This window comes from Pseudomonas sp. ATCC PTA-122608, from assembly GCF_001952855.1.
Classification (GTDB): domain Bacteria; phylum Pseudomonadota; class Gammaproteobacteria; order Pseudomonadales; family Pseudomonadaceae; genus Aquipseudomonas.
In genome coordinates this window covers 1-55,375 of sequence record NZ_LPNO01000022.1, presented here as the reverse complement: position 1 = coordinate 55,375, position 55,375 = coordinate 1, and the positions used below count along the sequence as shown (strand labels likewise).

The window sequence follows — 55,375 nt, the reverse complement described above, 5'->3', positions numbered from 1 at the left end:
TGGGCCGACTTTTTCCAGCACCGGGTGCAGCGTCTTGAGTGAATCCGTTGGCGTCAATGCTCCGCTGGGAACGAAGGCTTCGGCGACAAAACGGTGAGCCTGGGCGCCCGCTGCCAGACAGGTTTCGCGGACTTGGCTGATCATCTTGCTGTTGCCGCAGGCGTAGATTTGGCTATCCGCCCAGTTGTGAGGCTGTGTCAGCGCAACCTGTTGCACGCGGGCGTCTACCGACTGCACTCGATGCCAGTGAAAGCGTGGATGTGCCTGGCTGGCCCGCTCGAGAAACTCAGCGTCGTAGAAGTCCGCCGGCGACGAGTTCCCCCAATACAGGGTGACTTCGGCCTGGCGTGCCAAGGCCGTCAGCAACAAGGGCTTGATACCGGCATAACCGGTCCCGGTGGCGAACAGCACAACAGGGCGCTCATCGTCGTGTTGCCAGGTGCAGGCGCCCACGGGGCCTTCGAGTTTCACTGCGTCACCCACTTGCAGGGTCGGCAGGATGCGTTCGGAAAACAGGCCGCCGCTGATCTGGCGAATATGAAACACCAACCGGCCTTGATCCTGTGCGGGCAGATTGGCGACGGAGAAACAGCGGCTGTCGCCGTCGTCGAGGCGAAACCTGACGTACTGGCCGGCCCGCACGTCGAGTGGCTGGGCGGTCAGTAACACCAGCTCGACGATGTCGGCGCTCAACGCGCGCTTGCTGATCACCTGTGCGCTGACTTCCAGGGCTGGCGTGTCCAGTGACCAGCCGGGAATTTCCAGGCGCATGTCGCTGCAGGCATGGCTCTGGCACAGCAACATCTCGTCAGCCGCGAGAGGGTAGGAGGCGGCCGGGGTGTCGGGTGTGAGCACCTTTTCGCGGTACTCGCCCGACACCACCTTGACCTTGCACGACCCGCAGGCGCCGCGGCGGCAGGAGAAGGGTACGGCGAGACCGCTGGCGAGCATGGCGTCGAGCAGCAATTGTTCGGCGGCTTCGAAGGATTTGCCCGAGGGCAACAATTCAACGACATGGCGGTTGTGCATAAACACCTCGGGGCAATTGAGGTTCGATTGTTGCGTTAGACTAGGACCAGAAGAACCTCCAGTTTTGGATAATTCACATGGTCCAGCTCCGAAAATGGCGCCCGCTGCTCAAGCTCGATGGCGCGCAGCCGCAGGCGTCGTATAGAAAGATCATCGAGGGTTTGGTAAGCGCGATTGTCGAGGGACGCCTGCGCCCCGGAACGCTGTTGCCCGGCACGCGGGAAATGGCGCAACTGCTGGACGTGAACCGCAAGACGGTAATCCTTGCCTACGAGGAGGCGGTGACCAAAGGCTGGCTGGTCAGCATTCAACGTCGCGGCACCTTCGTCAGTACGCAACTGGCGACAGGAGCGGTGACTGCCGCCAGCGCGCCGACGTCGTTTGCCCCCGCGTTGCGGGAGGTGCCTGCTGCGGCCTATTTCACCCCGGGCGAGCAGGCGACAGCGCTGCAACATCGGCCGGGCGCGCTGTTTTTCGATAATGGCGCCTGTGACCATCGTTTGCTGCCCCAAGCCGTCCTGCATCGCTATTACCGCAACGCCTTGCGCAACAGCTTTACCACCAACACCGTGCGCCATGGCACAGAAGGCAGCGGCCAGTACCTGCGCAACGCCCTCGCCGAAATGTTGCGCCACAATCGCGGCCTGAATGTCAACGCGCAGCAGATCTGCCTGACCCAAGGCGTGCAGATGTCGCTGTACCTGGCCGCCAGCGCGCTGCTCAAACCCGGTGATGTGGTGGTGGTCGAACGCCTGAGTTACCCACCTGCCTGGGAGATTTTCCGCCAGTTGGGCGCGCAACTGGTCACCGTGGACCTGGACGACGAAGGTTGCCGGGTCGACCAGCTCGATGAACTGTGCCGCCTGCACAACGTGCGGATGATGTATGTCACCCCCCATCACCAGTTTCCTACCACTGTCAGCCTGCGTGCCGGACGTCGCCAGCAACTCCTGGAATTGGCCCGGCTGCATGATTTCTGCATCATCGAGGAAGATTACGACCACGAGTATCACTTTTCCGGACGGCCCTATTTGCCCCTGGCCAGCGACAGCGCGCAGCGTCATGTGATCTACATCGGCTCGCTGTCCAAGTCCCTGGGCAGTACCTTCCGTTGCAGCTATATCGTTGCCCCGTCGAACCTCATCGAAGTGCTCGAGCGCACGGCGGCGGTGAGCCTGGGCCAGGGCGATGCCGTCATGCAGCGGATGCTCGCGGACTTGATCAACGATGGCGAGTTGAAGAAGCATCTGCGTCGGGTATCCAAGGAATACCGTCGGCGTCGGGAAACACTGCTGAGTTGTTTGCTGGAGGCGTTTGGCGAGCAGATAGCCGTGCAGGAGCCGGAAGGCGGGCTGGCGTTGTGGGTCAGGTTCGCCGACTCAATCAACGTCAATCAACTGGCTGAAAAAGCTCTGGAGCTGGACCTGGTGGTGCGCAGCGGTCGCCTGTTTTCACCCTTTGATCACCCGGAGAATGCCTTGCGCCTGGGTTTCGCCTCGCTCAATCCGGAGGAAATCCGCGCCGCCACGCAGCGCCTGGCTCAGGCGGCGCGGGCGATTGGGGAAGCGGCTAAATAATGATGCCGGCTGAAAGGTGAATGTGTAAGGATATGTTACTTAGCTTTTGATACTGCCCATTACAGGAACCGACTCTGATGCTCGCTGCCTTCAGACACTACCCGTTTTCGGTCAATCTGCTGCTGTCATCTGCGTTGTTCCTGACACTGGGGCGCGCCATTACCCTGCCGTATATGGTGATTTATCTGTCATCCAACTTCACGTTGGGCATCAGCGAGATCGGCCTGGTAGTGGGCGGTGCGATGCTCGTCGGCTCGTTGCTTAGCCTTTACGGCGGCTACCTGACTGACAAGATCTCCAGCTATCGATTGATCCTCAGCTTCACGGGGTTTTTCACCGTTGGCTTCGTCGGCATGTGCGTCACGTCCCACCTGTGGCTGTTTTTCCTGTTTCTGGTGTCGTTCAATTTTGCCTATTCAGTGATCGATATCGTGGTCAAGGCGGCGTTTGGCAAACTGCTGCCGGAAGCCGAACGCGGCAAAGTGTTTTCGGTGCGCTACACCCTGATCAACATTGGTTATGCGGTGGGGCCGTTCATTGGCGCCGGGCTCGCGCACATGGACATGAAACTGCCGTTCCTGGTGTCTGCGATCCTGGGCATGAGCTTCTTCCTGACCTACATGGTGTGGGGCGACAGGAGCCTCAGCTCCGCCGACCCGGCCAATGCCCCGGTGTCGTTCGTCGCGGTGGGGCGCATTCTGCTCAAGGACTATCGCCTGGTCTGCTTCACGGTTGGCGGCGCATTGAGCGCCGTGGCGTTCGGCCAGTTCACCGGCTACATCTCGCAATACCTGGTGACCACAAGCACACCGGAATTTACCTACCGGGTCATCAGCTCGGTGGTGGCGGTTAACGCGACGGTGGTGATCTGCCTGCAGTACATCGTAGGCAAGCGCATTACCAATGAACATTTGAATCAATGGCTGACAGCGGGTTTCAGCCTGTTTCTGCTGGGTGTCGTCGGCTTTGCGTTGTCCACCACTGTGCTGCATTGGGCGTTGGCCGTGGCGATCTTCACCGTGGGCGAAATCATCGTCTTCCCGGCCGAGTACATGTTCATTGACCGCATCGCGCCGGACCACTTGCGCGGCATGTATTACGGCGCGCAAAACCTGTCCAGCCTCGGCGGTGCGCTGGGGCCGGTGTTGTGCGGCTTTGCCCTGGCAACGCAGTCGGCGCATTTCATGTTCTACATGCTCGCGGCGTTTATCGTGGCGGGCGGGTGCTTCTATCTGATGGGCGCCTCCTATTCCAAACGCCATGACACTGCACGCGGCGATCGCGGCCAATGAGTGCTTTACCTGCCCTCTAAAAACGGGGGCTATTTGACCTTAATGATGACCTTGCCCTTTGATCTTCCTTGCTCGACATAGCTCAAGGCGTCGGCTGTCGACTCGAAAGAAAACGTTCGGTCGATCACCGGTTTTATAACGTTGGACTCAATCAGCGCAGTTATCTTGTCCAGTTGGGCGCCGCTGGCACGCATAAATACAAACCCATAGCTGATGTTCTTTTTGCGCGCTTTCCTGCGGATCCCGCTGCTCAACATACGCATAACGAGGCCGAGTACCCAGGGCAGCTTTTGCTCTTGGGCAAACTGTGGAGTCGGTGGCCCTGAGATGGATATCAGTTGCCCCCCGGGCTTCAGAATGGTCAGCGACTTTTTCAGCTCATCAGCGCCCAGGCTATTTAGTACGACGTCATAATCCTGCAGAACCTTTTCAAAGTTTTGTTTCTTGTAGTCGATGACGACATCTGCTCCCAGTGCCTTGACCCAATCCACGTTACTCGTGCTTGTGGTTGTCGCAACGAACGCACCCAGATGCTTGGCAAGCTGGATGGCCAAGGTGCCTACGCCACCGGAACCTGCGTGGATGAACACCTTTTGGCCCCGTTTCAGCTTGGCGGTTTCAACCAGCACTTGCCAGGCCGTCAGTGCAACCAGCGGGAGGGAGGCCGCTTCTTCCATGCTGATGTTTTTCGGTTTCAGCGCGAGCGCGCTTTCATCTACCGCAATCAGTTCGGCGAATGTGCCTATGCGCTCCTGAGGCGGGCGTGCGTAAACTTCGTCACCCGGTTTGAAGCGCCGCACCGAGGACCCTACGCTAAGGACCACTCCCGCCAGATCATTACCCAGGATCAACGGGAACGAATACGGCAGGATCAGTTTGAATTCGCCTGTACTGATCTTCGAGTCGAGCAGGTTGACGCTTGTGGCATGCACCTGAACAAGAACGTCAAAGGCACCCACTTCAGGGGTGGGTACCTCGCGGATACGCCCATTCTCTTTACCGTAACGGTCGATTGAAAATGCTTTCATGGCGATTCAATTTTCATGGCTTTGTAGCGCTCGGCGACCTCGGATTGCCGAATTTGCGACAGTAAGCCTTGGCGCGCAGCCTGCAGGGCATCCCAGCGGTCGGCATCCTGCAAGGGCGGAATAGTCACCGGCTCGCGACGATCAAAACCAACCAGCGCCGCATCGACTAGATCTCCAACGTCCATGACATCAGTCAGGGTATTGATGTCGATACCTGCCCGCTCCCAGATTTCAGTACGCGTAGCGGCTGGCAAGACGGCTTGCACGTAGACGCCTTTGGGTGTCAATTCCAGGCTCATACCTTGTGATAGAAACAGCACAAACGCCTTAGTAGCACCGTAGACCGTCATGCCGAACTCTGGTGCCAGGCCAACCACGGAACCTATGTTGATAATTGCGCCGTCCCCTGCGTGTGCCAGGCGTGGGGCGATGGCGCTGGCAAGCCGTACCAGTGCCGTCGTGTTGAGCGTCACCAACTGACCAACGCTGTCGGTGGACTGTTCGATAAAGTTGCCGGATTGCGCGGCGCCAGCGTTGTTCACCAGGATGCCAATGCTGGCGTCATCGCGCAGGCGTGTCTCGACGGTCGCCAAGTCGCTGCTTTGGGTCAGGTCAGCCTGAAGGACATCAATCGCGACATTGTGTTTTTCACGCAGTTTCGCTGCGAGCGCGTCCAGTCGGTTCTTGTCGCGGGCCACCAGCACGAGGTCGTGGCCACGTTGTGCGAAGCGCTCGGCATAGGTGGCGCCGATGCCCGTGGAGGCGCCTGTGATCAGAACGGTATTAGGGATGCTCATGGCTTTACTCTCTGCTGTGTGGGTGTCGATTGGCGATTCATGTGTATTGCTGGAAAGCGATGTTCAATGGTGACTCTGGTTACTTTCAGTAAGTGTCGGGTAGTCGATGTAGCCCGCTGCGCCGCCGCCATACAGAGTGGTTGGGTCGAATGCGGATAAAGCCGCATCGGTCTTGAAGCGCTCCACCAAATCAGGCGTTGATCAATGACCGGATATTGCGCCGTGGCGGCTAAGGCATGCGGCAGTGGTTTTATGATGTCGATCATAATCAAAGCTGTCAACAACTTTGATTATGATCGACATCAGAGTATAGTCAGGCCATTGTTCAAGAGGCCTGGAGGCGAGAAATGAAGATCACCAAGACACAGTCACTCGCCAACCGAGCGCACATTGTGGAAACGGCTTCAGAGCTTTTTCGCGAACGTGGTTACGACGGTGTGGGGGTGGCGGAGCTGATGGCCACTGCCGGTTTTACCCAGGGAGGGTTCTACAAACACTTCGGTTCCAAGGCGGATTTGATGGCCGAGGCAGCTGAAAAAAGCCTGGCGCAATCCGTAGCCAGCACCTGCGACCTTGATGTTGCCGGGTTCATAAATCTGTACGTGTCGCGAGATCACAGAGACGGCCGGAGCGCGGGATGCACCATGGCCGCGCTGTGTGGCGACGCTGCCCGCCAGTCAGATGAGTTAAAGGCGACCTTTGCCAGCGGAGTAGAAAGCACGCTGGCAGCACTCGAGGAAAAGTACCAGCCGCGTGAGGGTGCGACGAAGCAGGACGTTCGAGCAAAAATGATCGACCTGCTGGCGCATGCAATCGGTGCCGTCATGTTGTCGCGGGCGTGCCCGGATGACTCTCCTCTCGCGGATGAAATACTCGATGTTTGCCGTGCTGAGTTGGTGGCGTCATTGCCGTTGGCGCAACAAAATGATCGCTAGGGTTCCAGCCAGTCGGAATGAAGCTGCGGAAAACGCTCTTGCAGCCACTCAATGAAAACCTGAACCTGTGGCGCCAGATGCGTCCGGCTTGGGTACAGCAACGACACAGGGCGCGGGGCTGGCCGAAAGGGTTTTAGAATTTCCACCAAGCCGCGACTGTCCAGATGCTCGGCCACGGTGATCCCGGGCGCCTGGATTATTCCGAAGCCCGACACGCCGCACTGAACGTAGGCATTCGACTCGGTGACAGTGATGCCGGCGTTGCTCACAAACGTTCGATCCTGACCGTTTACCGAGAAATGCCAAGGCAATGTCCTGTTGCTCTGGCCGGACAAAAAGTTGACGCCTCGATGGGAGGCCAGATCGTCGAGGGTCTCGGGTACGCCATGCTCATGCAGATACTCGGGTGCGGCGCAGGTCACCATGGTCGCCATCGCGATGGGGCGAGCGATCAAGGTCGAATCCGGTAGGTCGCCGATACGCAGAGCGCAGTCGATGCCTTCGCCGATCAGGTCGACGGCTCGGTCGGTCACGCCCAGAACCATGCTGATACCCGGGTAGGCGTCGGTGAATTCCTTAAGGCCTTTGATGAATTCAATTTGCGCGAATGCGGTCGGGACATCGACGCGAAGTCGGCCTGTGAGCGTTGCGCCGGAGCGGTCGAACATTGAGGTCGCGGCAGAAATACCCGCCAAAATTTCCTGCACCCGCTCGTAGAACCTCTCGCCCTCGGCGGTGAGCGCCACCTTTCTTGTGGTGCGCTGGAACAGGCGCACGCCCAATGACGTTTCCAGCTCCTGGATATACCGAGTGACCTGGGGTCGCCCGATGTCCAGCGATTCGGCGGCTTTGGTAAAGCTGCCGAGTTCGGCAAGCCTGGCGAACAGTCGCATTGATTGAAGCAGTTCCATAACGCTTTCCTATGACCCCGCCTACTCACGAAGTTGAACTGATTGTTGCCCAAGAATAGAACAATCATGTCTTTTTTCACGCATTTATTGCCCACCGTCAAAAGCGAAAAATACCCCCAAGGCCGAACCGGTTCTGGTTCAAGGCCATGAAGTGAATGTGGAGATGCGCAATGAAAGCTTGGTTATTGAACGATTTCGGACTCGACAACCTGCACTTGGGAGAGGTGCCGACTCCGCAACCAAAGGCTGGCGAGTTGCTGGTCAAGGTCGGTGCCGTCTCGCTCAACTTTCGCGATAAGGCTATCGTCGACGGCATTTATGAACCGCATAGGGTGCCCAAGCCATTGATCCCGGTGAGCGATGCAGCCGGCACGGTGGTAGCGGTCGGTGAAAACGTCTCGCGGTTTAAAGTCGGTGATCGCGTCAACTCGCATCTTTACTCACGTTGGCTGGATGGCGAGCCGGGGCCGAACGAACCCGATTACTGCTTCGGTTCGCCGTTGCCTGGCGGTTTGGCCGAATACATGATCATCCATGAGGACAGCGCCGTCGGTGCACCCGACAACATGAGCGATGCAGAGGCGGCAACACTGCCTATTGCTGCACTCACGGCCTGGTATTCGCTGGTGGATTACGGACAAATCCAGCCGGGCCAGACCGTATTGGTTCAAGGCACTGGAGGTGTGTCGATATTTGCCGTGCAGATCGCTACGGCCCTTGGCGCGAAGGTCATCGCAACGTCGAGTAGCGACCAGAATCTGCAAGCCGTGAAGGCGCTGGGGGCTGTGGCGGGCATCAACTACAGAACGACGCCGAAATGGGCAGATGAAGTGCTGAAGCTGACCGACGGCAAGGGCGTGGATCTGCTGCTCGATGTGGCCGGTGGCAGCGGCATCAATCAATCGGTCGCCGCCACCAAGGCGTCGGGGCGTATTGCGCAGATCGGCTTTCTGACAGGGCAAACCGTTGAACTCAATCTGATGCCCCTCATTTTCCGCCAGACGACCCTTCGTGGTATTGCCGTGGCGCCGCGTTCATCATTCGACCGGATGAATGCGTTCCTCAACGAACACAAGATTCGTCCCGTGATCGATCAGGTATACCCGTTTGAGAAAGCACGAGAAGCTTACGAACATCTCGCGAAGGGCGCATTTGGAAAGGTTGTGATTAAAATCGCTTAACAACGAAAAGGCGCCCTTTGGCGTCTTTTTGCAGCTCGGCTGGGCCGGTAGGTCTGAAATGGCTAAGTCGATATCTTGGCTTGATTGCCATCGTTAGCCACTTGCGCCGTACATTAGCAGGTGTCTTTGCAGGTGCGTTGTGATTGATTTACCGCTACCTTCCCTGGAAATCGCGCAATAAGGACGACGCACATGGATGTTGGAATGGCTCATGCGATCGAGACCGCAGAAAGCGAGTATTTGTGTTCCCGCGTTGAGAGTTTGTCTCGGATAAGTGGAAACCCCTTTGGTGCTCGTGTGTTTTTCAACGAAGCGTTTCCATGCTTTCAAGTAAAGGCATCGCCCAGCCCGATGTTCAATCGCATCTACGGCGACAGCACCGGCAGCCCCCAGGCACTGTTGAGCCTGCTCAAGGAATCAGCAGAGTACTCGACCGTAACGCCCCTTATCGGCAAGGTCTCGACGCTGGAACCGCACGCTTTTGTGGGGGAGGGGCGACTGGAGCGCCTGAGGGGTTGGACGCACCTGCAGCTCGCGTGCTCCATCGAGGACGTGGTCTTGAACCACCACGCATTCGAAATCGAAGAAGCCACCTCACACACGCTGCCTGAGTTCGCAGCCGTTCATGCGAGTGGCTTTCATACCAAGCCAGAGCATCGTCAGATGAGCCAGGCTTCGTTTGCAGGACTGATGGCAAATGACCGTCTGAAAATCTACGTCCTTAAAGCTGATGGACAGGTGGTTGCAGGCGCGTTGATGTACCTGGCCAGCAACGGAGTTGCCTACCTTGGGACGGCAGCCACCCGAAAAGATGCACGAGGCTTGGGTTACCACGGAGCCCTGATCTCTCACCGCATAGAGCATGCGAAGAAGCACGGCAGCCTTGTGATCGCCGCAACTGCGCTTCCCAGTTCGCAAAGTCGCCGTAATTTGCAGCGCACAGGGCTAACGGCATCTCACGCTCAGGCGCTGTATCGTTTGGTGGGTAGTTGAGGTATGTCGGTGTGAGCGGCTGTTATTGATCGATAGCTGTCTGCCGCGACGGGCAGCAACCGGCCAATAGCAGAAACTCGGCTTCGGCCGTTTTCGACCCAATGCAGCCAGTTGTCATCCGAGGCTGAAGTCGATCAGTTATCGCCTGTCGGAGAGGACAGGAGCGGCGTCTAAAATAGCAAAATAAAGTTGGATGATTGGCGGCAAACGGCGCATTTAAATTAAATTCATGCGCCGTTTTTGAGACCTTGGAAGACCTGATTTTTTCTTGTGACGATTTGTTAGGGAGAGTTAGGGGCGGCCGGTTGCATTTCCATTTCCACCCGCCAAAAGTGGTCCTTCGAGCTATGCCAGCATGTGAAGCATCTCCATGAACATCGGACCTGATAGATCACGTATCTCTCCGTCGTCAGCAACCAAGCAACCTGCGGCGCCAGCGAATGACTGTTGGTCATGCGCTGGGATGTCCAAGCTGCAAATGATCCTGTAGCGAAACAGCCAACCGCAGGCGACGCGACCGCACAGTTCTACCGTTTGATGATAGCCATCAACGGACAGGGGCCGGGCACCGTGGGCCTGCGCAAGGCTATATGCTGTACTGCCGGTAGATTCGCGTTGGGAAGATTTGTTGTTCATACGTACTGGAAACGGCTGGAATAGCAGCCGATTATCTACTCGTTTGGTTTGAATGTCTGGGCGCCCGCTATGGGTCGATTATGGCCCTCGCGACAGTCAGAGATCGGCCAACGCGGCGTTCGATCCACTACCTTCCAGCCGAAAAGCGAAAACCTCCCGATCTGTGAAAGTTAGTCTCCAAGGGTACGCATTATTTCCTCGACCACCGGCTTCGTGTATTTCTCACTGGGGTCAGTTCCCGGTGGGTCGTTACTACGGAACCATTCACCTTGATCGAATGCCTGGTAAAGCAACAAAGCGGGCTGAGGCATGTCGTTAGTCATTCCTACTTCAACCACAGTATTTATGATCCCGTTCATAACGCCGTTGCAAAACTCATAGAGCAGAGATCCTTGTATGTAGCCTTCCGCAACCGCGACGGACAGCTCGTTCAGCACATCATGCGGTGCAACGCCGAACCTTTCGCAAATGGGGACTAGATCACTCAGCGTTAAACCGTCTGCTTCCGCTTTCACCGACAGTTCCTTGAGTTCGATCTTCGGTAACACCATGAGCATGGGCTTCTTCCGGTTAGGTGCGAAAGGGGGTCGTTCATGAGCGGCAGCAACCGGTCAATCGGTCAGTCGACTGATCAGGTTGAGACGGCACAGAAGCGGACATAACATCAGGCAGATAAATAACGCCCGACTCTCGCTTCCAGTAGCGTGATCAACGCTGGTGCCATGTATTCGTAATCGTCAGAAATATTCAGGCAGATGATACGTTTATTCGCCAACTCCGAGGTGAAACGAGCAGTGAGTTTCTTTCGATGGTTTTGCTCCATCACAAAAATGAGATCGGCCCACTCGAGAAGCTCCTGGCTTACCAGCACATCCGCATCGTTATTAACACCAGCCGATGCTGTCTCAACACCCGACCAATCAGCAAAAAGTTGCTCGGCGGTCGGACTACGTAAGCGATTTTTGCCGCAGATGAACAACACATTCAAAGTGGTTTAACTCCAAACTTTTCCGGCGATCCGAAACTCAGGTTCGGACACATACTGACAGCTTAGCTTGTGGGAACCATAGAAATGCGTCCGCTCCGGGCAATCGAGAAAAGCCCCTCGCGAGCGGCTGCTATGGGTCGAAGGCGGTGGTTCATGAGCGGTAGCTGTCGGCCAAAACTGGTCGTTGGCGGTGACCTGAATTGGCAGATCCACGCAGGCACTCTGGACTGAGAACTTAATGCACGGATAGAACGGACTATTTCGACAGGCACTGTCAGGTGTTATCCGCTACGTAGTAAAGAATGTACCCGGAATACACGAGAGAACCGGCCGCCACTTCTGCTTTGAAGCACTCTGTGATTGCATCCTCATCAGCAAAACCGTAATCCGACAACTTGTCGCCGGCAAAACTAGCAAGTCGCCATGCGTCGAAGCCATCGATTTCACCACGATCCCCAAAGTCAAAGTCTACTGTACCTGTGGGGAGGCTTACCGCGCAGCCATAGCCGTGCTTGAAGTAACGAACTCCGCCTTCCAGCTCTCCACGCTGAGGAATGTCGGTTACCACCCAATCCGTATTGGTCGGGGGTCGTGGGATACCAGACCGCTGCATCATGTCCACCGCGGCGGCAACGCTTGCTTGGTAGTCACTGATCAACATGGCGAGTTGGTTATTCATACAGTCTCACATTATAAATAAGCAGCACTGAGGCCAGAGATTGAAGAGGGTAGCATTCGAAGCAACTTCTCCAGCAGGCGGCAAGAAGCGGCATTGCCGTCGGCTACAACTGCGTTTAGCACCTTCAGCCCGATTGCGTCGTGGGCGTAATCCATGACCCGTTGCATTGATTCAAAACCGTAGCCCTTCCCCTGTTGCCCGCTGAGAAACAAGTAGCCGACTTCTGCCGTCACTTCTTCATCGGGCACAGGCTTCAATCCCGTGACCCCAACGGCACAACGATCCAGGCTCAAGCGGTTAAACAAATCGGGTATCTTTAGCCGCCTCAGCCGCCAGTCTGCCTCAGGCTCAGCGCATGATCGATAGTTTAGGGAAAAATGGAATGACACTCAGGGTGATGGTGGTCGGTGGCTACGGCAATTTCGGCAGCATCGTTTGCCGGCATTTGGTGGTGGCGCCGGGCATTGAACTGGTGATCTCCGGCCGCGACCCGCACAAGTTGCAGCGCAAAGTGGATGAGCTGAAAAGCCAGTCGGGCACCGCCTGCGAAGGCTGGTGCGGCGATGCCATGGGCGCCGGGTTCGCGTCCGTTTTGCGGTCGATGAACATCCAACTGGTGATCCACACCGGCGGGCCGTTCCAGGGGCAATCCTATGCGGTCGCCCAGAGCTGCATCGACGCGGGCGTGAACTACTGCGACCTGTCCGACTGCCGCACCTTCGTCAATGGCGTGAGCGTGCTGGATGCACAAGCCCGGCAGACAGGTGTGGCGATCCTCAGTGGTTGCAGCTCCGTGCCGACACTGTCGTCGGCCATCATCGATCAGTACCGCTACCGCTTCACCCGCATCGACGCGATCGAGCACGGCATTTCCTCTTCGGCCAAGATGCCGGGCTTGTCCACCGTCGAAGGCGTGCTGGCTTACGCGGGCAAACCGATCAAGCAACTCCGGCATGGCCAGGTGCATGAAGTGCTGGGCTGGCAGGACCTGACGCTGCGCAAGATGCCTGAGCTCGGCACGCGGGTGTTGGCGAATGTGGACGTGCCCGACATGGACATCTTCGCCAGTCGCTATGGCGCCCACACCCTGAGCTTCAAGGCTGGCGCGGGGCTCAAACTGGGTGGTGTCGCCAACTACCTGCTGGCCCAGGCGCTGCGCACGGGAATCGTGCGAGACCATGTCGCCTGGGCTGCGCGCCTGCATCGGCTGGGTACCTGGTTCGAGCGCTTTGGCGATGGCAAAAGCGCGATGTACATTGACGTGCAAGGCCTCGGCACTGAAGGGCAACCGCTGTCCCTGGCGGTGCAACTGACGGCCCTGAATGACAAAGGCCCGGAAATCCCCAGCTGCGCCGCCGTTGCCCTGGCCCTCAAAATCGCCCAAGGCTACGTGCCCGAACCCGGTGCGCGACCGTGCGTTGGCGAAATCACCGTCGATGAATACATGGCCGCCATCAACGACCCGGCGAACCTCAGCCTGGCCGTGCATTTCTCTGACGGGCAGGGCTGAACCATGCTCTATCTGGGCCTGAAGTACATTCACATCATCGCGGCGATTTTCCTGTTCGGCTTCGGCATGGGCTCCTACCTGTACCTGATCGCCGCAAGCCGTACGGCCAACCCGCAAGTGATCGCCCAGGTGGCACGGATGGTGGTGCAGTTTGATACCTGGATTACCACGCCGGCGGGCTTTATCCAGATCATCACCGGCTTTCTGCTGATCAAGCTTGTCGGGTTGCCGCTGACCACCGAATGGGTGCTGACGTCGCTGATCATCTTCCTGTGCGTGGGGGCGCTTTGGCTGCCGGTGCTGGTGCTGCAGAAGCGGTTGCAGCAGATGGCGCTCAGTGCGGTGGAGACGGGCAGGGCGCTCGATGATGGATACCGCGGCGTTTACCGGAAATGGTTCTGGATGGGCGTTTTCGGGTTTTCGGGGATGTTTGTGATCGTGCTGATCATGGTGACGAAGATGACGCCGTGGCAGTTGATTGGGCTGTGTTGCTGATAAAAGGAACTGCCAATGAGTGAAACCGAAATCCAATCCACCTCACCGGATGATCGCTACCGGGTCGAGGTGACGCCCTGGGAGGCGCGGAATACGCAGTGGGTGTGTTCACCGCAGATTGTGGATACATGGCAGGGGAGCTGTGTTTTTCAGTTTGAGGACGCTCGTTGGTCGGCGGATCAGTCGGTGTGGCTAAACCCAACCACAGTGGAGCTCAAGTTGCGCAAGTTCCCGGGAGATAAAACAGGGCGGGGCGTGTGTGTGGTGATTGATTGTGCAGGGCTTGTTGCACGCTTGGGCGATGGCAGCGTGGTTGAGTTATCAGTGCTGGAAGCTGCGCTTGATGCCATTGAGCTGAAATAAAGGCCCGTTCAGGGCTTGGTATTCCAAGCCACTGCACACAACGCCAACCCCGCCACATTCAGCGACACCGGATTAAACGCCTCCCTGAGCATCGCCGGGCTGAACACCGCCACATCCACCAGCAGCCCCGCCAGCGCAGCCGTAGCCACTGCAATCGGCCAGGCGCTGCGTGGTGAAAGCAGTATCCATACCGCCAGGACAATTTCCCCAACCCCCGCCAGCGTGGCGAACACCTGCACTTGTTCGATCCCGTGAGCCTGGATCATCGTCCGCTCGCCCTGGCTCAACCACAGCAGCTTCGGCACCAGCCCATGGTAGGCAAGCATGAACGCCAGGCCGCCTCGGGCGATCCAGTTGATGCGCACAAAGGTATTCATGGCTGTTCTTTCAAAAAGCGCTGCTCATGATCCGGATCGGGCAACAGGCAAGTGTCGTATTTCCCGAAAAGCCGATAGCGATTGCGTGCGATGCGATCGTAAGCCCAATCCCGAAGAAAGCGCGGGATTGCGCGCAGCACCAACAGCGGGCGCCAACGGGCAGGCAGTTGCGCAATGATTTCGAACACCGCTTCCGAACGCGTCCAATAGTGCCGGTCGCGGATCACTGCGATGGTGTCGAACTGATCCAGCGGCAACCCCGCCCAGGCCAATAGCGCCTGACCTTCGGGCGACTGAACGGCCGCCAACCGCACACGCCGGTCGCGGTCATGGCGAATCAGGAACCTCGCCCAGCCGTTGCACAGCTTGCACACACCGTCGAACAGCACCACGGTTTCGCCGGGCTTAAGGAGTGGTGCGGGAGTAGGGCGGGTGTGGGAGGCGGGCATGTGTGTGGGTCCAGTCGGGCCGGGTTAGCCTGGATCATACTCGCGTTCGCCCACACTGTTCAGTCCGGGAGTGGAGATCTAACAAGCAAAGAAAATCCAGTGTGGGAGCGGGCTTGCTCGCGAATGCGGTGGGTCAGTCAGCACATTTTTCACTGCCACACCGCATTCGCGAGCAAGCCCGCTCCCACAGTTGATCTTTGTTGGATTGGGCATTGCGTTCACAACAGCCGAACCTAGCGCGACAACACCGGCGCTGCGCCTTTTTCCTCCGCGCCCACATCATGCAGCGAAATCCGTGACGTCTCCGGCAACGCTAACCCACCCGCCAACGCCAGCAGCGCCACCGCAATCAGATAAAATGCCGGCGACAGATTGCTGCCCGTGGTGCTGATCAACCACGTCGCCATCAACGGCGCCGTACCCCCAAAGATCGTATAAGCCATGTTGTAAGTAATCGCCGAAGCGGTATACCGCGTGCGGGTCGGAAAGGTCTCCGACAGCAACGCCGCCGTCACCACTCCACACAACACCGCGCCCACCGCCAGCAACATCACCCCGACGATAGACGCCGCGAACGAGCCGGAACTGGCCATCAGGAACGACGGGTACACCACCACCATCAACAACACACACGCCGTCATCACCGTGACCCGACGCCCCACCCGGTCCGAATACAACCCCGCCAGCGGGCAAATTGCCGCCGCGAAGATCAGTGCAATCAGCGACACCAGCAACGCCATCGCACGGCTCAGCCCACCCGCCACCTGCAGATAGGTCGCGAAGTAGGTGGTGAACATATAAAACGACAGCGCCGTGAGCGACACAAAAGCGCCCAGGCAGCAGATCGCCGCACCATGGTTGCACAGGGTTTCCTTGAGCGGGGAGTGGGCGACCGCGTGTTCCTGCTTCACCGCCTGGAACGCCGGTGTCTCATCCAGCTTCCAGCGCAGGTAAAGCCCCACCAGGCCCAGCGGCGCGGCGATCAGGAACGGTAGGCGCCAGCCCCAACTGCCCATCGCCTCGGCGGACAACGACGCTTCAAGTGCGTAGGCCACCACCGCTGCGGCAGCGAAGGCGGAAAAGGTCGACACCGGCACAAAGCTGCCATACCAGGCGCGCTTGTCACTCGGCGCGTGCTCCATCAGATAGGCACAGGCCCCGGCATATTCTCCCCCGGCGGAGAAGCCCTGGGCGCAGCGGATCAGCGACAACAGAATCGGCGCCGCCACGCCGATGGCGGCGTAGGTGGGCAGCAGGCCGATCAGCGTGGTGGCGCCGGCCATCAGCAAAATCGTCATGGCCAGCGTGCGTTTGCGGCCGATCCGGTCGCCGAGCATGCCGAAGAAAATCCCGCCCAGTGGCCGAAACGCGAAGGCCACGGCAAATACCGCGAAGGTCTTGAGCAGCGCCGCGCTGGCGTCGCCGCTGGGGAAGAATTGTTGGGCGATGGTGGTGGCGAGGAAGCCGTAGACCGCGAAGTCGAACCACTCGACGAAGTTACCGATGCCGGCGGCGATGATCACTCTTCGCAGGGTTTGCGGGCTGACCTGTTCGGTGGAGGGGCTCGTCATGGGGGAAGGCCTCGGCGGTGGTAGGGGGATGCTTGATTATCGGGGTCGGCCGTTGGGCGGCGGGGCTCAAAAGAGTCGTCCGCGTAGCCAGTAGCGACTTGATGGGGTAGGGCAGAGGCAGGAATTGGGCCAATACATGTGGCCCGCAGGGTGAAATGATTTGAATCCAGCGCGCGCCTTGTAGAGAATCCCCGCCTTTGGCTCGAAAGGATGCGTGCGATGAAGTTCGATGGGACTTTCCAATACCTGGGCAATCACGGGATCGTTTTCAACGTCTCGCAGATCACCCTCACCGACAGCGATCGCGGACGCCTGAGCGAGCTGCATTTTGGCGAAGCGAAAAGCGCCCACTATGAGGTCAACCGTAAGGTCGTCGAGGTGTACGACAAGATGTTGGCCAAGAACCTGCCGTGCCAGATGATGATCGGCATCTCCAAGCCGCTGACCCGGCAACAGGGCGATACCCTCAATGCCCAGCGCACCAGGATCGCTAACCTGGCGGCCTCGGCCTTCGCTGGCGCCACCGCTTATGTGGCCACCCCCTACGTGGGCGCTCCTGTAGGGATCGGTGTGCGCATGTATGTGAATGACACCCTGCCCACCTATCATGCAGGCGACGTCCTGGTCAGCATCGAGGCGCAGGTCAATGGCGGTATCGGTCCGCAGCGCACCGTTTCCACACTGATCATCAAGACCTGACTGGAGAAACACATGTCCGAAATTATCCAGCTGGTTATTGCCCTGGTGCTGTTTTTTCTGCTCGACCGGTTTCTGAAGGCGTATCTGCTTCGCAAGTGGCTAGGGGGGCTGCTGGTGGTGGTAGGGGCGGTGGGCTGCGTTGTGGCGAGCCAGACGCAGTTCTTAGGGCTGGATCTGGGGCTGATGTCGATCTTTGCCGTTCCGCTGGGATTGGGTTTGTTCAAGAGGCGTCGGCGGTTCGAGCCGATTGGCTGACGAGAGGCAGGCATTTCCGCTGATTGGCGCTCGTTCAGCCTTGGTATTGCTCAACCCGGCCCCATAACTAGGGCTGTATCCATCCAGGGGAAGAACACGCCATGAGCAACCAAACTGAAACCGCCATCCTCGCCGGCGGCTGCTTCTGGGGCATGCAAGACCTGTTGCGACGCTACCCCGGCGTGCTGCAAACGCGCGTCGGCTACACCGGCGGCGATGTGCCGAACGCCACCTACCGCAACCACGGTAACCACGCCGAAGCCATCGAGATCGTCTTCGACCCGGCGGTGATCACCTACCGGCAGATCCTCGAGTTCTTTTTCCAGATCCACGACCCCAGCACGCCTAACCGCCAGGGCAACGACCTTGGCCCCGGCTACCGTTCGGCGATTTATTACCTGAGCGAACAGCAACGCGACGTGGCGGAAGACACCGCAGCGGATGTGGATGCCTCGGGGTTGTGGCCAGGCCGTGTCGTGACGGAAATCGAACCGGCGGGGCCGTTCTGGGAAGCGGAGCCGGAGCATCAGGATTACCTGGAGCGGATTCCGAATGGCTACACCTGCCACTTCATCCGCCCCAACTGGAAACTGCCGAAACGCGGTTAAAAATGTGGGAGCTGGCTTGCCTGCGATAGCGGTGGCCCAGTCGAATCAATTATCGACTGATGCGCCGCCATCGCAGGCAGCCAGCTCCCACACAAGGCCCTCTCCTACAAAATCTCCTATCCCCTCAGCGCATCTGCAGAATAATCGGGCTACTGCTCGCCGGGCCGGTGTGCTCACGCAACTTGCCCACTGCCTTCGCATCCACCGCACCGCCCTGATTGCCCCAGGTACCGCGCACAAACGTCAGCACCTCGGCAATCTCCTGATCCGACAACTGCTCCCTGAACGCCGGCATGCGATAAGCATCCGCCACATTCGCCGCCACCACCCGCTGCGAGCCATTCAAGGTGATATTGATCGCCGAAGCATTCTCCTTGGCCAACGCCGAAGTAGCACCCGCCAGCGGCGGCATCCAGTCCGGTTGCCCTTTACCTTCCAACCCGTGGCACGACGCACAACGGGTCACATAGGTATGGGCGCCCGGTGCATCCAGGCGTTCCGCAGCCGACACTGCCTGATACTGCCAGGCCTTACCATCACGCTGCTCGTCCCCCGGCAACGACCTGAGATACCGCGCAATCGCCGCCAGGTCATCGTCGGTCATGAACTGCGTGGAGTTGTTGAACGCCTCGGTCATCGACCCATAAACCACCGCATGTTTATTGCGACCGGTCTTCAGGAATTGCACCACCTCCGGCTCACTCCAGCGCCCCAGGCCCGTGTTGTGATCGTCCCGCAGGCTCGGTGCGTACCAGCCATCCAACAAGCCACCGGCCAGATACGGTTTACCGCTCTCATCCAGCGCCTTCTCGTTAAAGGCCAAGCCCCGTGGCGTGTGGCAACTGCCGCAATGCCCCGGCCCCTGCACGATGTAGGCGCCGCGGTTCCACAGCTCATCCTTCCCAGCCTTCGCTACGTAGGGCTTGCTGTCGGTAAACACGCCATTCCACAGCGCGATGGGCCAGCGCATATTCAATGGCCACGGGATCGAACTCTTGATATTCGCCTGCCGCACCGGCGCCACGCCCTTCATGAAGAACGCATACAACGCGCGCACATCATCGTCGCTGAGCTTGGCGTAGGACGGATACGGCATCGCCGGATACAGCCGACGCCCCCCCGGCGCGACACCCTGGCGCACCGCGCGGTCGAAGTCGGCGAGGCTGTAGTGGCCGATACCCGTTTCCGGGTCTGGTGTGACGTTAGTGGCATGGATCGCCCCCAGCGGCGTGGCCATTTCCAGCCCACCGGCAAAGGGCTTGCCGTTGGGCACGCTGTGGCACGCCACACAGTCGCTGAGCCGGGCGACATACTCGCCTCTGGCGATCAGCGCCGGGTCTGCGGCGACAGGCTCGGCGCCCAGCGGCGAAACCGGCTCACGGGTGACATACCAGGCCAACAGGCCTGCCGCGACCAGGCACGGCAGCGCCAGCCAGCCAACGGTTCTTGCGAATCGACGGTTGTTCATAAGTGCTCAGGCCCCGGTCAGGTGAAGGAGTAGCGGCTTAACGGCATGCTGCGAATGCGCTGCCCCGTCAAGGTCGCCACGGCGTTGGCCACGGCAGGTGCCACGGCTGGCAGCGGCGGTTCGCCGATGCCACCCATTTTTTCCCCGCTCTCGATCACGCGCACATGCACCCGCGCCATCCGCGAAGGCGGCAGCACCGGATACAAATCGTAGTTACGCGCCCGAGGCAAGCCGTCCACATACACCGCCTCTTCCAACAGCACCTGGGACAAGCCCAGCGACACTGCCCCATGCACCTGCGCCTCGACAATCGCCGGGTTGACGATGCTGCCCGGGTCGATCGCCTGCCAGATGTCATGCACCTTGACCTGCCCGTTCTCGATCGACACCTCGGCGATCACCGCCGTCTGCGTGCCGAACGGCGACGCCATCGCCACACCACGGGCGCGCTTGCTGCCGTCTTCGGCGGTAAACGGGCCACGTTTCCAGCCCCCCGACAACTCGCCCACCGCCTTCAGCAGCGTGGTCAACCGCTGGTTATCCCGCAACAGATGCAGGCGCAACTCGAACGGGTCTTTACCGCCCTTGTCAGCCAGTTCATCCAGAAAGGCTTCATAGAAAAAGTCATTCAGCGAGTTACCCACCGAGCGCCAGTAACCCAGCATCACCGGGCCCTTCACATAAATCTGCGCGATGCGCTTGTTGGGAATCGCATACGACTTCCCGGACAACCCCTCCAGCGCCGTCGGGTCGAGCTTCTCGCCCTGTTTACCGGCCAGAGCCTCGGTCGGCCCCTCCGTGGCACTCACCGCTTCAATCGCCACCGGCCAGCCATCACTGTCCAGCGCCCCACGGAAATTCACCGCCGCGACAGGACGCAGCACATCCCGCAGAAACTCTTCTTCACGGCTCCAGATCAACTTCACCGGGCGCCCGACCGCCTTGGCCAACTCAATGGCCTGTGGGTAAGGGCTGGCCGAGTCATACAGAAAATGCCGGCCGAAAAACCCACCCAACAGCGGCGAATGCAGGTTAATCCTCGACGGGTCCAGGCCGGTGCGCTTGGCGATATCGGCCAGGAACATATCCTGTGCCTGATTCGGCAGCCATATGTCCAGCGAACCATCAGGATTGAAACGCGCCAGCGCCGAAGGCGGCTCCAGCTGCGCATGGTGCAGATACTGGTTGTGGTAAGTGGCCTCGATCTTGGTCTTGGCATTGGCCAGCGTGCCGGCCACATCACCCTCGTTCTCATCATCCCGGGCCGGGCCGGTTTCTGCGGCCAGGCGCTTGAAATGCTCGTCGCTGGAAAAGTCCTTCGGCATCCCGCGCACTTTCGAATCCGCCGTCGGCTCCAGCCAATCCACCTGAATCGACTCCACCGCACGCTTGGCATGCCACCAACGCTCAGCCACCACCGCCACCGCACCCGGCAGGCGATGCACCGAATGCACCCCCGGCATGGCCTTGACCTGGTCCTCATTGCGCAGGCTACCCACCGTCATGCCCAACCGGGGCGCATGCTGCACCGCCGCGTGGAGCATGCCGTCGACCTTCATATCAATGCTGTACAGCGCCTTGCCGGTGGACTTGTCATACGCATCCAGACGCTTCACCGGCTTGCCGATCCAACGGAACTGGCTCGGATCCCGCAGCTTCACGCTGGCCACGTCTGGCACCGGCAGGTCCATCGCACGCCCGGCCAACTCGCCATAGGTAAGGGAACGCCCGGACGCCGCGTGTACCACCTTGCCCGGCTCGGTCGACAACTCACCCACCGGCACCTTCAACGCCTGCGCCCCAGCCTCCAGCAACATCGCCCGGGCCAATGCACCCAGCCGGCGCATCGTCGGGTAACTCATGCGCACCGACATACTGCCGCCGGTGATCCGCATGCCATTTTCCATCACCACAAAGGCTTCGCCGGGCGGGGCGCACTCAACCAGGAAAGTGGCCGGGTCGGCGTCCAACTCCTCGCCGACAATCTGCGCCATCGCCGTAAACGTGCCCTGGCCGCCTTCGATAAAGGGGCTGAGCAAGCGAATCGTGTTATCTGGACGAATCTCCAGGAACGCCGGCACCTGCGTACCGCGCTCACCAGCCGCCGCAGCAGTGGCCGCCTGCACCCGGCCAGAACCCAACGGCAGACCAAAGCCAATCACTAACGCACCCACGGCCGTACTGGCCAGGAAACGACGGCGGGACAGGTTCACCGGGTCATTCAACGCCGCGACCAAAGGCAGGGCAGCGGGATCAATGCGAACGTTCATCAGGCCTCTCCCTTCGCAAGGTCATGCACCGCCGCATGAATCGCGTTATAGGTGCCACAGCGGCAGAGATTGACCATCGCCGCGTCGATCTGCGCATCAGTCGGCTTGGGCGTTTGCTTGAGCAGCGCCGTCGCCGCCATCACCTGGCCGGACTGGCAGTAACCGCATTGAGCGACCTGATACTCGACCCAGGTCGCCACCACCCGCTTACCGACATCATCCGACTCGATCGCCTCGATGGTCGTGATCTCCCGACCGACCACCCCGGAGACCGGCGTGACGCAGGAACGCACCACGTTGCCGTCCACAAGCACCGAACACGCACCGCACTGCGCCAGACCGCAGCCATATTTGGTGCCGGTCATGCCCAGGTTGTCGCGGATGACCCAGAGCAGAGGCGTGTCGGGTTCTGCATCGACTTGGTGGGTCTGCTGGTTAATTCGTAATTCCATGGCTCACCCGCTGATCATCGGTTGGTTTTGCATTTTTTTAGTATTTTTGGGCGGTGAAGTGGGGCTTCGCCGCAGGGCATCGTTGGCCCGTTATGGTTCACGCGCACGTGGTTTGAGTAGTTTAGCTGGCGTTTGGATTGACTCTAGACCGTAGGTCAGGGGGGCGCTATGCGGAGGGTGAAAGGTCGGAGGATTAGGCAAGTATTCGACAGGAATGCGATAGGGGAGGCGAGAGTGTGCGCGTAAGCGTCAATCGGTGGACGTTCGATCTACGAAGCTTCGTGGTTGCCCTGGTCAGCACAGTAGCTGTAACTTCGTCCCTTAGTTAGCGAGGATATTTCATTGAACGACTCTGAACACCTGAAAGAACTTTGCGCCCGTTTCAATTCTGGAGAACAGCTGAGTTTTACGTTTTTCTGGGGGCACCAACGCAGCAAAACGGCCGTCACCGCTTCGTGCTTCAGCCAATGGTTCGAGGCTGGGTTCATTGTCGAGGGGCAACATTACCCTACAGCCGAACACTTCATGATGGCCGAGAAAGCGGCTTTGTTCGACGATCAGGAAATCCGTGCGCAGGTGCTCTGCGCTCCTACACCTAATGCCGCCAAAGCACTTGGCCGCAACGTGCGCGGATTCAATGACAAGGTTTGGCTGCAACACAGATACGACATCGTCGTTCGAGCGAACCAGGCTAAGTTCTCTCAGAATCCACCGTTGAACGAATACCTTCTACAAACCGGTTCGCGGGTTATTGTCGAAGCCAGCCCGGTTGATAACATCTGGGGGATAGGGCTCGCACAGGACAACGCGGATGTGAACAATCCGAATCTGTGGAAAGGTTTGAATCTGCTGGGATTTGCGCTGATGCAGGTGCGGGATGGGACAAGTCTGCCAACCCCAAGGTAGTGCCCTTACCTTACTCACGGAAAACGCAAAAGCCCTGGTATATGCCAGGGCTTATTGCATGCGGCCTTATCGAAGACAGCGCGTTAATCAACAGAAGCTGAGTCGCCCGAGTTTTCGTCGATGCGTTCGAGCGGCGGCTTCTGGCCGAAAGCAATCACCGCTTTAGTCGTCCGCGCCAAGCTTCTCGACGCCCTATGCGGCGAGTCATCGGGCTAGTGAGTTGCAGGGTTAGTCATTAGCCAGGGCAGGGCGCTTCGCGGTCGAGGAGCCTGGCGTTGATTGGTCAAGAGTGGGTTGTTATCAAGGTGCTGGTAGCTGGACAATAGGTCCGGACGAGCCGGCAACCATGGACCAAGTGTGCGTACTTTTGGTTCGCTCGGCTGGGATCTACGAACTGCAAGATTACTGATCGGAAAAAAGACCAATGCTAGGGAAAGTCAGCAAAAAATATCTCGTCTGGGGCGCGGTTGCACTCTGCGCGACCCTTCTGTCCGGGTGCGCGACGTCGCGCTACGACGGCAAGCACGCACCGGACCCGAGTAAGGCGATCATCGTGGGTTCGATTGGTGAGAGCTATCTGATGCAGCCGCATGGGCTGGTGGTTGAGATCAGGCAAAAGGGAGGGCCCGGCACCGTACTGCGGCTGACGACCTTGGGCAATGAAGATGACCAGCCGTCACCAAATATACTGGGCCATTTCTTCATGTATGAAGTGCCGCCTGGTGAGTATGAGTACACGCAGTGGAGTTACGTGTATTACGCGGGAAGATCCATGCCGCGCCCTGTGCCTGCGGTGTTCTCGGTGAAGGCCGGGGAAACCCTCTATATCGGCGATCTGCGCGCCGATGCCCTGCGCTTCTGCCTGTCCAACGTGAATAACGCCGAGAACACTGTGGAGGAGCTGAAGCGCAAGTACCGGATGCTCAAGGACCGCAACATCGTGAATTTGACGGCAAAGAGCGGTTTTGCGCCTTGGCCGAGTTCTGATGCCACTGACTTCGGTAAAGGGCTCTGCACGCTCTGAATCCGGTACCGGTGACAGTCACCGATACCGCCGCCCATTGATCCAAGTTCAAGGAGTTCCATGCCATGAAGCGCTGCACGCTACTCTGGGCCAGCCTGTTCGCGGCCCTGGCCTCACTGACCGGCTGTATCAGCGGTCCGGACCTGACAGGCCAACCATTCTTTACGTCACCGGCAGAACCCCGTCCGAACGAGGCCACGGTGTACTTCTATCGCACGTCGGCCAGCATCGGTAACGGGGTCGCCCCGACCATTCTGGTCGATGGCCGCGCCATCGGCAGCTTGCCCTCCGGTAGTTTTTTCAAAGCCGGCATTCCCGCCGGCAAGCACAGCGTCGCCTCCACCTCGCCACCTATCATCAGCGGTATGGTTAACAAACGTTTCGATATCACCGTCGAGAATGGAAAGGTGTATTACATCGCAGACCAACTCAGCACTTCTGTCTACAAGGACGGACAGACCTTGGGCGAAGTAGATGAGGGTCGTTTCGGTGGAACAATGTTTTACTCGCGCTACGCGCTTGTGCCTGCCGAGGAAGCGTTGCGTTCTATCAAGTGGTGCCAGGAGCTGCCGGCAACCGCACCGTAGCCATGCGTAACCCATGCTCCGGCCAGCCTCGTTCCAAGCCTGCCGTGGCAGGATAGATTGTTGAGGGAAAATCCGACCAGCCCTACGGGGCTGCATTGGAGAGCGTGACCACGATAGAAAATCGTGAGACGTGATCTGATCTTCCTATACTGGCCATCCCAGCATGCCAGGCGAAGCGCAACCTATGCCCATCAAACCCAATCAAAACGCCCCAGTGACGTTAGTCCGCGCTCAACAAAGCGACTTGGACGACCTTGTTGCCCTTCGAATTGAGGCCATGCGCGAAAGCCTGGAGCGCGTCGGGCGATTTGATCCGGTACGGGCGCGCGAGCGATTTGTTAGCGGTTTTGAAGTCCACAGCACACATCACATTGAGGTGTCTGGGGAGAGGGTTGGCTTTGTAGTGGTCAAGCATCACCCCAATGAACTCGTGCTCGACCACCTATACGTGAGGCCGAGCGCGCAAGGATCAGGGATCGGCTCTGCTGTGCTCACTCAGATTTTCAAAGTAGCGGATGCGGCTGCACTCCCGATTAAAGTAGGTGCCCTCAAAGAAAGCGCCTCGAATCGTTTTTACACCCGCCATGGTTTCCAGTTCGTCGAAAGCAGTGAGTTCGACAATTATTACGTCCGCCAGAATCTTACGGAGAGCGGCCCGGCGCGTTAGTGGGTTGAAGGGATGCAGGAATTTCCGCTCATCAGCGACTCTAAGCGCTAGCCTGAAACCAGCAAATAAAGGGGACGGCTTCATTAACAATGGATCCGTCCCTTTTCGTCCCGCCTCTCGACTTACGCGACCTGCGCCTTTGCGGGAGGCGGGGCAGACTTGCGATAAGTCAGCAGCACAATCCCCGTCACCACAATCACCCCGCCCACCACCTGCCCGGCGCTGAGCATCTGGTCGAGCACGATCCAGCCCATCAACAACGTCGCCAGTGGCTCAATGTTCATCACCGGCGCATTACGCGGCATATCCAGGCGCGGCACTGAAATGAACAGCACGATAAACCCCGTGCCATACAGCACCACCAACGTGGCCAGTGCCAGCCAACCGGTACTGGTGGCCGGCAGGTTCAGGCCATCGACAAGCGCACCGCTCAAACCCGCGAGGTTGACGCTGCTGAACACAATGAAAATCGTCAGCAGACTGCGCACCGAACCGCGTACCTGAGACAACTTGTGGTCGGTGATCCACAGCGCGCAGGCGAATACGAACGCGGCGCAAAAGGCCAGGGAGACGCCGAGCAGCCATTCCGGGCCGAGGGTGGTGTTGGCGGAGAGACGGCCGGGTACGTCCAGCACGAAGACCAGGCCCACCAGAATCAGGCCCATCAGCAAGGCGGTGCGCGCGGTGGGGCGTGGACCGCCGAGTGCCCAGGTGAGCAGGGCTAGCAGGATGGGGAAGACGTTGGCGACCAATAAGGCCAGCGCCACCGGGACGCGGGCGACGGCGGAGTAGAGGCAGAGGCTTTGGGTGGCGATGAGCAGGCCCAGGAGGATTTGCCAGCGCCATGCGCCTTGGGGGAGGCGGAGGTTTTGGCGTTGGTATAGGACCAGTATCGCTAGCACTAACAGGGTGCCGCCGGAGCGCATGAGGATTGCCAGCAGGACTCCGGCGCCGTCGTCGAAGGCTACGCGGGCGGCGATGTGGTTGCCGGCGAAGGCGCAGCCCATGCAGAGGAGGATCAGGACGGCGATGTGGCGGGGGAATTGGGTGGGGGCRGGGGGAGTCATGGKGGGGGCTCGGGGAGTTGGCGCCATCGTCGGGGATGGGGAATTATTTTTAGGTTGTCGTACAACTTGGTGGTGGGATTTGTAACGTGTTTGGTGGGAGGGGGCAAGGGTGTGTTTTAGTTTGATTGGCTAAGAGTGCCTATAGAAGCAGCTTCCACCGAAATTCGTAGGGGGAGCCGGGCCTGGGACGGATATCTCTAATTCAGCTGGTCGTTAGAAGGAGATCGTATGAGTCTTTTGGCGGAAGCGTCCCAGCGTGTTTCCGGCAACTAGGTCGGAAAGGGACGGATTTATTGATTTGGAATAGATCGCTTTTGTCCCAACAATATGGAGATAAGTTGAATAATTCGTGATGTTCGAGAGCGGCTGTTCGCGAAAGACCGTTTTCGGCCAAAAGGAGCCAGTCGAAGGAGTACAGCGAATTAGAGGCGATTCAGCTCTTGCTTGTATTGAGTATTCAGCTATGGTTTTGGAGAGTTACAAGATTTAGTTTGGTGAAGTAATCAGCTGCACCACATTAATGAGTTAAGGGGTAAATATGAAGGCTCTCACCGTGTGTTCTGCATTGGCAATTTTATCTTTTTCGGCTGTGACGTTTGCCGTTCCTCCTGAGTGTCGAGAGCCTAACGCCCCTTCCGGCTGCTTCCATTTAAAATATAAGCTCGTTCCAATCGAAGAGTGTGCAGAAGCTCCAATATTTGATCCAGAGACAAATAGGGTGACTTATCCGTGTGGATTTAAAGTTGTGAAAAACCCTAGTAAAATTATCAGTGATGACGTCTCTAGCAACCCATCGGCTAAGTCAGCCATCAAAAAAGTTACGGCGCCGGCTATTCAGCCTAAATATGTAGGGTCAACAATACACGACAATGGAGATGGCACATCTACCATTGATCATGGCGGAGACGCGAAAGAAACGATAAATACTGCTGACGCTGGTAAGACGGTAAAAGATTATGGGGAGAAGGGTATAGTTATACATTCAAAGTAGTCTTTCCAAGAACAGCACTAGACAAGATACTTGGTGATGAAGGGTATATTCAGTGTCGCTGGGCGGCGATCAAAACCTCACCAAACTGACCAGGGATGCTCCAACTGAACGGCGAAGCGTACCTGGCTTCCAATGATAGGCACCATTCGACTTGGGCGAACCATGGCAAAGGCCCGCTCTGGGTCGCAAGTAGCCGGGTGAAGGCTGCGCTCCAGAGGGCCTTTCAAATCAGCGAAGCCCCTGTTCACAGACGAGCCTACCGTTTGACTCAACTTTTCGGATAGATTCGGCAGTTAGAAACTAAACCGTGAAAGGAGTGCGAAGGGTGCCGCGAGATAAAGCGTTCTACAAAAGTCTTGGTCATGAGTTGATGAAAGAGTTGGCCGAGACGATCAGTATCGAGTTGATTTCCGGTGGAGCGTTCGGGGCTTATGAGACAGTGGAGCTGCCCAACGGGATGCATGTACGGTTCACTAGCTGGCGTGGGGGGGAAGGGCTTTTTTACATCATTTTGTTTAAGGGCGCTAAGTACGTATTTGAACTTGATTTGTCGATGATTGTGCATCAGAGGGGGCGCTTCACGTGGCATCTCAAAGTACCGAGGCATCAGCAGAATGTCGCCCTGCTTGATGGCTGGTTGGATGCAGCAGCGAAGTTTGACGATGGCTATTCACAGTCTGTCAAAAGTGTTAAGAGCCGCCTAGAGTCCGGCCTCAATACGCCCCGTACTGGTTATCGATTTATTGATGATGCGGAGTGGCCGGTTGTCTGCGAGCATTTTCTTGAGTTGATGACCAAGGCGATAAAGGAGCACACAACCGACGACGGGGCGGATCATCAACGAGCGGAGGCGCGAGATGACGACGGCAGCACTGTCACGGCAAAGCGCAAAGCCCGACGTGATCAAAGTCGATTCAGACTGAACCTGATGGAGCTGTACGATAGCGCTTGCGCAATATCCGGCGAATGCGTTGGGGAGGTGCTTGAGGCTGCCCACATTGTGAGCCACTCTGAGACCGGCGTGAACCATACGGGCAACGGGCTGCTACTGCGTTCTGATCTCCATCGGCTGTTTGATAGCAGCCTCATCGCGGTTGACCCGAAATCACTCAACATAGTGGTATCACCGCTGTTAGCTGAATCGGGATATCAAAGATATTCCGGGAAAAGGCTCAGGTCACGTATAGACGGCTCCGGTCCTGACCCTAAATATCTTCAGAGAAGGTGGAATCAAGCTGGTTTGGAGAACTAAGCAGCCCGAACCATTCGAACAGCAGGCCTGCATCTTCGTATTTGCGGCTCTGCTACCTCTGGAAAGCAGCAGAATCAGCTGTGGGTGAGGGTTGCTTCTGAACCGAGGCCCCCGCCGCTGAGCTTTCATAGATGACCTTAGCGAAGGGCTGCTTTGGGGCTTTTCGGACTTGCTTCATTACTTCAAGTCTCGCAAGGAATATGCTGCTTCCCGAATATCGAACTTATCCGATCAGATGGAACTCTGTTTCGCTTTGTCGGGGCTGACGTTTGAAGGTATGAATCGTCCCTAATTTCGTAGACACCCGACGGCCGCTTCTGGCCGAAACCAGCCCTTTAATTCCCATACCGGTCTACCATGCCATCCCCCGGCAGTGGTTTCACGCGCTACCGATCTCAATCTCAAGGTATCGCCCATGACCTCGTTCACCCGCACCACCCCATCCCGCAAGTCATCCGAGGCATCCCAATGAGCATCGACCAAATCAGCCTCCCAAAAGGCGTAGGCCCTCAGGCCATCAAACTCCTCGACGCCATCACCGGTGCTGACACCAAAGAAGACCTGAACCGCGCAGGCGGCAAAGCCGAAGGTTTTGTATTGGGGCTGGAAAGCGCCAAAGCCATCAAAAGCCAAATCGCCGAGTCGCTGTATGTGGCATACGACGACGCGGCGAGTAATCGGTTGGGTGAGTTGAAGGGCTAGTCCCGCAGGACTGCGTTGTGCTTTACGTCCGAGGTGTTTCGCGGTCCATCAGTTTTCCGATCAGCAGTACGCTCAATTCGCTCAGTTGGTGTATGGCCAATGCCACGTCGCGGTCTTTGCCGGTCAGTTCGTCGGACAGGTCGAGCAGCAGGGCGCTGATGGAGGAAACGGTTTTGTAGCTGTTGGCGATCAGGATTTCGTTGCTGACGCGGGAGGGAACGCTCAAAGGGCGGTCGTCTCTGGGACGGTGTCGGTGGCGGAATTCAGGTCGTGCTCACGGAGAAAAAGAGGTCGGATTTTTAATCGAAAATAAATAACCTCCCTTTTTATTCAGCGTTGTGCCGGGTTATCCAGGTAGATCAAGTCCTTTCATTAACTGTCGGGCCAGGAAATATCATCAGAATTCAACCATGTTATCCGAGCTGATTTAATTCTCGGATTCTTTAAAAAATCTTCCACCGCTAACCATGCTACGTCGGGCTTTAAAAATGAGCCTTCAGGTACGAACTGATCATCACCAAAATCCTTAACTACATTAATTTTATTCAGTGTACCCACTGAATAAAACTCAGCGCCTGTTCGTTCTCCGGATATTCGGATGTTGTATCTAACTGAAATTCCTAACTCTTTATTCTCTAGCACTGATAGCTCGGACTTGTCACCTTCGTCACTAATATAGCTAAAAACTCCATCACCGGACCCTTTCTGCCACTTTGAAGATTGATAGTTCAAGAAGAACTCAGCATATGCCTGAGGATCTGGATCAATATCAACGTCATGATCAAGAAAGAAACATTTTAATTCAGGCATAACACGCTCGCTAAAATTGAGTTAGGCAACCATCACATACAGTCTTTTTAGAAAAGACGGGAAGTGGTACTGACCACATCGATCAATGACATTTGCGGCTTTGCCATTCACTCCAGCAGTTCTCCGCAACTATATCCGGATAGCCGCGTTCCCTTTCCATATCGAGTGCCACGCTGAATGGAAGGGTGATACAAACCGCCCGGTCTCGAATATCACAGACCTCAGCCTCGGTAAGAGTTGAGCCCTTTCTGTCTTCAGCGGCGGTGAGAACGGCTACGAGGGCTGGTACAAATACTAGGCACAGCGGATCAGCGTCCATGAATCACCTGTTGGGTTTCGACTTGGCTCATTACAACGAACCACGCGGCGTTCAGCAATGGCTGAATGAACCGCGCACCTCTCGCCGAGTCGCTGTATGTGGCATACGACGACGCGGCGAGTAATCGGTTGGGTGAGTTGAAGGGCTAGTCCCGCAGGTCCGCGTTGGGCTCTACGCCCGAGGTGTTTCGCGGTCCATCAGTTTACCGATCAGCAGTACGCTCAATTCGCTCAGTTGGTGTATGGCCAATGCCACGTCTCGGTCTTTGCCGATCAGTTCGTCGGACAGGTCGAGCAGCAGGGCGCTGACGGAGGAAACAGTTTCGTAGCTGTTGGCGATCAGGATTTCGCTGCTGACGCCGGAGGTGACGCTGAAGAGGGCGGTTGTCTCTGGGACTGTCTCGGCATCGGTGCCGGGATTGAGGTAGTGATCAATGGCGCGCTGGGCAGCCTGGTGGAGTTTTTGATCCGGCTTGTTTGGCGGATTCGGCGTTATCTTGAACATATAAGTATTCCTGAGTCGGGCCGCCACCTCGTCGCTACTAAACGATAGGGTGGCAGCTGTGCGCAGGTTAGTAGACCGGTGAATACTTAAAGCCGGCGCGCCCGAGGGCGCCCTACGCACAGCCACCATCAAGCACAGACAGGACGTCTGGAAGATGAGGTTCATGCACGTAAGTATTCAAAGCAGGGCTACTAAACCCGATCACTGAGTTTTCAGCGACCGAGCAACCTTAGAGATGGCCACCCAGGTGCACAAGCCGGCGGATTCTGACGCAAGCGTAGGCAAAGGAGCAAGGTGCTACGGCCTACGCAAAGTCTCCTTTATCCCGCAAATGGAAGCACCAGCCGGTACGCCCTCAACCCCAAATCACTCAACCCCTCCAGGCTCTCGCCCTGGCCAGGCATGAGCAGGCTGATCCCCAGATAATGCTCAAGGTGCAGGGTGAGGGTCTGGCCTTCGACGCACAAATCCCAATAGCGCTGATCCAGCCCGTCGGCCTTTACGGTCCATTCGCCTTTCAAACCGTGCTCCAGCGTTTCGGCGATGGCGGCGAACAATTGCCAGTCGGACGTTTCCGAAATCTGTATTTCCATAAGGGATCATCGATAGGGTGAAAGGGCGTGTTTCGCCGTGAGATGCTTGTCGTAGAATGTGACAGAACCTGCGCAGCTTTCAAAGGAATGAACCCCTGGCAAGCCACGCCCCACCGCACGGAAGCTTGTTTATGAAAATCCCCCTCTGGATTGCCCTGTTCCTGGGCTGCCTGTTACCGCAACTGTGCACGGCCAACAGCCCGCACATCGACCCGCACGCCGAGAGCCTCTATCAGCAGGCTGTGCCGTACCTGCAACAAGCAAACACCAAGCTGGAAGCGGTGCCTGCGAACTTTCCCACCGCCAGCGCAGACGAGAAAAAGCGTACCCAAGTGCTGGTGGAGGAGGCAGGCGAGTTGCTCAAGCCGGCGATCAAGTTGCTTGAACAAGCTGCCGCGCTGGGCCACCCGGTGGCCCAGCATCGCCTCGCGATGATCTACGTGATGTTCTACCCGGTCGACGAGATCAAGGAAAAAGCCTGCCCGTTATTCCAACGCAGCTTCCTACAAGGCTTTGCACCACCGGCGCTGCAGCTTTCATCCTTTTGCTTTGAATTTACGGACACGCCTGAATTCCAGACAACGCTGAAGGCCATTGCAACCAGCGCGCCCGCGTATGAGCAATATTTCCCGCAGCCTGCGGTGAAGTTTGAATGCAGGGCCGAGATGCCTCAGGGCATGGCGTTGCAGTGGGGCAGCAGTCGGGATTATCAGGCTGAAATGTACCGGCTGCTGGGGGGCAGTAACCGTGCGCAGCGTACGGAGTATTACCAGCAAGCGATCGCGATCAATGATTGCTACAAGGCGAAAAAGCGCCTGGGGTTAAGTCAGTAACCGGGCGTATATGAATGACTATTTGAGACGCTTGCTGCGTTAAATTCACCCGCAACCCTCCATGCGATGACCGTTATGAAAGCTCCGAGAATGACCAAGGCACACGCGCTTCAACGAGCTCAACAGCTGGTGGCGCTAGGCTGGACTGTTAAACATGAGTTCATGGCTGACGGCGAAATATACGAGTGGTATCTGGAGTGGGAACACGCTGAAGACCCGCCGTTGGAAGATAAGGATAAAGCGGGCCGCTAGCCGTTCTGTGCCGAGGGCGCAGAGGAAAGAAAAATACACTTTTTGCTGCGCGGGGCGTCCAACCCTGAAACCGCCGTCAAGGCTTTCATCTCCAGGCAGCTGCTCTCAGCTAAGGACCGATTATGGTGACGTTGTTTATTTTTCTTCTGGCCTGCGGTGCTGCGGCGAGCACCGGCATTATCTTCAAACCGGGCGACTGGTACGCCACCCTGGTCAAACCCAGCTTCACGCCACCCAACTGGCTGTTCCCGGTCGCCTGGACGATCATCTACCTGTTGCTCGCCTGGGCCGGCTACCGCTTGACCCTGATCCCCGGCAGCGAAATCGTGCTGGCGCTATGGGCCGCGCAGATCGCACTCAACACCCTGTGGACGCCCGTGTTCTTCGGCGCCCACCGGATTTTCGCCGGGATGGTGATCATCACGCTGCTGTGGCTGGTGGTCGCCGCCATGGTGTTGCTGACGGTGCGGCTGGATTTGATCACCGGGCTGATCCTGTTCCCGTACCTGGTGTGGCTAAGCGTTGCGGCAGCGTTGAATTTCTCCATCCTGCGCAATAACCGCTGAGCTTGGCGACGTGGGGAGAGGGCGGAAACATCATTGCCATGATGCCCACGCACACTGGCCAAGGTGAACATCTCTTTTAGAGACAGAGGGAATACAGATTGGGAACTCATACGCTGTGGCCTGCTGAAGAACATGAACTGGCGCAAATGCAGCGCTTCAACCAAAGGCTCGCCTGGTTGCCGCGTTTTCGCATCCGCAACCGCGTGACGCCCCGGGTGATCCAGGCGCTGTTGCGCTCCGGCCAGATGGTGGCCGGCAACAAGTTGCTCAAGCATGGCCTTCAGGCAGAAAGCCGCCGGGTGGGCTCGGTGCCGCTGCGCATCATCCGGCCGAAGGGCAAGGCTAAGGGCGTGGTACTGGATATCCATGGCGGCGGTTGGGTGATCGGCAATGCGCAGATGAATGACGACCTCAACGTGGCCATGGTCAACGCGTGCGACGTGGCAGTGGTATCGGTGGATTATCGGCTGGCGGTTAACACGCCGGTGGAAGGGATTCTGGACGACTGCCTGGCTGCGGCGCGCTGGTTGCTCGCGGACTGTGAGGAGTTTGCCGGCCTGCCGGTGATCGTCGTCGGCGAGTCTGCCGGAGGGCATCTGGCGGCGGCTACGTTGCTGGCGCTGAAGCAATGGCCCGAGTTGCTGGCGCGGGTGAGCGGGACGGTGCTGTATTACGGCGTCTACGATTTGACCGGCACACCGAGCGTGCGCACGGCGAAGCGGGAAACGCTGTTGCTGGATGGGCCGGGCATGGTGGAGGCGCTGCGCTTGCTGACGCCGGGCCTGAGTGATGAGCAGCGTCGGCAGCCGTCGTTGTCACCGTTGTATGGCGACCTTGCGGGGCTGCCGCCGGCGCTGATGTTTGTGGGGGATCTGGACCCGTTGTTGGATGACACGCTGCAGATGGCGGAGCGGTGGGCGGGGTCTGAGGTTTATCTGTTACCGCAGGCGGCTCATGGGTTTATTCATTTTCCGACGGCGATGTCGGGCAGGGTGCTGGCTTACAGTCGTGAGTGGATCACGGGTCGTTTACGCTCGGTTAGTTGATATCGGATTTTTACAACAAGGCCACATGGAAAGATGAGCATAAAAAAAACATTCATCGCGTCGCTGGGGATTTTATCGCTGGTTCAAACGTCACTGTCCTTTGCGGACAACGTTAACGGGAAAAACATTTATCTGCAGCGATGCGCCATGTGCCACGGCGCGGATATCAAAGGCACGGGACCCTTGGCGAATAAAAGCAATCCGCCTACGCCTGACCTGACAACGACTACTTTCAAAAAACGCTTGAGTGATTATCCGGGCGTTATCGTGTCGTCCGTCATTCTTCGTCCAAATGGCGACCTGATTCCCAGAACGTTGCGGGAGAACGGTGTAAAGCTGTCGCCGTTCTCCTGGAAGGTTCAGGACTTCCGCGACTTGAATCAGTACATGAGTGGTGTGATTTCAAAAAGTCGATGATGCTGTGATCGTTCCCACGCGCAGCAAAGGAATGCATACCGTGACGCTCCGCGTCACCAACAGCGGGACGCAGAGCGTCCCCGGCTGCGTTCCCACGCGGAGCGTGGGAACGATCAATTAGCAACCGCTCAACGCCACCTGCGGACGCTCACCTGCAAAGAAGAACGGCCGCAAACGCACGCCCACGCTGTTGCCGATAAACGCCGCCACCAACCACACCCATCCATGCAGGCTGCCAGAGGCAATCCCGCTGAAGTACGCGCCGATATTACAGCCGTACGCCAGTCGCGAGCCGTAACCCAACAGCAACCCACCAATCACCGCGGCGAACAGCGAGCGTGCCGGAATCTTCAGGCTTGGAGCGAAACGGCCGGCTAGGCCCGCAGCCAACAGCGCACCAAGGATGATGCCGATGTCCATCACGCTGGTAACGTCTTCCCACACCGGCGCTGCCAGGGCTTTGGCGTTGCCCGGCATTTGCCAGAACACCCAGCTGCCCACGTCCACGCCCAACCCGCTGGCGACCTTGGCGCCCCACAACGCGAACGCCGAAGTGATACCCCACGGCCGCCCGGCCAGTGCCAGGGTGGCGTAGTTGAGCAGGGCCAAGCCAATCGCGCCCCACACCAATGGCCATGGCCCGCGCAGGAAGCGGCGCAGGCCCTGGTGCTCGCTGGTGACGCCGGCTTCGAGTTGCCCGTGACGGCCTTTTTCCAGGCGCACGGTGACTGCCGCGATGATCCCGAACACCGCCAGGCTCAGCAGCAACGCCGGCACCACGCCGAAGCTTTTGACGATGGAAACCGCCGGGAACGAAGGAAGGGCAAACCACCAGTCGACGTGGTGAGTCGCGATCAACGAACCGCAGATAAAGAAGAACAAGGTCACCAGCATGCGCGCGTTACCGCCGCCCACGGTGAACAGGGTGCCGGACGCACAACCGCCGCCCAGTTGCATGCCGATCCCGAAGATAAATGCACCGAACACCACCGACACTCCGGCCGGCGCCACCAGCCCGACCACGGGTTGGCCTAACAAGGTGCCGGCTCCCAGCGCGGGGAAGAACAGCACCACGGCAATCGCCAGCATCACCATCTGCGCACGCAAGCCCGCGCCACGTCGGTCGGTGATGAACACCCGCCAGGCCGAGGTGAAGCCGAAAGCGGCGTGGTACAGCGTCAAACCCAGTGCGGCGCCGACCACCAGCAACAGCACTTGGCGCGAGCCGACGCTGTTTTGCAGGAAGATGGCGCCGAACAGCAGGATGACAAACGCCAGCAGGGGCGCGAGCGGCTTGCGCGCAGGGGTTGTAGAGAGGGAAAGGCTCATCGGGTATCTCGGTTCGTAGGCGGTGGGTTAAAGGCGAGGGTGCCGAGTATAAACCTCGCACCCTTCCACTGGCGTCTCGAATCCTCCAATGAGGGGTATTAGCCGAGGCGAACTGACAGCTCGACGTCATCGCCGATCGGCACCGACAGGTAGCCATTTGCCGGAGAGCGCACCCGGGCCAGGTAGTCGGGGCAGTAGTTGGTGTTGTCGGCGATGATCAACGCGCCGGGCTTGAGGCGGCTTTCCACCAGGTTCAGTACATCGCCATACAAGGCTTTGGCGCCGTCGAGCAGCAGCAGGTCGATGGTGTCGGGCAGGCCGCTGGCCAGGGTGACCAGGGCATCACCTTGGCGGATCTCCACGAGGTCGCTCACGCCGCCTTGCTCCAGGTGTTGCCGCGCGAGGGCGATCTTCGAGGGCTCGAACTCGCTGCTGATCAGCGCGCCGCCGCCGTTGTCCCGCAGGGCGGCCGCCAGGTGCAGGGTGGACAGGCCGAACGAGGTGCCGAACTCGACAATGGCCCGCGCTTTTGCGCTGCGGGCCAGCATGTAGAGCAGGGTGCCGGTGTCGCGGGAGACGGGCAGCCACAGGTCTTTCAGCATCCCGTAGAGTTCCAGGTAGTCGGTTTTGCTGCGCATCAGGCGGTCGCGTTCTTCAGGCGTCACGGTGTTGAGGACGGGGCTGGTGGCGGCATTGGCTTGTGTGTACAGCCGTTCAATCAGAGCCGCCATCGGGGCCGAGGTAAGCGTATTCATGGGGATGTCCTGTTGCTGGTTGAGCGCCGTGAGGCGCCGGGCTAGTATGCGAATGATTCATCGCATTTAAATTATGCGAACAATTCGTCACATTCGCTATTCGCATTCGAACCGCCGCAGGCACGCCCCATGACCGATCGCCAGACCTCGCAGATTTCCTCACGCAAAGAGCCCAAACAGGCTCGATCCACCGAGTTGGTGTCGGCCATTCTGGAAGCGGCTATTCAGGTTTTGGCCAAGGAAGGCGCCAGCCGTTTCACCACCGCCCGGGTTGCGGAGAAGGCGGGCGTGAGCGTGGGCTCGGTGTACCAATACTTTCCTAACAAGGCGGCGATCCTGTTCCGGTTGCAGACCGACGAATGGCAGCAAACCTCGCAAATGCTCAGCCGGATTCTGGAGGACGTGAGCCAACCGCCTCTTGAGCGGCTGCGCACGCTGGTGCATGCATTTATTCGGTCGGAGTGTGAGGAGGCGCAGATGCGGGTCGCCTTGAGCGACGCGGCACCGCTTTATCGAGATGCGCCCGAAGCCCATGAGGTTCGGGCGGGAGGGCAACAGATCTTTCAGACGTTCATGCTTGAACTGCTGCCGCAAGTTCCTGAGGCGACCCGCGACCTGGCGTGCGACTTGATCGTCACCACCTTCAGTTCGGTGGGCAAGGAATTCTCGGGAAGCCCGCGCACCGAGGCGCAAATTACTGCCTACGCGGACGCGATGGCGGATATGTTCGGTGCGTATGTGACGGTGCTTAACCAGGCAGCACGATGACCCGCACAGCGGGCCATCGTTTGAAGCGGTTACCTTAACGGCGGTTCAGCCACACCGTCTGCGCATTGCAGAATTCTCGCACACCGAAGTGCGACAACTCCCGCCCGAATCCACTCTTCTTCACACCCCCAAACGAGACTCGAGGGTCGGACACGCTGTAGGCGTTGATGAAGATCCCGCCGGTTTCCAGCTGGTTGGCGATGTGGCGTGCCTTTTCCGGGTCGGTGGTGAACACGCTGGCGGTCAGGCCGAATTCACTGTCGTTGGCCAGGGCCACGGCGTGGTCGGCATCCCGGGCGGTGATGATGGAGGCGACCGGCCCGAACAGTTCCTGTTTGAACGAGGTCATCTGGTCGGTGACGTTGGCCAGCACGGTGGGTGCGTAGAAGTTGCCTGCGCCTTCGACTTTATGGCCGCCCAGCAGCAAGGTGGCGCCTTCGGCCAGGGTGGCCTGGACCTGGCCGTCGAGTTCATCCCGCAGGTCGAAGCGGGCCATCGGGCCGATGTAGGTCTCGGTGGCGGTCGGGTCGCCCATCACCAGCTTACGGCTGGCTTCGAGGAATTTGGCGGTGAAGGCTTCAACTACACCTTCTTCGATGATCAGGCGCTTGGCGGCGGCGCACACCTGGCCGGAGTTCTGGAAGCGGCCGATCAGGGCGGCTTGCACGGCTTCGTCGAGGTTGGCGTCGTTGAGCACGATGAACGGGTCGGAGCCGCCCAGTTCCAGTACACATTTCTTCAGCGCGGCACCGGCCTGGGAGCCGATGGCCATGCCGGCACGCACGCTACCGGTGAGGGTGACGGCGGCGATGCGTGGGTCGGCGATGGCTTTGGACACGCCGTCGGGGGTGACGTTGATCACTTCGAACAGGCCATCGGCGAAGCCTGCGCGCTGGAAGGCCTGTTTCATCAGGTACGCGCTGCCCATCACGTTAGGCGCGTGTTTGAGCACGTAGGTGTTGCCGCTGAGCATGGTCGGCACGGCGCCGCGCAGCACTTGCCACACCGGGAAGTTCCACGGCATCACGGCGAGGATCGGGCCCAATGGGCGGTATTCGATTTGCGCGGTGCCGTTGTCCACCAGGGTGGCTTCCGGGGCGAGCATGGCCGGGCCGTGGGCGGCGTACCACTCGGCGAGTTGGGCGCATTTCTCGATTTCGCCACTGGCCTGGGCGATGGGTTTGCCCATTTCCAGGGTGATCATCTGGGCCATTTCTTCGGCCTGGTCCCGCAGGGTGCTGGCCAGGGCCAGCAGCAACTCGGCGCGCTGGGCGACGGGGGTAGTGCGGCCGTTGCGGAAGGCGTTGATCGAGCGGGTGAGGGCGGCGTCCAACTGCGCCTCGGTTTCGTACGGGTAGCTGGCGACCGTTTCACCGTTGGCGGGGTTGATCGACAAGGCGTGGGTCTGGGAGGAAATGGAGTTCATGGCACCGTCCTGCGCAGTGAATGGGATGGACGCCAGCGTACGGGGCTGTATCTTTTTCGGAAACTGAATAATATTAAGCAATATGTTCACGTTTGGAGAATGACTTGGATCTGGTCCAGCTGGAAATTTTCAAAGCCGTTGCCGAGCAAGGCAGCATCAGCGCCGCCGCGCAGTTGATCCATCGGGTGCCGTCGAACCTGACCACGCGGATCAAGCAGTTGGAGCAGGATCTGGGCGTGGATTTGTTTATTCGCGAGAAGAGCCGATTGCGGTTGTCGCCAGCCGGGTGGAATTTCCTCGGGTATGCCCGGCGGATTCTCGACCTGGTGCAGGAAGCCCGGGCGACGGTGGCGGGGGAGGAGCCTCAGGGTGCGTTTGCCCTGGGTTCGCTGGAGAGCACGGCGGCGGTGCGCATCCCGGCATTGCTGGCGGCGTATAACCAGAAGCACGCCAAGGTTGAGCTGGACCTGACCACCGGGCCGTCCGGGACGATGATCGAGGGCGTGTTGTCGGGGCGGCTGGCGGCGGCGTTTGTCGATGGGCCGGTGCTGCACGCGACGCTGGAAGGCGTGGCGGTGTTTGAGGAGGAAATGGTGGTGATCGCGCCGCTGCACCACGCGCCGATCACCCGGGGGCAGGATGTGAGCGGGGAGAGCATCTACACGTTTCGCTCGAACTGTTCGTACCGGCACCACTTTGAGCGCTGGTTTTCACAGGATGGTGCGGTGCCGGGGAAGATCTTCGAGATGGAGTCTTATCACGGAATGCTGGCGTGCGTGAGCGCTGGCGCGGGGTTGGCGTTGATGCCGCGGAGCATGCTGGAGAGCATGCCGGGGTTTAAGACGGTGAGTGTGTGGCCGTTGGCTGATACGTTCCGGATTTTGAATACCTGGCTGATCTGGCGCCGGGGTACGGTGTCACAGAGTTTGAACAGCTTTGTGCGGTTGCTGGAAGAGCGCGGCCTGGCCCTAACACCGTAGCAGCTGTCGAGCGTTAGGGAGGCTGCGATGAGGTCGGCACAGGCGATATTGAGGGTGCCTGACCCACCGCAATCGCGGCCTCGCTAAAGCTCGACGGCTCCCACATTTGGTCTTTGTCAGTCGCCAAATTGCAGGGTGCCCATGGCCAGTTTGGCGATCAGGGCGCCAGCGCCCGGTTGCATCAGTCACACAGGTTTTCTGTGGGAGCTGTCGAGCTTTAGCGAGGCTGCGATGAGGTCGGCACAGGCGATATTGATGGTGCCTGACCCACCGCTATCGCGGCCTCGCTAAGGCTCGACGGCTCCCACATTTGGCCTTGGTCGGCCGCCAAATTGTAGGGTGCCCCATGGCCAATTTAGCGATCAGGGCGCCGGTACCCAGTTGCATCAGTCACACAGGTCCCCTGTGGGAGCTGTCGAGCTTTAGCGAGGCTGCGATGAGGTCGGCACAGTCGATATTGATGGTGCCTGACCCACCGCTATCGCGGCCTCGCTAAGGCTCGACGGCTCCCACATTTGGCCTTGGTCGGCCGCCAAATTGTAGGGTGCCCCATGGCCAATTTAGCGATCAGGGCGCCGGTACCCAGTTGCATCAGTCACACAGGTCCCCTGTGGGAGCTGTCGAGCTTTAGCGAGGCTGCGATGACGTCGGCACAGTCGATATTGATGGTGCCTGACCCACCGCTATCGCGGCCTCGCTGAAGCTCGACGGCTCCCACATTTGGTCTTGGTCAGCCGCCAAATTGCAGGGTGCCCATGGCCAGTTTGGCCATCAGCGCGCCGGCGCCCAGTTGCACCAGCCACAGGGCCAAACCGCCGAGGAATACGCCGAGGGCGATTTGCAGTACCAGGCTTTTCTGGCGCTTGACGGGGGGCGGGCGCGGGGTGAAGTGGTCCAGTTCGTCGCGGTCGGCACGCAGGTCCAGGTCGTCGTTTCTCATAGGCTACTCAAGGGAAGGGACTGTCTTGCTGTCAGTCTAGGGGTAGCGGACCGAAAGCAGCGAATTTTTCAGGGCAATGCCCCACTTCTTAAGCAAGCCACCCATCCTGTGGCGAGGGAGCTTGCTCCCSCTGGGGCGCGAAGCGGCCCCCATTCAGGCACCGCACTCATTCAGAAAGTTCAGGGTGGCAGGTTTTAGGGCCGCTTCGCAGCCCAGCGGGAGCAAGCTCCCTCGCCACGTTGAGCGCGCGCAGAATGAAAAAGGGGAAGCCACTGGCTTCCCCTTTTTCGCATCACAACAGGCTTACAGCACCTGAACGATGGCCTTGGTCACTGCATCAATGTTCTTCTGGTTCAACGCCGCCACACAGATACGACCGGTATCCAATGCGTAGATGCCAAACTCGTTGCGCAGGCGCGTCACTTGCTCAACGCTCAGGCCGGAGTAGGAGAACATCCCGCGCTGGCGACCGACGAAGCTGAAGTCGTGGCCCGGAGCCGCCTTGGCCAGGTCGGCCACCATCTGCTCGCGCATGCCGCGAATGCGCAGGCGCATTTCGGCCAGTTCGGCCTCCCACTGGGCGCGCAGCTCAGGGTTGTTCAGCACCGCTGCAACGATCGCCGCGCCGTGGGTCGGCGGGTTGGAGTAGTTGGTGCGGATCACGCGCTTGACCTGGGACAGGATGCGCGCGCTTTCTTCTTTGGAGTCGGTAACGATGGACAGGGCGCCCACGCGCTCGCCGTACAGCGAGAACGACTTGGAGAACGAGCTGGACACAAAGAAGGTCAGGCCCGACTCGGCGAACAGGCGCACCGCAGCGGCGTCTTCGTCGATGCCGTCGCCAAAGCCCTGGTAGGCCATGTCGAGGAACGGTACGAGGTTTTTCGCCTTGACCACGTCCAGCACTTGTTGCCAGTCGGCCGGGCTCAGGTCGACGCCGGTCGGGTTGTGGCAGCAGGCGTGCAGCACGACGATGGACTGTGGCGGCAGGGCGTTGAGGTCTTCCAGCAGGCCGGCGCGGTTGACGTCGTGGGTGGCGGCGTCGTAGTAGCGATAGGTCTGTACCGGGAAGCCGGCTTTTTCGAACAGCGCCTGGTGGTTTTCCCAGCTCGGGTCGCTGATGGCGACGACGGCGTTGGGCAACAGTTGCTTGAGGAAGTCTGCGCCGATTTTCAGGGCGCCGGTGCCGCCGACCGCTTGGGCGGTGATGACGCGGCCGGAGCTGATCAGTGGCGATTGCGCGCCGAACAGCAGCTTTTGCACGGCCTGGTCGTAGGCGACAATACCGTCGATCGGCAAGTAGCCACGGGCGGCGTGTTGCGCCACTCGAATGGCTTCCGCTTCGGCAACGGCACGCAAGAGTGGAATCTTCCCCTCCTCGTTGCAGTAAACGCCCACGCCAAGGTTCACCTTGGTGGTTCGGGTATCGGCGTTGAATGCTTCGTTGAGGCCCAGGATTGGATCGCGTGGTGCCATTTCGACAGCGGAGAACAGGCTCATTTTTGCGGCAGCTCTATAGAGAGTGGAGGGACGTGTCGCGCTCCAGCCGAATGCACTAGAGCGGTGCACAAACGGGGAGCTAGTATAGAGGCCATCACTGCTCACGGCGACAGCCGAAACGGCTTTTCGGCCAAGTTTTTCGGTTTATTTACCGACCGTTAGTCTTATTGCAACGTTGATCGGCAATGGCATGTAGGACGTTTGCCTTGAAACCCGTGACATTTGCCTCCACTTCTACAGCTATCATGGTTTTTTCCTGCAACCTGCGCCGAACAGTCGCGGGTCGCGGTCTTTTTCGTCCCCGCTGCTTTTTCCGGCCCCGGGGTGACTCAAGAGGTACGTTATGTCGGATTTCCAGCTAGTCACCCGCTTCGAGCCTGCCGGCGATCAACCGGAAGCCATCCGCCTGATGGTCGAGGGCATCGAAGCCGGCCTGGCGCACCAGACCTTGCTCGGGGTGACCGGCTCCGGCAAGACCTTCAGCATCGCCAACGTGATCGCCCAGGTGAACCGGCCGACCCTGGTGCTGGCGCCGAACAAGACCCTGGCCGCGCAGTTGTATGGCGAGTTCAAGGCGTTCTTCCCGAACAATGCGGTGGAGTACTTCGTTTCCTACTACGACTACTACCAGCCGGAAGCCTACGTACCGTCGTCCGACACCTTTATCGAGAAAGACGCCTCGATCAACGACCACATCGAGCAGATGCGGCTCTCGGCGACCAAGGCGCTGCTGGAGCGCAAGGACGCGATCATCGTCACCACGGTGTCGTGCATCTACGGCCTGGGCAGCCCGGAAACCTATTTGAAGATGGTGCTGCACGTCGACCGCGGCGACAAACTCGACCAGCGCGAACTGCTGCGGCGCCTGACGAGCCTGCAATACACCCGCAACGACATGGACTTCGCCCGAGCGAGTTTCCGCGTGCGTGGCGATGTGATCGACATCTACCCGGCGGAATCCGATCTGGAAGCGATCCGCATCGAGCTGTTCGACGATGAAGTCGAGAGCCTGTCGGCCTTCGACCCGTTGACCGGCGAGGTGATCCGCAAGCTGCCGCGCTTCACCTTCTACCCGAAAAGCCACTACGTGACCCCGCGCGAAACCCTGATGGGCGCCATCGAGGGCATCAAGGGCGAACTGGTGGAGCGCCTGGAATACCTGCGTTCCAACAACAAGCTGGTGGAAGCCCAGCGCCTGGAACAGCGCACCCGCTTCGACCTGGAGATGATCCTCGAACTGGGTTACTGCAACGGCATCGAAAACTACTCGCGCTACCTTTCGGGCCGCGAATCCGGGCAGGCGCCGCCAACCCTGTTTGATTACTTGCCGGACGACGCCTTGCTGGTGATCGACGAGTCCCACGTCAGCGTGCCGCAGGTGGGCGCGATGTACAAAGGTGACCGTTCGCGTAAAGAAACCTTGGTGGAATACGGCTTCCGCCTGCCGTCGGCGCTGGATAACCGGCCAATGCGTTTCGACGAGTTCGAAGGCATCAGCCCGCAGACGATTTTTGTCTCGGCCACGCCGGGTAACTACGAGGCCGAACATGCGGGGCGTGTGGTTGAGCAACTGGTGCGCCCAACCGGCCTGGTGGACCCGCAAATCGAAATCCGCCCGGCGCTGACTCAGGTCGACGACCTGCTGTCGGAGATCGGCAAACGCGTGGCGCTGGAAGAGCGGGTGCTGGTCACTACGCTGACCAAGCGTATGTCCGAAGACTTGACCGATTACCTGGCCGACCACGGCGTGCGCGTGCGTTATTTGCACTCGGACATCGACACCGTTGAGCGCGTGGAAATCATCCGCGACCTGCGCCTGGGTGCGTTCGATGTGCTGGTGGGGATCAACCTGCTGCGTGAAGGTCTGGACATGCCGGAAGTGTCCCTGGTGGCGATTCTGGATGCTGACAAGGAAGGCTTCCTGCGGTCCGAGCGTTCGTTGATTCAAACGATTGGCCGAGCGGCGCGGAACCTGAATGGCCGGGCGATTCTGTATGCGGACCGGATTACCGGCTCCATGGAGCGCGCGATTGGCGAGACCGAGCGGCGTCGCGACAAGCAGATTGCCTACAACCTGGAACATGGGATCACGCCGAAGGGCGTGTTCAAGGATGTGGCCGACATCATGGAAGGTGCGACCGTGCCGGGCTCGCGCAGCAAGAAGCGCAAGGGCATGGCCAAGGCTGCGGAGGAGAATGCCAAGTACGAAGCAGAATTGCGTTCGCCGAGCGAGATCACCAAGCGTATTCGTCAGCTGGAAGAGAAGATGTACCAGTTGGCGCGGGATCTGGAGTTTGAAGCGGCGGCGCAGATGCGCGATGAGATTGGTAAGTTGCGGGAGCGGTTGCTGGCAGTGTGATGATCGTTGTGGCGAGGGAGCTTGCTCCCGCTGGACCGGGCTGGCGCTCCAGTGCGAAGCGCTCCCAGGATTTTGGGGCCGCTTCGCAGCCCAGCGGGAGCAAGCTCCCTCGCCACAGGTTATTTCAGTGGGCTTCCCCAGCCTTAAGCCCCGCCGGCAACGCCTTGGTCAACAAGATCGCCACCATACTGATCCCCAACGCCAACCCCACAAAGTGAAACGCATCGTTGTAGGCCATGATCTGCGCTTGTTGATGGGCAATCTCACTCAACTTGCCCAACGCCGCCGTCTCGCTGCCAAACGTCTCCGTCAGCCTGGCCATCCGCTCCGCCACCTGCGGATTGGTCGGCACAATCGCCTCGCGCAGGTAATCAAAGTAGGTCTTGGTGCGCGCATCCAGCAGCGTCGCCAGCAACGCAATCCCGATCGCCCCACCCAGGTTTCGCAAAATATTGAACAGGCTCGACGCCGACCCCGCGTCCTTCGGCATGATGTACGCCGTGGCAATCAACGAAATCGTCACCATGATCAGCGGCTGCCCCAGCGCGCGGATGATCTGGATTCGGTTGAACTGGTCGCCGGCGAAGTCCGGGTTCAGCACTCCCGATGAAAAGCTCGCCAATCCAAACAGCCCGAACCCCAGCGTGCACAGCCATTTGGGCGACACGTATTTCATCAGCTTGGGCACCAGCGGAATCAGGAACAGCTGCGGAACGCCCATCCACATGATCACTTCGCCGATTTGCAGGGCGTTGTAGTTCTGGATCTGCGCCAGGTACAGCGGCAACAGATAAATCGACCCATACAGCCCCACGCCCATCCCCAGGCTGGAGATGCTCGACAGCCCGAAATTGCGATTGCCGAGGATGCGCAGGTTGATCAGCGGGTTGGGCTTGGACATCTGCACGATCACAAAGGTGATCAGGCTCAGCAGGGCGACGGTGCCCAGGCTGACAATCAGGCTGGATTCCAGCCAGTCCTTGCGATGGCCTTCCTCAAGAAACACCTGCAAACACCCAAGGCCCACGGCCATGGTGACGATGCCGAGGTAGTCGGTGCTTTTGAGCAGGTCCCAGTTGGAATCCTTTTTCTCCAGGCCGTACAGCAACCCGGCGATCATGATCAGGCCCGGCGGGATGTTGATGTAGAAAATGTATTCCCAGCCCCAGTTCTCCGTGAGCCAGCCGCCAATGGTCGGGCCGATGGACGGGGCGAAGGTGGCGGTCATGGCGAACATCGCCATGCCTTTGGCGCGGTGATGCTCGGGCAACTTGATCAGGGTGAGGGTGAACGCCAGCGGGATCAGCGCGCCGCCGGTAAAACCCTGCAAGGCGCGGAACACGATCATGCTTTCCAGGCTCCAGGCCATGGAACACATCAGCGAGGCGATCAGGAACCCGCCGGAAACCCACACCGCCAGGCGGCGCGCCGACAACAGCTGCACCAGCCAGGCGGTGAGGGGGATCATGATGATTTCGGCCACAAGGTAGGAGGTGGAAATCCACGAGCCTTCTTCAAGGGTGGCCGACAGTGCGCCCTGAATGTCCTTGAGGGACGAGTTGGTGATCTGGATGTCGAGCACTGCCATGAAGGCGCCGAGCATCACGCTCATGACCGCGATCCAGTCGCGCCGGGTCGGTTCTCCGATCGGGGCCAGCAGTTGATCACCGGCCATCTTGCGGGTCTTTGATATTCACTTTGACCGTCACCGACATGCCCGGGCGGATTTTGCCCTGTAGCGGGTTGTCGGCGGCGAAGGTCAGTTTGACCGGAATCCGTTGTACGACTTTGGTGAAGTTGCCTGTGGCATTGTCCGGCGGCAGCAGGCTGAACTGCGCGCCGGAGGCGCCGAACAGGTTGGCGACACGGCCTTCGATTGGGGTATCGCTGTAGGCGTCGAACGTCAGCTCGGCCTTTTGCCCGGGCTGCATGTGGCCGATCTGGGTTTCCTTGAAGTTGGCCTGCACCCAAATGTCCCGGTCCGGGACGATCGACAGCAGGTAGGCGCCGGCCTGCACATATTGGCCGTTGCGCGCGGCACGCTGGCCGATCAGGCCGCTGATGGGCGCGTGGATTTCGCTGCGGGTCAGGTTCAGTTCGGCCTGGGCCAGGTCGGTCTTGGCGTTGGCGATCATCGCGTCGAGGCGCTTGATCTCGGCGTTCAGGGCGTTGACTTGCTGGCGCTGGCCCTGCAGGTCGGCCTGGGCCATGGTCACCTGGGAGCGGGCGATGTGGTTGTCGGCGTCGAGGGTGGTGACGCGTTCTTCGGAGACATAACCGGGCTTGCGCAGGGTTTGTGCACGGTTCAGGTCGATCTGCGAGCGGCCGAGGGTGGCCTGGCTGGAAGAAACCTTGGCTGCACCGGCGGCGATCAGGCTGGCTTGCTGGGTGAGTTTGCTCTGGGCCTGCACGCGCTCGGCTTCGCGCATGGCCAGGGCGGCGTTGGCGCGGTCGACGGCGAGGTGGAAGTCGTCGCCTTCGAGCTTGACCAACAGTTGGCCTTTTTCCACGTGTTCGTTGTCGCCCGCCAGCACCTCGACGATGCGCGCGCCAAGCTGGCTGGAGACGCGGGTGATCTCGCCCTGGACGTAGGCGTTGTCGGTGCTTTCATAAAAGCGGCCCTTGAAAAACCACTGGGCGAAAAAACCCGCGGCAATCAGGACCACGATAAACAGGAAGATAAACAGGCGGCGTTTGAGCGGGGCGGGCATGGCGATCATGTCGGTAACAAAAGGTAATGGAATATAGCCAGCGAACCGTCTGGCAAATAGCCATGTCGAGTCTTGAGACCGGAGCTTGTCTCATATGCCCTTTGTTCGCCTCCCCACGCTGGAGCCCAAGGGCTTGGGGCTGTTACCATTCGCCCCTTGTTTCATTTTCAGTTTTATCGCCAATTCGAGACCCGCCATGACCACCGTCCGCACGCGCATCGCGCCATCGCCTACTGGGGATCCCCACGTAGGTACTGCTTACATCGCCTTGTTCAACTACTGCTTTGCCAAGCAGCACGGCGGTGAATTCATCCTGCGGATCGAAGACACCGATCAACTGCGTTCCACCCGTGAGTCGGAACAGCAGATTTTCGATGCCCTGCGCTGGTTGGGCATTACCTGGGCTGAAGGCCCGGATGTCGGCGGCCCTCACGGCCCGTATCGCCAGAGCGAGCGCAGCGACATCTACAAAAAGTACACCCAGCAGTTGGTCGACATGGGCCACGCCTTCCCGTGCTTCTGCACCGCCGAAGAGCTGGACCAGATGCGCGCCGAGCAACAGGCCCGTGGCGAAACCCCGCGCTATGACGGCCGCGCACTGCTGCTGTCGAAAGAAGAAGTGGCCCAGCGCCTGGCCGCCGGCGAGCCGCACGTTATCCGCATGAAGGTGCCGAGCGAAGGCGTGTGTGTGGTGCCGGACATGCTGCGCGGCGACGTCGAGATCCCGTGGGACCGCATGGACATGCAAGTGCTGATGAAGACCGACGGCCTGCCGACGTACTTCCTGGCCAACGTGGTCGATGACCACCTGATGGGTATCACCCACGTACTGCGTGGCGAAGAGTGGCTGCCATCGGCGCCGAAACTGATCCTGCTCTACGAGTACTTCGGCTGGGAACAACCGCAGCTGTGCTACATGCCGCTGCTGCGTAACCCGGACAAGAGCAAGCTGTCCAAGCGCAAGAACCCGACTTCGGTGACCTTCTACGAGCGCATGGGCTTTATGCCTGAGGCGATGCTCAACTATTTGGGCCGCATGGGCTGGTCGATGCCGGACGAGCGCGAGAAGTTCTCGTTGCAGGAAATGGTCGATAACTTCGACCTGTCCCGCGTGTCCCTGGGCGGGCCGATCTTCGACATCGAGAAACTGTCGTGGCTCAACGGCCAGTGGCTGCGTGACCTGCCGGTGGAAGAGTTCGCCAGCCGCGTGCAGCAATGGGCGTTGAACCCCGAGTACATGATGAGGATCGCGCCGCTGGTGCAGGGCAGGGTGGAGACGTTCAGCCAGGTCGCACCGTTGGCGAGCTTCTTCTTTGCCGGTGGCGTGAACCCGGACGTGAAGCTGTTTGAGTCGAAGAAACTCTCGGGTGACCAGGTTCGCCAGTTGATGCAGTTGATCCTGTGGAAGCTCGAAAGCCTGCGCCAGTGGGAGAAGGATGCGATCACCGCGACTATCCAGGCGGTGGTTGAATCCCTGGAATTGAAACTGCGCGATGCCATGCCGCTGATGTTTGCCGCGATCACCGGGCAGGCCAGTTCGGTGTCGGTCCTCGATGCGATGGAAATTCTGGGCCCGGACCTGACCCGTTTCCGTCTGCGCCAAGCCCTTGATTTGCTTGGTGGTGTGTCGAAGAAAGAAAACAAGGAATGGGAAAAGCTGCTGGGCGCTATCGCTTAAGTAAGCTGTTGTAACGGTCAAACCCCGGTTTTCCGGGGTTTGCTCGGTAAGTGATTGTTATCTCGGCAAAAAATTTTGGAAATTGTTGAAAATAAATTTGACACGTTTCAAATACGCCATTAAGATTCGCCCCGTCCTCACCGACGAGGGGCTATAGCTCAGCTGGGAGAGCGCTTGCATGGCATGCAAGAGGTCAACGGTTCGATCCCGTTTAGCTCCACCAATTTACAGGTTCAAGGTCTGGCCACACCGTCCTTGAGTTCGATCAGGTCTCAGCTCTGATCAGTTGTTTAGAAGGTTTGTGTCCCCTTCGTCTAGTGGCCTAGGACACCGCCCTTTCACGGCGGTAACAGGGGTTCGAGTCCCCTAGGGGACGCCAGTTTCAACAAGCAGTTCGAAAGGTCTGCTGCGCCGCGAGGCGAAAAATCCGGGGCTATAGCTCAGCTGGGAGAGCGCTTGCATGGCATGCAAGAGGTCAACGGTTCGATCCCGTTTAGCTCCACCAATTTACAGGTTCAAGGTCTGGCCACACCGTCCTTGAATTCGATCAGGTCTCAGCGCTGATCAGTTGTATAGAAGGTTTGTGTCCCCTTCGTCTAGTGGCCTAGGACACCGCCCTTTCACGGCGGTAACAGGGGTTCGAGTCCCCTAGGGGACGCCACGATTACCCGCTCTGCGGGATTTTTAAGGGTCATTCAATTATTGAATGGCCCTTTTGTTTGTCTGGCGTTTGGCCAATCCTCCTTCCTCTTCTCTAAATGTTCTTCTGACCAATGGTCATGCCTGTAGCTTGCGAAATATTATTATGGTAATAATATTCGAAGCATGAGATTCGGAGGCAACGATGAACGATAAAAAAGCGCAAACCCGCGAACGTATTCTGCAAGCTGCCGGCGCCGCCCTGGTGCAGCGTGGCCCGGCCGAGCCGAGTGTGGGCGAAGTGATGGGCGCGGCGGGGCTCACCGTCGGTGGTTTCTACGCGCACTTTGAAAGCAAGGATGCGTTGATGCTGGAGGCCTTCACCGCGTTGTTGGCCCGGCGTCGTGCATCCATCGATGACATGGATTCGACCTTGACCGGTGAAGAGCGCCGCGCCCTGGTGGCAGCGTTCTACCTGTCGCGCAAGCACCGTGACTCCACCGCCCAAGCGTGCCCGATCCCGGCCACCGTGGGCGAAATGAGCCGCTTGCCGGATGAGTTTCGCCAGGCCCTGAACGAACACTGCGAGCTGATGGCCGCACAGCTGGCCGCCAGCCCCGAAGAAACCGACAAGGCCCTGGCCGACATGGCACTGATGATCGGCGGCCTGTCGCTGGCCCGCGCCCTGGGCCCAGGTGAGTTGTCGGACCGTGTGTTGCGTGCGGCCAAGTCCGCGGTGCGTTAAGAGCGGCCTTCTGGCCTGAGGGATAAGCGATGGGCACGTTGAAATGGGTTCGTGGCGTCAATGGCACCTTGGGCCGGCTGGCGCCGCACACCGTTGCCAGCAAGATGCGTCGGGTGTTTATGACGCCTCGCGATCTGCCGCCCCGTGACTGGGAGTTGCCGTTGCTGGCGCAGTCCGAGCGCATCACCTTGCGTTTCGGCCTGTCGGCGCTGAAGTGGGGCCAAGGCCCTGCGGTGCTGTTGATGCATGGCTGGGAAGGGCGCCCGACGCAGTTCGCCAGCCTGATCACGGCATTGGTTGCGGCGGGCTATTCGGTGGTTGCGCTGGATGGTCCGGCTCATGGCCGTTCGCCGGGTCGCGAAGCCCACGTGCTGCTGTTCGCTCGCGCCATGCTGGAAGCCGCTGCCGAGCTGCCACCGCTGCATGCCGTCGTCGGCCACTCCATGGGCGGCGCCAGCGCGATGCTCGCGGTGCAGTTGGGTTTGCGCACTGAGGCATTGGTGAGCATCGCCGCACCCTCGCGGTTTCTCGACGTGCTGCGTGGTTTTGCCGGCATGGTGGGTTTACCGGCCCGTGCGCGTTCGGCGTTTATCCAAGAGGTGGAACTGACCATGGGAATGCCTCTCAGGCACCTCGACGTGGCTCATTATCAGATGAATATCCCGGGCCTGATCGTGCATGCCGAAGACGACACGTTCGTCTCGGTCAAAGCCTGCCAGGTCATCCACGACGCCTGGTTCGACAGCCGCCTGCTGCGCCTGGAGCAAGGCGGGCACCAGAAGGTGCTGGCAGATCCGCGCGTGATCGAAGGCGTCCTGGCGCTGCTGGCCGGCCGCCACGTGCCAGAGCGCCAAACCGCCTGAGCCATGGGTTACACTGCTCGCCGCCGACATTAATCGACCGGGAGCACCGCATGGGCTGGGATTTGGCAACGCCGTTTATCATCGATCTTCAGGTCGGTGCCGAAGACATCGACGGCCTGGGGCACGCCAACAACGCGGTGTACGTGTCCTGGCTGGAGCGTTGTGCCTGGCGCCATTCCCAGCGCCTGGGGCTGGACCTCACCGAGTACCGCCGGCTGGACCGTGCCATGGCCGTGGTGCGTCATGAGATTGATTACCTCGCCGCCGGCTACGAAGGCGACGAGCTGCAGTTGGCGACCTGGATCGTCGACTGGGACCAGCGCCTGAAAATGACCCGACGCTTCCAACTGGTACGCCCGCGTGACGGCGCCACCTTGCTGCGGGCGCAAACCACCTTTGTCTGCATCGAACTGTCCAGCGGCAAGCCCAAGCGCATGCCGGCGGAATTTCTTGAAGGTTACGGCCCTGCGCTGCAAGGCGAATTACCCTCCGGCGCCTGAAACCCGTAAACTGCGCCACGTTTTTCGTTGAGTGTTTTCCATGCAAATTGCTTTGGCGCCCATGGAGGGGTTGGTCGACAACATCCTGCGGGACGTGCTGACCCGGGTCGGCGGTATTGATTGGTGCGTGACCGAGTTCATCCGGGTCAACGACCGCCTGCTGACGCCTGCCTACTTCCACAAACTCGCCCCTGAGTTGCTGCACGGTGCCAAGACCGCTGCCGGCGTGCCTCTGCGCGTGCAGTTACTCGGTTCAGACCCGGTGTGCCTGGCGGAAAACGCGGCCCTGGCGTGCGAGCTGGGCTCCCAGGTGGTTGACCTGAACTTCGGTTGCCCGGCCAAGACCGTCAACAAGTCACGGGGTGGGGCGGTGCTGCTCAAGGAGCCGGAACTGCTCAACCAGATCGTCGAGCACGTACGGCGTGCGGTGCCGGCGCATATTCCGGTCACTGCCAAGATGCGCTTGGGCTTCGACAGCCCGGACGGTGCCCTGGTGTGCGCCACGGCCCTGGCCGAAGGCGGCGCGGCGCATATCGTGGTGCACGCACGCACCAAGGTTGACGGCTACAAGCCGCCCGCGCATTGGGAGTGGATCCCGCGTGTGCAGGAGGTGGTGAAGGTGCCGGTTTTCGCCAACGGTGATATCTGGAGCGTTGAAGACTGGCGACGTTGCCGGGAAATCAGCGGCGTGGAAGACATCATGCTCGGCCGCGGCCTGGTGGCCCGTCCCGACCTGGCCCGGCAGATTGCTGCCGCACGTGCTGGCGAAGAAGTCGTGGAGATGACCTGGGCGCAGATGCAGCCGATGCTTCATGAGTTCTGGAGGCAATCGGTGGAGCAACTGACCGAGCGCCAGGCCCCTGGCCGTTTGAAGCAATGGTTGGCGATGCTGACCCGCAACTACCCCGAGGCGGTGGAGTTGTTCACGGCGATGCGCCGGGAAACGGACCTGGAGCAGGTCGGACAATTACTGGGAATACCTGATTCTGGCGCGCAGGCGTTGGCACTGAAAGATTGAGTTCATATATATAAGCATTTCAAGCTTGCATGAGAGGGCGCCGTTGGCGCCCTTTTTTGTGCTTGCGATAAAGTGTCTCATCGCCGGAGTACGCGGGCGCGCGGCAGGTTTTTAATCTTGTGTTGTTGTTTTTTATCCGCCTTATATTTGCTTGATATGTGTTAGGTGGTGCGTATTTGCTACATGTTTTTACTGTTGGGGTTGATGTATTTTATTGGATTGCTTAGTTGGGTATGTGGGCGCGCCCGATAACATAAGTCTGGTTTGATTGTATGAGTGACTGATTTCATCGATTTGCCGATGGCGCTGAGTATTGCTCAATGTATCGGGTTCTGGGGGCGGAAGTCGAGTAAGAACACGACATTTTCTGGAGTGTCCATAGGATAACGTCCTGGTTTTAATTTTGATGTCCTTATGTGAGGGCTGATTATCGGAACTCGATGGCTGCAACCCCCACGAAAGTAGGGAGTGTGCATTGCTCGTGTTTGTTTTCAGTTCAACATCAGATCAATTGATCCCCAGGCCAGTAACGGTGTTTGGGGTATCGCTTAATAAGGATTTATCAATGTCCAATTTGTCAGTTAATAACTTTCCGCGCTTAAATAATGATCTTCACTCGCAGGTGACGGATACGCCCAAGCCGGTGCCTAATACTGCCAGCGATTCCCCTGCAAGTACGGTCAGTAACTTGCTGAAGAACGGTACGGCTGTTGCAAAAGACGGCACCGTGACCTTTAACAAGGACGCGCTTGAAAAGTTGTTCGAGATGTTTGAGTTTGCGTTCAAGGCGATACGCAACATGCTGTCGGGCCAGGGAGGCCTGCCCAGACCGATGCCCGATGCAGCACCGCAGTCCAATAAATCCGAGCAGAGCGGCGATGCGTTGGCTAAGGTCAAGGCTGACAGCAATCCAGCAGTGCCGACCCCGGCAACCAACATCAAGCCGGATGTGAAACCAGCGGTTCAGGACCTTGCGCCCAAGGTTCAGGCGGACAGCAATCCAGCGGTGCCGACCCCGGCAACCAACATCAAGCCGGATGTGAAACCAGCGGTTCAGGACCTTGCGCCCAAGGTTCAGGCGGACAGCAGTCCAGCAGTGCCGACCCCGGCAACCAACATCAAGCCGGATGTGAAACCAGCGGTTCAGGACCTTGCGCCCAAGGTTCAGGCGGACAGCAGTCCAGCGGTGCCGACCCCGGCAACCAACATCAAGCCGGATGTGAAGCCAGCGGTTCAGGACCTTGCGCCCAAGGTTCAGGCGGACAGCAATCCAGCGGTGCCGACCCCGGCAACTAACGTCAAGCCGGATGTGAAGCCAGCGGTTCAGGACCTTGCGCCCAAGGTTCAGGCGGACAGCAATCCAGCGGTGCCGACCCCGGCAACCAACGTCAAGCCGGGTGTCAACCCAGCAGTTCCGGCGCCGACGCTTAACGTCGCGCCTGAAACGAATGCGTTATCAACGCGACACAGGATCGACCCTGGCTTCCGGCCGGACGCATTCCCGGACAATAGGGTGACTACCAATGTCACCGTTCAAGTTATGAACTGTCCCTGCCCTCATCCCGAGGTGCAACCCGGGTCGCAAGATCGAATGACGCGGCGAGTCGATGGCAAAAAACCGATTACTCCTAACACGTCAGTAACCCCGGGTGTCGATAACCAGACTCCAGTTGTTCCTAACAGGCCAGCAACGCCAAGTGTTGATAACCATGCGCCAGTTGTTCCTAACAGGCCAGCAACGCCAAGTGTTGATAATCAGGCGCCAGTTGTTCCTAACAGGCCAGTAACGCCAGGTGTTGATAACCACGTACCAGTTGTTCCCAACAGGCCAGTAACGCCAGGTGTTGATAACCRGACGCCAGTTGTTCCCAACAGGCCAGTAACGCCAGGTGTTGATAACCAGGTACCAGTTGTTCCCAACAGGCCAGTAACGCCAGGTGTTGATAACCAGGTACCAGTTGTTCCCAACAGGCCAGTAACGCCAGGTGTTGATAACCGAACGCCAGTTGTTCCCAACAGGCCAGTAACGCCAGGTGTTGATAACCAGGTACCAGTTGTTCCCAAC

General features: G+C 59.0%; 57 protein-coding genes, 4 tRNA genes and 2 pseudogenes (1 of these 63 cut by a window edge). 35 read left to right on the top strand and 28 right to left on the bottom strand.

The window, feature by feature from the left end:
* Window positions 1-1,029 carry the 5' portion of a M24 family metallopeptidase gene (locus tag AU074_RS19600; protein ID WP_076016127.1) on the bottom strand. 642 nt of this gene lie to the left of the window's left edge, so 1,029 of the gene's 1,671 nt are visible here — the first part of the coding sequence; its start codon is at window positions 1,027-1,029; its stop codon lies off the left edge, out of view.
* Window positions 1,030-1,106: 77 nt separating this feature from the next.
* Here AU074_RS19600 and AU074_RS19595 point away from each other — a divergent pair, with 77 nt between their 5' ends.
* Both AU074_RS19595 and AU074_RS19590 read left to right on the top strand, forming a co-directional pair.
* Entirely contained in the window at window positions 1,107-2,606 is a 1,500-nt protein-coding gene (locus tag AU074_RS19595; protein ID WP_076016126.1) for a PLP-dependent aminotransferase family protein, read from the top strand.
* Between the two features lie 77 nt (window positions 2,607-2,683).
* Window positions 2,684-3,898, top strand: coding sequence for an MFS transporter (locus AU074_RS19590; RefSeq protein ID WP_076016125.1), 1,215 nt, complete (start codon window positions 2,684-2,686; stop codon window positions 3,896-3,898).
* A gap of 29 nt (window positions 3,899-3,927) precedes the next feature.
* Here AU074_RS19590 and AU074_RS19585 read toward each other — a convergent pair whose 3' ends face one another.
* From AU074_RS19585 to AU074_RS34580, 3 genes and pseudogenes are all read right to left on the bottom strand, one after another.
* Window positions 3,928-4,926 carry an NADP-dependent oxidoreductase gene (locus AU074_RS19585; protein ID WP_076016124.1) on the bottom strand — a complete coding sequence of 333 codons (999 nt, stop codon included), beginning with the start codon at window positions 4,924-4,926 and terminating at the stop codon, window positions 3,928-3,930.
* Window positions 4,923-5,723 (bottom strand): SDR family oxidoreductase, encoded by an 801-nt coding sequence (locus AU074_RS19580; RefSeq protein WP_076016123.1) that lies wholly within the window; start codon window positions 5,721-5,723, stop codon window positions 4,923-4,925. Before AU074_RS19580 ends, AU074_RS19585 begins: the two co-directional genes overlap by 4 nt.
* Window positions 5,724-5,786: 63 nt before the next feature.
* Window positions 5,787-5,918 (bottom strand): annotated as a pseudogene (locus AU074_RS34580) (alkene reductase); the annotation flags it as partial.
* Between the two features lie 152 nt (window positions 5,919-6,070).
* On the opposite strand from AU074_RS34580, the gene AU074_RS19575 reads away from it, so the two are divergent.
* Entirely contained in the window at window positions 6,071-6,658 is a 588-nt protein-coding gene (locus AU074_RS19575) for a TetR/AcrR family transcriptional regulator (RefSeq protein WP_076016122.1), read from the top strand.
* Here AU074_RS19575 and AU074_RS19570 read toward each other — a convergent pair.
* On the bottom strand, window positions 6,655-7,569 hold the full coding sequence (locus AU074_RS19570; RefSeq protein ID WP_076016121.1) for a LysR family transcriptional regulator: 915 nt from the start codon (window positions 7,567-7,569) through the stop codon (window positions 6,655-6,657). The two genes, AU074_RS19575 and AU074_RS19570, sit on opposite strands and share 4 nt — an antisense overlap.
* 170 nt (window positions 7,570-7,739) lie before the next feature.
* On the opposite strand from AU074_RS19570, the gene AU074_RS19565 reads away from it, so the two are divergent.
* Together AU074_RS19565 and AU074_RS19560 are read left to right on the top strand one after the other, a co-directional pair.
* On the top strand, window positions 7,740-8,750 hold the full coding sequence (locus tag AU074_RS19565; protein WP_076016120.1) for an NAD(P)-dependent alcohol dehydrogenase: 1,011 nt from the start codon (window positions 7,740-7,742) through the stop codon (window positions 8,748-8,750).
* Window positions 8,751-8,942: 192 nt separating this feature from the next.
* Window positions 8,943-9,743 (top strand): GNAT family N-acetyltransferase, encoded by an 801-nt coding sequence (locus tag AU074_RS19560; RefSeq protein ID WP_076016119.1) that lies wholly within the window; start codon window positions 8,943-8,945, stop codon window positions 9,741-9,743.
* An 806-nt stretch (window positions 9,744-10,549) separates the two neighbouring features.
* Here the strand turns inward: AU074_RS19560 and AU074_RS19555 are convergent.
* The 4 genes from AU074_RS19555 to AU074_RS32815 form a co-directional block, all read right to left on the bottom strand.
* Window positions 10,550-10,936 carry a hypothetical protein gene (locus tag AU074_RS19555; RefSeq protein WP_076016118.1) on the bottom strand — a complete coding sequence of 129 codons (387 nt, stop codon included), beginning with the start codon at window positions 10,934-10,936 and terminating at the stop codon, window positions 10,550-10,552.
* 107 nt (window positions 10,937-11,043) lie between these two features.
* Entirely contained in the window at window positions 11,044-11,367 is a 324-nt protein-coding gene (locus AU074_RS19550; RefSeq protein WP_076016117.1) for a low molecular weight protein tyrosine phosphatase family protein, read from the bottom strand.
* A 274-nt stretch (window positions 11,368-11,641) separates the two neighbouring features.
* A complete protein-coding gene (locus AU074_RS19545; RefSeq protein WP_076016116.1) occupies window positions 11,642-12,046 on the bottom strand; it encodes a hypothetical protein in 405 nt (134 codons plus the stop codon).
* A gap of 11 nt (window positions 12,047-12,057) precedes the next feature.
* Window positions 12,058-12,435: a GNAT family N-acetyltransferase gene (locus tag AU074_RS32815; protein WP_083676698.1), complete on the bottom strand. Its 378-nt coding sequence runs from the start codon at window positions 12,433-12,435 to the stop codon at window positions 12,058-12,060.
* Between AU074_RS32815 and AU074_RS19535 the strand changes: the two genes are divergently transcribed.
* Genes AU074_RS19535 through AU074_RS19525 form a run of 3 tightly spaced genes read left to right on the top strand, consistent with a single transcriptional unit; the run spans window position 12,429 to window position 14,414 of the window.
* Entirely contained in the window at window positions 12,429-13,556 is a 1,128-nt protein-coding gene (locus tag AU074_RS19535) for a saccharopine dehydrogenase family protein (protein WP_076016115.1), read from the top strand. The genes AU074_RS32815 and AU074_RS19535 overlap by 7 nt on opposite strands.
* A gap of 3 nt (window positions 13,557-13,559) precedes the next feature.
* Window positions 13,560-14,051, top strand: coding sequence for a DUF2269 domain-containing protein (locus AU074_RS19530; RefSeq protein WP_076016114.1), 492 nt, complete (start codon window positions 13,560-13,562; stop codon window positions 14,049-14,051).
* A 15-nt stretch (window positions 14,052-14,066) separates the two neighbouring features.
* Window positions 14,067-14,414, top strand: coding sequence for a hypothetical protein (locus tag AU074_RS19525; protein WP_076016113.1), 348 nt, complete (start codon window positions 14,067-14,069; stop codon window positions 14,412-14,414).
* 8 nt (window positions 14,415-14,422) lie between these two features.
* On the opposite strand, the gene AU074_RS19520 is transcribed toward AU074_RS19525, so the two are convergent.
* The 3 genes from AU074_RS19520 to AU074_RS19510 all read right to left on the bottom strand — a co-directional run bounded on the left by AU074_RS19520 (window position 14,423) and on the right by AU074_RS19510 (window position 16,811).
* Window positions 14,423-14,791, bottom strand: a complete 369-nt coding sequence (locus AU074_RS19520; protein WP_076016112.1) for a DoxX-like family protein — start codon at window positions 14,789-14,791, stop codon at window positions 14,423-14,425.
* Window positions 14,788-15,240, bottom strand: coding sequence for a thiol-disulfide oxidoreductase DCC family protein (locus tag AU074_RS19515; RefSeq protein WP_076016111.1), 453 nt, complete (start codon window positions 15,238-15,240; stop codon window positions 14,788-14,790). The genes AU074_RS19520 and AU074_RS19515 overlap by 4 nt, the downstream gene beginning before the upstream one ends.
* Before the next feature lie 233 nt (window positions 15,241-15,473).
* Window positions 15,474-16,811 (bottom strand): MFS transporter, encoded by a 1,338-nt coding sequence (locus AU074_RS19510; protein ID WP_076016110.1) that lies wholly within the window; start codon window positions 16,809-16,811, stop codon window positions 15,474-15,476.
* Between the two features lie 219 nt (window positions 16,812-17,030).
* Between AU074_RS19510 and AU074_RS19505 the strand changes: the two genes are divergently transcribed.
* From AU074_RS19505 to msrA, 3 genes are all read left to right on the top strand, one after another.
* Window positions 17,031-17,510 (top strand): hypothetical protein, encoded by a 480-nt coding sequence (locus AU074_RS19505; protein WP_076016109.1) that lies wholly within the window; start codon window positions 17,031-17,033, stop codon window positions 17,508-17,510.
* 12 nt (window positions 17,511-17,522) lie between these two features.
* Entirely contained in the window at window positions 17,523-17,765 is a 243-nt protein-coding gene (locus AU074_RS19500; RefSeq protein WP_076016108.1) for a hypothetical protein, read from the top strand.
* A gap of 101 nt (window positions 17,766-17,866) precedes the next feature.
* Window positions 17,867-18,373 (top strand): peptide-methionine (S)-S-oxide reductase MsrA, encoded by a 507-nt coding sequence (gene msrA, locus AU074_RS19495; RefSeq protein ID WP_076016107.1) that lies wholly within the window; start codon window positions 17,867-17,869, stop codon window positions 18,371-18,373.
* A gap of 124 nt (window positions 18,374-18,497) precedes the next feature.
* Here the strand turns inward: msrA and AU074_RS19490 are convergent, their stop codons facing one another.
* The 3 genes from AU074_RS19490 to AU074_RS19480 are packed head-to-tail and all read right to left on the bottom strand — an operon-like array spanning window position 18,498 to window position 22,563.
* Entirely contained in the window at window positions 18,498-19,841 is a 1,344-nt protein-coding gene (locus AU074_RS19490) for a cytochrome c (protein WP_076016106.1), read from the bottom strand.
* Between the two features lie 17 nt (window positions 19,842-19,858).
* Window positions 19,859-22,111 (bottom strand): molybdopterin cofactor-binding domain-containing protein, encoded by a 2,253-nt coding sequence (locus tag AU074_RS19485; RefSeq protein WP_076016105.1) that lies wholly within the window; start codon window positions 22,109-22,111, stop codon window positions 19,859-19,861.
* Window positions 22,111-22,563, bottom strand: a complete 453-nt coding sequence (locus AU074_RS19480; protein ID WP_063031790.1) for a (2Fe-2S)-binding protein — start codon at window positions 22,561-22,563, stop codon at window positions 22,111-22,113. Before AU074_RS19480 ends, AU074_RS19485 begins: the two co-directional genes overlap by 1 nt.
* A 342-nt stretch (window positions 22,564-22,905) precedes the next feature.
* On the opposite strand from AU074_RS19480, the gene AU074_RS19475 reads away from it, so the two are divergent.
* From AU074_RS19475 to AU074_RS19460, 4 genes are all read left to right on the top strand, one after another.
* Window positions 22,906-23,469, top strand: a complete 564-nt coding sequence (locus tag AU074_RS19475) for an NADAR family protein (protein WP_076016104.1) — start codon at window positions 22,906-22,908, stop codon at window positions 23,467-23,469.
* Window positions 23,470-23,893: 424 nt separating this feature from the next.
* A complete protein-coding gene (locus AU074_RS19470; RefSeq protein WP_017478760.1) occupies window positions 23,894-24,493 on the top strand; it encodes a hypothetical protein in 600 nt (199 codons plus the stop codon).
* A 65-nt stretch (window positions 24,494-24,558) separates the two neighbouring features.
* Complete coding sequence (locus tag AU074_RS19465; RefSeq protein WP_017478761.1) at window positions 24,559-25,080, top strand: DUF2846 domain-containing protein; 522 nt, start codon at window positions 24,559-24,561, stop codon at window positions 25,078-25,080.
* A 184-nt stretch (window positions 25,081-25,264) separates the two neighbouring features.
* Window positions 25,265-25,747 (top strand): GNAT family N-acetyltransferase, encoded by a 483-nt coding sequence (locus tag AU074_RS19460; protein ID WP_076016103.1) that lies wholly within the window; start codon window positions 25,265-25,267, stop codon window positions 25,745-25,747.
* A 122-nt stretch (window positions 25,748-25,869) separates the two neighbouring features.
* On the opposite strand, the gene AU074_RS19455 is transcribed toward AU074_RS19460, so the two are convergent.
* Complete coding sequence (locus tag AU074_RS19455) at window positions 25,870-26,814, bottom strand: EamA family transporter (RefSeq protein ID WP_076016102.1); 945 nt, start codon at window positions 26,812-26,814, stop codon at window positions 25,870-25,872.
* A gap of 538 nt (window positions 26,815-27,352) precedes the next feature.
* On the opposite strand from AU074_RS19455, the gene AU074_RS33525 reads away from it, so the two are divergent.
* The 3 genes from AU074_RS33525 (at window position 27,353) to AU074_RS19445 (ending at window position 29,759) form a co-directional block, all read left to right on the top strand.
* Window positions 27,353-27,805 carry a hypothetical protein gene (locus AU074_RS33525; RefSeq protein WP_143503617.1) on the top strand — a complete coding sequence of 151 codons (453 nt, stop codon included), beginning with the start codon at window positions 27,353-27,355 and terminating at the stop codon, window positions 27,803-27,805.
* A gap of 325 nt (window positions 27,806-28,130) precedes the next feature.
* Window positions 28,131-29,057, top strand: a complete 927-nt coding sequence (locus AU074_RS19450) for an HNH endonuclease (RefSeq protein ID WP_076016101.1) — start codon at window positions 28,131-28,133, stop codon at window positions 29,055-29,057.
* A gap of 468 nt (window positions 29,058-29,525) precedes the next feature.
* On the top strand, window positions 29,526-29,759 hold the full coding sequence (locus AU074_RS19445; RefSeq protein ID WP_003214497.1) for a hypothetical protein: 234 nt from the start codon (window positions 29,526-29,528) through the stop codon (window positions 29,757-29,759).
* Window positions 29,760-29,781: 22 nt separating this feature from the next.
* Here AU074_RS19445 and AU074_RS19440 read toward each other — a convergent pair.
* The 5 genes and pseudogenes from AU074_RS19440 to AU074_RS19420 form a co-directional block, all read right to left on the bottom strand.
* Window positions 29,782-30,089: pseudogene (locus AU074_RS19440) on the bottom strand (DUF6124 family protein).
* Between the two features lie 42 nt (window positions 30,090-30,131).
* A complete protein-coding gene (locus AU074_RS33520) occupies window positions 30,132-30,569 on the bottom strand; it encodes a hypothetical protein (protein ID WP_076016099.1) in 438 nt (145 codons plus the stop codon).
* Window positions 30,570-30,651: 82 nt separating this feature from the next.
* Window positions 30,652-30,888, bottom strand: coding sequence for a hypothetical protein (locus AU074_RS34575; protein WP_076016098.1), 237 nt, complete (start codon window positions 30,886-30,888; stop codon window positions 30,652-30,654).
* A 171-nt stretch (window positions 30,889-31,059) separates the two neighbouring features.
* Window positions 31,060-31,392, bottom strand: a complete 333-nt coding sequence (locus AU074_RS19425; RefSeq protein WP_076016097.1) for a DUF6124 family protein — start codon at window positions 31,390-31,392, stop codon at window positions 31,060-31,062.
* Window positions 31,393-31,712: 320 nt separating this feature from the next.
* Entirely contained in the window at window positions 31,713-31,985 is a 273-nt protein-coding gene (locus AU074_RS19420; protein WP_076016096.1) for a DUF3630 family protein, read from the bottom strand.
* A 131-nt stretch (window positions 31,986-32,116) separates the two neighbouring features.
* On the opposite strand from AU074_RS19420, the gene AU074_RS19415 reads away from it, so the two are divergent.
* The 4 genes from AU074_RS19415 (at window position 32,117) to AU074_RS19400 (ending at window position 35,099) form a co-directional block, all read left to right on the top strand.
* Complete coding sequence (locus AU074_RS19415) at window positions 32,117-32,818, top strand: hypothetical protein (RefSeq protein WP_076016095.1); 702 nt, start codon at window positions 32,117-32,119, stop codon at window positions 32,816-32,818.
* A gap of 377 nt (window positions 32,819-33,195) precedes the next feature.
* A complete protein-coding gene (locus tag AU074_RS19410) occupies window positions 33,196-33,636 on the top strand; it encodes a TspO/MBR family protein (RefSeq protein ID WP_076016149.1) in 441 nt (146 codons plus the stop codon).
* Window positions 33,637-33,782: 146 nt separating this feature from the next.
* A complete protein-coding gene (locus AU074_RS19405) occupies window positions 33,783-34,682 on the top strand; it encodes an alpha/beta hydrolase fold domain-containing protein (protein WP_076016094.1) in 900 nt (299 codons plus the stop codon).
* Window positions 34,683-34,715: 33 nt separating this feature from the next.
* Complete coding sequence (locus AU074_RS19400) at window positions 34,716-35,099, top strand: c-type cytochrome (RefSeq protein WP_076016093.1); 384 nt, start codon at window positions 34,716-34,718, stop codon at window positions 35,097-35,099.
* Between the two features lie 117 nt (window positions 35,100-35,216).
* Here AU074_RS19400 and AU074_RS19395 read toward each other — a convergent pair whose 3' ends face one another.
* Window positions 35,217-36,428 carry a YeeE/YedE family protein gene (locus AU074_RS19395; protein ID WP_076016092.1) on the bottom strand — a complete coding sequence of 404 codons (1,212 nt, stop codon included), beginning with the start codon at window positions 36,426-36,428 and terminating at the stop codon, window positions 35,217-35,219.
* 98 nt (window positions 36,429-36,526) lie between these two features.
* Window positions 36,527-37,183, bottom strand: a complete 657-nt coding sequence (locus tag AU074_RS19390; protein ID WP_076016091.1) for an O-methyltransferase — start codon at window positions 37,181-37,183, stop codon at window positions 36,527-36,529.
* Between the two features lie 129 nt (window positions 37,184-37,312).
* On the opposite strand from AU074_RS19390, the gene AU074_RS19385 reads away from it, so the two are divergent.
* Window positions 37,313-37,951, top strand: a complete 639-nt coding sequence (locus AU074_RS19385) for a TetR family transcriptional regulator (RefSeq protein ID WP_076016090.1) — start codon at window positions 37,313-37,315, stop codon at window positions 37,949-37,951.
* 34 nt (window positions 37,952-37,985) lie between these two features.
* Here AU074_RS19385 and AU074_RS19380 read toward each other — a convergent pair whose 3' ends face one another.
* The gene (locus AU074_RS19380; protein ID WP_076016089.1) at window positions 37,986-39,377 is read right to left on the bottom strand and encodes an aldehyde dehydrogenase family protein; all 1,392 of its coding nucleotides are present in this window, start codon (window positions 39,375-39,377) and stop codon (window positions 37,986-37,988) included.
* A gap of 104 nt (window positions 39,378-39,481) precedes the next feature.
* On the opposite strand from AU074_RS19380, the gene AU074_RS19375 reads away from it, so the two are divergent.
* On the top strand, window positions 39,482-40,357 hold the full coding sequence (locus AU074_RS19375) for a LysR family transcriptional regulator (RefSeq protein WP_076016088.1): 876 nt from the start codon (window positions 39,482-39,484) through the stop codon (window positions 40,355-40,357).
* A gap of 730 nt (window positions 40,358-41,087) precedes the next feature.
* On the opposite strand, the gene AU074_RS19370 is transcribed toward AU074_RS19375, so the two are convergent.
* Both AU074_RS19370 and AU074_RS19365 read right to left on the bottom strand, forming a co-directional pair.
* A complete protein-coding gene (locus tag AU074_RS19370) occupies window positions 41,088-41,297 on the bottom strand; it encodes a hypothetical protein (protein WP_076016087.1) in 210 nt (69 codons plus the stop codon).
* A gap of 303 nt (window positions 41,298-41,600) precedes the next feature.
* On the bottom strand, window positions 41,601-42,797 hold the full coding sequence (locus tag AU074_RS19365; RefSeq protein ID WP_008438775.1) for an amino acid aminotransferase: 1,197 nt from the start codon (window positions 42,795-42,797) through the stop codon (window positions 41,601-41,603).
* A gap of 343 nt (window positions 42,798-43,140) precedes the next feature.
* On the opposite strand from AU074_RS19365, the gene uvrB reads away from it, so the two are divergent.
* The gene (uvrB, locus tag AU074_RS19360) at window positions 43,141-45,156 is read left to right on the top strand and encodes an excinuclease ABC subunit UvrB (RefSeq protein ID WP_076016086.1); all 2,016 of its coding nucleotides are present in this window, start codon (window positions 43,141-43,143) and stop codon (window positions 45,154-45,156) included.
* 124 nt (window positions 45,157-45,280) lie between these two features.
* Here uvrB and AU074_RS19355 read toward each other — a convergent pair whose 3' ends face one another.
* Together AU074_RS19355 and AU074_RS19350 are read right to left on the bottom strand one after the other, a co-directional pair.
* Window positions 45,281-46,831 carry an MDR family MFS transporter gene (locus AU074_RS19355; RefSeq protein WP_076016085.1) on the bottom strand — a complete coding sequence of 517 codons (1,551 nt, stop codon included), beginning with the start codon at window positions 46,829-46,831 and terminating at the stop codon, window positions 45,281-45,283.
* A complete protein-coding gene (locus AU074_RS19350) occupies window positions 46,821-47,867 on the bottom strand; it encodes an HlyD family secretion protein (protein WP_076016084.1) in 1,047 nt (348 codons plus the stop codon). Before AU074_RS19350 ends, AU074_RS19355 begins: the two co-directional genes overlap by 11 nt.
* Window positions 47,868-48,063: 196 nt before the next feature.
* Here AU074_RS19350 and gltX point away from each other — a divergent pair, with 196 nt between their 5' ends.
* The 10 genes from gltX to AU074_RS33505 all read left to right on the top strand — a co-directional run.
* Window positions 48,064-49,545 carry a glutamate--tRNA ligase gene (gene gltX, locus AU074_RS19345; RefSeq protein WP_076016083.1) on the top strand — a complete coding sequence of 494 codons (1,482 nt, stop codon included), beginning with the start codon at window positions 48,064-48,066 and terminating at the stop codon, window positions 49,543-49,545.
* A 147-nt stretch (window positions 49,546-49,692) separates the two neighbouring features.
* Window positions 49,693-49,768, top strand: a tRNA-Ala gene (locus AU074_RS19340).
* An 80-nt stretch (window positions 49,769-49,848) separates the two neighbouring features.
* Window positions 49,849-49,924, top strand: a tRNA-Glu gene (locus tag AU074_RS19335).
* A gap of 50 nt (window positions 49,925-49,974) precedes the next feature.
* Window positions 49,975-50,050: transfer RNA gene (locus AU074_RS19330), tRNA-Ala, on the top strand.
* Window positions 50,051-50,130: 80 nt separating this feature from the next.
* Window positions 50,131-50,206: transfer RNA gene (locus AU074_RS19325), tRNA-Glu, on the top strand.
* Window positions 50,207-50,389: 183 nt separating this feature from the next.
* The gene (locus tag AU074_RS19320) at window positions 50,390-50,929 is read left to right on the top strand and encodes a TetR/AcrR family transcriptional regulator (protein ID WP_076016082.1); all 540 of its coding nucleotides are present in this window, start codon (window positions 50,390-50,392) and stop codon (window positions 50,927-50,929) included.
* Between the two features lie 29 nt (window positions 50,930-50,958).
* Window positions 50,959-51,792 carry an alpha/beta hydrolase gene (locus AU074_RS19315; protein WP_076016081.1) on the top strand — a complete coding sequence of 278 codons (834 nt, stop codon included), beginning with the start codon at window positions 50,959-50,961 and terminating at the stop codon, window positions 51,790-51,792.
* Between the two features lie 50 nt (window positions 51,793-51,842).
* Window positions 51,843-52,292: a thioesterase family protein gene (locus AU074_RS19310; protein WP_076016080.1), complete on the top strand. Its 450-nt coding sequence runs from the start codon at window positions 51,843-51,845 to the stop codon at window positions 52,290-52,292.
* A gap of 40 nt (window positions 52,293-52,332) precedes the next feature.
* A complete protein-coding gene (locus AU074_RS19305) occupies window positions 52,333-53,310 on the top strand; it encodes a tRNA-dihydrouridine synthase (protein ID WP_076016079.1) in 978 nt (325 codons plus the stop codon).
* Window positions 53,311-53,785: 475 nt separating this feature from the next.
* On the top strand, window positions 53,786-55,375 hold a 1,590-nt coding region (locus AU074_RS33505; protein WP_143503612.1), incomplete at its 3' end, for a hypothetical protein.

Coding starts and splice junctions, on each gene's coding strand:
- AU074_RS19595 (WP_076016126.1), top strand. CDS start 1,107: ATGGTCCAGCTCCGAAAATGGCGCCCGCTGCTCAAGCTCGATGGCGCG.
- AU074_RS19590 (WP_076016125.1), top strand. CDS start 2,684: ATGCTCGCTGCCTTCAGACACTACCCGTTTTCGGTCAATCTGCTGCTG.
- AU074_RS19585 (WP_076016124.1), bottom strand. CDS start 4,926: ATGAAAGCATTTTCAATCGACCGTTACGGTAAAGAGAATGGGCGTATC.
- AU074_RS19580 (WP_076016123.1), bottom strand. CDS start 5,723: ATGAGCATCCCTAATACCGTTCTGATCACAGGCGCCTCCACGGGCATC.
- AU074_RS19575 (WP_076016122.1), top strand. CDS start 6,071: ATGAAGATCACCAAGACACAGTCACTCGCCAACCGAGCGCACATTGTG.
- AU074_RS19570 (WP_076016121.1), bottom strand. CDS start 7,569: ATGGAACTGCTTCAATCAATGCGACTGTTCGCCAGGCTTGCCGAACTC.
- AU074_RS19565 (WP_076016120.1), top strand. CDS start 7,740: ATGAAAGCTTGGTTATTGAACGATTTCGGACTCGACAACCTGCACTTG.
- AU074_RS19560 (WP_076016119.1), top strand. CDS start 8,943: ATGGATGTTGGAATGGCTCATGCGATCGAGACCGCAGAAAGCGAGTAT.
- AU074_RS19555 (WP_076016118.1), bottom strand. CDS start 10,936: ATGCTCATGGTGTTACCGAAGATCGAACTCAAGGAACTGTCGGTGAAA.
- AU074_RS19545 (WP_076016116.1), bottom strand. CDS start 12,046: ATGAATAACCAACTCGCCATGTTGATCAGTGACTACCAAGCAAGCGTT.
- AU074_RS19535 (WP_076016115.1), top strand. CDS start 12,429: ATGACACTCAGGGTGATGGTGGTCGGTGGCTACGGCAATTTCGGCAGC.
- AU074_RS19530 (WP_076016114.1), top strand. CDS start 13,560: ATGCTCTATCTGGGCCTGAAGTACATTCACATCATCGCGGCGATTTTC.
- AU074_RS19525 (WP_076016113.1), top strand. CDS start 14,067: ATGAGTGAAACCGAAATCCAATCCACCTCACCGGATGATCGCTACCGG.
- AU074_RS19520 (WP_076016112.1), bottom strand. CDS start 14,791: ATGAATACCTTTGTGCGCATCAACTGGATCGCCCGAGGCGGCCTGGCG.
- AU074_RS19515 (WP_076016111.1), bottom strand. CDS start 15,240: ATGCCCGCCTCCCACACCCGCCCTACTCCCGCACCACTCCTTAAGCCC.
- AU074_RS19510 (WP_076016110.1), bottom strand. CDS start 16,811: ATGACGAGCCCCTCCACCGAACAGGTCAGCCCGCAAACCCTGCGAAGA.
- AU074_RS19505 (WP_076016109.1), top strand. CDS start 17,031: ATGAAGTTCGATGGGACTTTCCAATACCTGGGCAATCACGGGATCGTT.
- AU074_RS19500 (WP_076016108.1), top strand. CDS start 17,523: ATGTCCGAAATTATCCAGCTGGTTATTGCCCTGGTGCTGTTTTTTCTG.
- msrA (WP_076016107.1), top strand. CDS start 17,867: ATGAGCAACCAAACTGAAACCGCCATCCTCGCCGGCGGCTGCTTCTGG.
- AU074_RS19490 (WP_076016106.1), bottom strand. CDS start 19,841: ATGAACAACCGTCGATTCGCAAGAACCGTTGGCTGGCTGGCGCTGCCG.
- AU074_RS19485 (WP_076016105.1), bottom strand. CDS start 22,111: ATGAACGTTCGCATTGATCCCGCTGCCCTGCCTTTGGTCGCGGCGTTG.
- AU074_RS19480 (WP_063031790.1), bottom strand. CDS start 22,563: ATGGAATTACGAATTAACCAGCAGACCCACCAAGTCGATGCAGAACCC.
- AU074_RS19470 (WP_017478760.1), top strand. CDS start 23,894: ATGCTAGGGAAAGTCAGCAAAAAATATCTCGTCTGGGGCGCGGTTGCA.
- AU074_RS19465 (WP_017478761.1), top strand. CDS start 24,559: ATGAAGCGCTGCACGCTACTCTGGGCCAGCCTGTTCGCGGCCCTGGCC.
- AU074_RS19460 (WP_076016103.1), top strand. CDS start 25,265: ATGCCCATCAAACCCAATCAAAACGCCCCAGTGACGTTAGTCCGCGCT.
- AU074_RS33525 (WP_143503617.1), top strand. CDS start 27,353: ATGAAGGCTCTCACCGTGTGTTCTGCATTGGCAATTTTATCTTTTTCG.
- AU074_RS19445 (WP_003214497.1), top strand. CDS start 29,526: ATGAGCATCGACCAAATCAGCCTCCCAAAAGGCGTAGGCCCTCAGGCC.
- AU074_RS33520 (WP_076016099.1), bottom strand. CDS start 30,569: ATGCCTGAATTAAAATGTTTCTTTCTTGATCATGACGTTGATATTGAT.
- AU074_RS34575 (WP_076016098.1), bottom strand. CDS start 30,888: ATGGACGCTGATCCGCTGTGCCTAGTATTTGTACCAGCCCTCGTAGCC.
- AU074_RS19425 (WP_076016097.1), bottom strand. CDS start 31,392: ATGTTCAAGATAACGCCGAATCCGCCAAACAAGCCGGATCAAAAACTC.
- AU074_RS19420 (WP_076016096.1), bottom strand. CDS start 31,985: ATGGAAATACAGATTTCGGAAACGTCCGACTGGCAATTGTTCGCCGCC.
- AU074_RS19415 (WP_076016095.1), top strand. CDS start 32,117: ATGAAAATCCCCCTCTGGATTGCCCTGTTCCTGGGCTGCCTGTTACCG.
- AU074_RS19405 (WP_076016094.1), top strand. CDS start 33,783: ATGCAGCGCTTCAACCAAAGGCTCGCCTGGTTGCCGCGTTTTCGCATC.
- AU074_RS19400 (WP_076016093.1), top strand. CDS start 34,716: ATGAGCATAAAAAAAACATTCATCGCGTCGCTGGGGATTTTATCGCTG.
- AU074_RS19395 (WP_076016092.1), bottom strand. CDS start 36,428: ATGAGCCTTTCCCTCTCTACAACCCCTGCGCGCAAGCCGCTCGCGCCC.
- AU074_RS19390 (WP_076016091.1), bottom strand. CDS start 37,183: ATGAATACGCTTACCTCGGCCCCGATGGCGGCTCTGATTGAACGGCTG.
- AU074_RS19385 (WP_076016090.1), top strand. CDS start 37,313: ATGACCGATCGCCAGACCTCGCAGATTTCCTCACGCAAAGAGCCCAAA.
- AU074_RS19380 (WP_076016089.1), bottom strand. CDS start 39,377: ATGAACTCCATTTCCTCCCAGACCCACGCCTTGTCGATCAACCCCGCC.
- AU074_RS19370 (WP_076016087.1), bottom strand. CDS start 41,297: ATGAGAAACGACGACCTGGACCTGCGTGCCGACCGCGACGAACTGGAC.
- AU074_RS19365 (WP_008438775.1), bottom strand. CDS start 42,797: ATGAGCCTGTTCTCCGCTGTCGAAATGGCACCACGCGATCCAATCCTG.
- uvrB (WP_076016086.1), top strand. CDS start 43,141: ATGTCGGATTTCCAGCTAGTCACCCGCTTCGAGCCTGCCGGCGATCAA.
- AU074_RS19355 (WP_076016085.1), bottom strand. CDS start 46,831: ATGGCCGGTGATCAACTGCTGGCCCCGATCGGAGAACCGACCCGGCGC.
- AU074_RS19350 (WP_076016084.1), bottom strand. CDS start 47,867: ATGCCCGCCCCGCTCAAACGCCGCCTGTTTATCTTCCTGTTTATCGTG.
- gltX (WP_076016083.1), top strand. CDS start 48,064: ATGACCACCGTCCGCACGCGCATCGCGCCATCGCCTACTGGGGATCCC.
- AU074_RS19320 (WP_076016082.1), top strand. CDS start 50,390: ATGAACGATAAAAAAGCGCAAACCCGCGAACGTATTCTGCAAGCTGCC.
- AU074_RS19315 (WP_076016081.1), top strand. CDS start 50,959: ATGGGCACGTTGAAATGGGTTCGTGGCGTCAATGGCACCTTGGGCCGG.
- AU074_RS19310 (WP_076016080.1), top strand. CDS start 51,843: ATGGGCTGGGATTTGGCAACGCCGTTTATCATCGATCTTCAGGTCGGT.
- AU074_RS19305 (WP_076016079.1), top strand. CDS start 52,333: ATGCAAATTGCTTTGGCGCCCATGGAGGGGTTGGTCGACAACATCCTG.